This is a genomic window from Leisingera sp. MMG026, from assembly GCF_021654205.1.
In the GTDB taxonomy this organism is placed as follows: Bacteria; Pseudomonadota; Alphaproteobacteria; order Rhodobacterales; family Rhodobacteraceae; genus Leisingera.
The window spans coordinates 1-57,671 of the sequence record NZ_JAKFZM010000025.1 but is presented as its reverse complement, the minus strand read 5'-3'; the positions used below and the strand labels follow the sequence as shown (position 1 = coordinate 57,671).

44 protein-coding genes (1 of these 44 running past the window's edge) are annotated in these 57,671 nt (G+C 64.0%); 26 read left to right on the top strand and 18 right to left on the bottom strand.

Annotated elements, in window-relative coordinates:
• On the bottom strand, nt 1-1,872 hold the 5' portion of the coding sequence (locus L1069_RS14750) for a primosomal protein N' (RefSeq protein ID WP_237456170.1). Its footprint begins 324 nt before the window's first position; 1,872 of the gene's 2,196 nt are visible here — the first part of the coding sequence; the start codon lies at nt 1,870-1,872; the stop codon falls past the left edge of the window.
• A gap of 81 nt (nt 1,873-1,953) precedes the next feature.
• Between L1069_RS14750 and fsa the strand changes: the two genes are divergently transcribed.
• The 5 genes from fsa (at nt 1,954) to L1069_RS14725 (ending at nt 5,975) form a co-directional block, all read left to right on the top strand.
• Nucleotides 1,954-2,607 carry a fructose-6-phosphate aldolase gene (fsa, locus tag L1069_RS14745; RefSeq protein WP_129371764.1) on the top strand — a complete coding sequence of 218 codons (654 nt, stop codon included), beginning with the start codon at nt 1,954-1,956 and terminating at the stop codon, nt 2,605-2,607.
• Between the two features lie 396 nt (nt 2,608-3,003).
• Nucleotides 3,004-3,702, top strand: a complete 699-nt coding sequence (locus L1069_RS14740; protein ID WP_129371765.1) for a DUF484 family protein — start codon at nt 3,004-3,006, stop codon at nt 3,700-3,702.
• Nucleotides 3,699-4,619 (top strand): tyrosine recombinase XerC, encoded by a 921-nt coding sequence (locus tag L1069_RS14735; protein ID WP_237456169.1) that lies wholly within the window; start codon nt 3,699-3,701, stop codon nt 4,617-4,619. Before L1069_RS14740 ends, L1069_RS14735 begins: the two co-directional genes overlap by 4 nt.
• A gap of 51 nt (nt 4,620-4,670) precedes the next feature.
• Nucleotides 4,671-4,898, top strand: coding sequence for a GDCCVxC domain-containing (seleno)protein (locus tag L1069_RS14730; protein ID WP_134829254.1), 228 nt, complete (start codon nt 4,671-4,673; stop codon nt 4,896-4,898).
• A gap of 366 nt (nt 4,899-5,264) precedes the next feature.
• Entirely contained in the window at nt 5,265-5,975 is a 711-nt protein-coding gene (locus L1069_RS14725; protein ID WP_129371769.1) for a CDP-alcohol phosphatidyltransferase family protein, read from the top strand.
• 112 nt (nt 5,976-6,087) lie between these two features.
• Here the strand turns inward: L1069_RS14725 and L1069_RS14720 are convergent, their stop codons facing one another.
• The gene (locus L1069_RS14720; RefSeq protein WP_237456168.1) at nt 6,088-6,540 is read right to left on the bottom strand and encodes a methylated-DNA--[protein]-cysteine S-methyltransferase; all 453 of its coding nucleotides are present in this window, start codon (nt 6,538-6,540) and stop codon (nt 6,088-6,090) included.
• A gap of 194 nt (nt 6,541-6,734) precedes the next feature.
• Here L1069_RS14720 and L1069_RS14715 point away from each other — a divergent pair, with 194 nt between their 5' ends.
• The gene (locus tag L1069_RS14715; protein WP_237456167.1) at nt 6,735-7,121 is read left to right on the top strand and encodes a hypothetical protein; all 387 of its coding nucleotides are present in this window, start codon (nt 6,735-6,737) and stop codon (nt 7,119-7,121) included.
• A gap of 103 nt (nt 7,122-7,224) precedes the next feature.
• The gene (locus L1069_RS14710) at nt 7,225-7,632 is read left to right on the top strand and encodes a hypothetical protein (protein WP_237456166.1); all 408 of its coding nucleotides are present in this window, start codon (nt 7,225-7,227) and stop codon (nt 7,630-7,632) included.
• Here the strand turns inward: L1069_RS14710 and L1069_RS14705 are convergent.
• The 6 genes from L1069_RS14705 to L1069_RS14680 form a co-directional block, all read right to left on the bottom strand.
• The gene (locus L1069_RS14705; RefSeq protein WP_129371773.1) at nt 7,589-8,614 is read right to left on the bottom strand and encodes a transporter substrate-binding domain-containing protein; all 1,026 of its coding nucleotides are present in this window, start codon (nt 8,612-8,614) and stop codon (nt 7,589-7,591) included. The genes L1069_RS14710 and L1069_RS14705 overlap by 44 nt on opposite strands.
• A gap of 11 nt (nt 8,615-8,625) precedes the next feature.
• Nucleotides 8,626-9,705 carry a transporter substrate-binding domain-containing protein gene (locus L1069_RS14700; protein ID WP_237456165.1) on the bottom strand — a complete coding sequence of 360 codons (1,080 nt, stop codon included), beginning with the start codon at nt 9,703-9,705 and terminating at the stop codon, nt 8,626-8,628.
• Between the two features lie 149 nt (nt 9,706-9,854).
• Nucleotides 9,855-10,649 (bottom strand): hypothetical protein, encoded by a 795-nt coding sequence (locus L1069_RS14695; RefSeq protein ID WP_237456164.1) that lies wholly within the window; start codon nt 10,647-10,649, stop codon nt 9,855-9,857.
• Between the two features lie 234 nt (nt 10,650-10,883).
• The gene (ileS, locus tag L1069_RS14690; protein WP_134829250.1) at nt 10,884-13,826 is read right to left on the bottom strand and encodes an isoleucine--tRNA ligase; all 2,943 of its coding nucleotides are present in this window, start codon (nt 13,824-13,826) and stop codon (nt 10,884-10,886) included.
• A gap of 292 nt (nt 13,827-14,118) precedes the next feature.
• Nucleotides 14,119-14,997 carry a calcium-binding protein gene (locus L1069_RS14685; protein ID WP_237456163.1) on the bottom strand — a complete coding sequence of 293 codons (879 nt, stop codon included), beginning with the start codon at nt 14,995-14,997 and terminating at the stop codon, nt 14,119-14,121.
• 12 nt (nt 14,998-15,009) lie between these two features.
• A complete protein-coding gene (locus L1069_RS14680) occupies nt 15,010-15,855 on the bottom strand; it encodes a calcium-binding protein (protein ID WP_237456162.1) in 846 nt (281 codons plus the stop codon).
• Between the two features lie 136 nt (nt 15,856-15,991).
• Here L1069_RS14680 and L1069_RS14675 point away from each other — a divergent pair, with 136 nt between their 5' ends.
• A complete protein-coding gene (locus tag L1069_RS14675; protein WP_237456161.1) occupies nt 15,992-16,414 on the top strand; it encodes a group III truncated hemoglobin in 423 nt (140 codons plus the stop codon).
• Nucleotides 16,415-16,518: 104 nt separating this feature from the next.
• Here L1069_RS14675 and L1069_RS14670 read toward each other — a convergent pair whose 3' ends face one another.
• From L1069_RS14670 to L1069_RS14660, 3 genes are read right to left on the bottom strand one after another with little or no spacing between them, the layout of a single operon-like run.
• Entirely contained in the window at nt 16,519-17,508 is a 990-nt protein-coding gene (locus L1069_RS14670) for a YcjF family protein (protein ID WP_237456160.1), read from the bottom strand.
• Complete coding sequence (locus tag L1069_RS14665; RefSeq protein WP_211038029.1) at nt 17,505-17,960, bottom strand: GNAT family N-acetyltransferase; 456 nt, start codon at nt 17,958-17,960, stop codon at nt 17,505-17,507. The genes L1069_RS14670 and L1069_RS14665 overlap by 4 nt, the downstream gene beginning before the upstream one ends.
• The gene (locus L1069_RS14660) at nt 17,957-19,372 is read right to left on the bottom strand and encodes a YcjX family protein (RefSeq protein ID WP_237456159.1); all 1,416 of its coding nucleotides are present in this window, start codon (nt 19,370-19,372) and stop codon (nt 17,957-17,959) included. Before L1069_RS14660 ends, L1069_RS14665 begins: the two co-directional genes overlap by 4 nt.
• Nucleotides 19,373-19,484: 112 nt before the next feature.
• Here L1069_RS14660 and truA point away from each other — a divergent pair, with 112 nt between their 5' ends.
• From truA to L1069_RS14645, 3 genes are all read left to right on the top strand, one after another.
• Complete coding sequence (gene truA, locus L1069_RS14655; protein ID WP_237456158.1) at nt 19,485-20,252, top strand: tRNA pseudouridine(38-40) synthase TruA; 768 nt, start codon at nt 19,485-19,487, stop codon at nt 20,250-20,252.
• Nucleotides 20,253-20,444: 192 nt separating this feature from the next.
• Nucleotides 20,445-21,185, top strand: a complete 741-nt coding sequence (locus tag L1069_RS14650) for an NYN domain-containing protein (protein ID WP_129371783.1) — start codon at nt 20,445-20,447, stop codon at nt 21,183-21,185.
• Between the two features lie 99 nt (nt 21,186-21,284).
• Nucleotides 21,285-22,220 (top strand): glyoxylate/hydroxypyruvate reductase A, encoded by a 936-nt coding sequence (locus L1069_RS14645; protein WP_237456157.1) that lies wholly within the window; start codon nt 21,285-21,287, stop codon nt 22,218-22,220.
• Between the two features lie 124 nt (nt 22,221-22,344).
• On the opposite strand, the gene L1069_RS14640 is transcribed toward L1069_RS14645, so the two are convergent.
• The 3 genes from L1069_RS14640 to L1069_RS14630 all read right to left on the bottom strand — a co-directional run bounded on the left by L1069_RS14640 (nt 22,345) and on the right by L1069_RS14630 (nt 25,233).
• Nucleotides 22,345-23,061: a flavodoxin family protein gene (locus L1069_RS14640; protein WP_129371785.1), complete on the bottom strand. Its 717-nt coding sequence runs from the start codon at nt 23,059-23,061 to the stop codon at nt 22,345-22,347.
• A 134-nt stretch (nt 23,062-23,195) separates the two neighbouring features.
• Complete coding sequence (gene gcvH / locus L1069_RS14635; protein ID WP_134831259.1) at nt 23,196-23,555, bottom strand: glycine cleavage system protein GcvH; 360 nt, start codon at nt 23,553-23,555, stop codon at nt 23,196-23,198.
• Between the two features lie 229 nt (nt 23,556-23,784).
• The gene (locus L1069_RS14630) at nt 23,785-25,233 is read right to left on the bottom strand and encodes a glutamine synthetase family protein (RefSeq protein WP_237456156.1); all 1,449 of its coding nucleotides are present in this window, start codon (nt 25,231-25,233) and stop codon (nt 23,785-23,787) included.
• A 212-nt stretch (nt 25,234-25,445) separates the two neighbouring features.
• Between L1069_RS14630 and L1069_RS14625 the strand changes: the two genes are divergently transcribed.
• The 3 genes from L1069_RS14625 (at nt 25,446) to L1069_RS14615 (ending at nt 27,725) form a co-directional block, all read left to right on the top strand.
• Nucleotides 25,446-26,222, top strand: coding sequence for an IclR family transcriptional regulator C-terminal domain-containing protein (locus tag L1069_RS14625; RefSeq protein ID WP_237456155.1), 777 nt, complete (start codon nt 25,446-25,448; stop codon nt 26,220-26,222).
• 83 nt (nt 26,223-26,305) lie between these two features.
• Complete coding sequence (locus L1069_RS14620; RefSeq protein WP_237456154.1) at nt 26,306-26,620, top strand: hypothetical protein; 315 nt, start codon at nt 26,306-26,308, stop codon at nt 26,618-26,620.
• Between the two features lie 121 nt (nt 26,621-26,741).
• A complete protein-coding gene (locus L1069_RS14615) occupies nt 26,742-27,725 on the top strand; it encodes a glyceraldehyde 3-phosphate dehydrogenase NAD-binding domain-containing protein (RefSeq protein ID WP_237456153.1) in 984 nt (327 codons plus the stop codon).
• 52 nt (nt 27,726-27,777) lie between these two features.
• Here L1069_RS14615 and L1069_RS14610 read toward each other — a convergent pair whose 3' ends face one another.
• Nucleotides 27,778-28,386, bottom strand: a complete 609-nt coding sequence (locus L1069_RS14610) for a hypothetical protein (protein ID WP_237456152.1) — start codon at nt 28,384-28,386, stop codon at nt 27,778-27,780.
• A 64-nt stretch (nt 28,387-28,450) separates the two neighbouring features.
• Nucleotides 28,451-28,717: a hypothetical protein gene (locus L1069_RS14605; RefSeq protein ID WP_237456151.1), complete on the bottom strand. Its 267-nt coding sequence runs from the start codon at nt 28,715-28,717 to the stop codon at nt 28,451-28,453.
• A gap of 562 nt (nt 28,718-29,279) precedes the next feature.
• Here L1069_RS14605 and L1069_RS14600 point away from each other — a divergent pair.
• Nucleotides 29,280-31,082, top strand: coding sequence for a BamA/TamA family outer membrane protein (locus L1069_RS14600; protein WP_237456150.1), 1,803 nt, complete (start codon nt 29,280-29,282; stop codon nt 31,080-31,082).
• On the top strand, nt 31,079-34,705 hold the full coding sequence (locus L1069_RS14595; RefSeq protein WP_237456149.1) for a translocation/assembly module TamB domain-containing protein: 3,627 nt from the start codon (nt 31,079-31,081) through the stop codon (nt 34,703-34,705). The genes L1069_RS14600 and L1069_RS14595 overlap by 4 nt, the downstream gene beginning before the upstream one ends.
• On the opposite strand, the gene L1069_RS14590 is transcribed toward L1069_RS14595, so the two are convergent.
• Nucleotides 34,689-35,651, bottom strand: coding sequence for a glucokinase (locus tag L1069_RS14590; protein ID WP_237456148.1), 963 nt, complete (start codon nt 35,649-35,651; stop codon nt 34,689-34,691). The genes L1069_RS14595 and L1069_RS14590 overlap by 17 nt on opposite strands.
• Before the next feature lie 153 nt (nt 35,652-35,804).
• On the opposite strand from L1069_RS14590, the gene L1069_RS14585 reads away from it, so the two are divergent.
• On the top strand, nt 35,805-36,842 hold the full coding sequence (locus L1069_RS14585; protein ID WP_237456147.1) for a glycosyltransferase family 2 protein: 1,038 nt from the start codon (nt 35,805-35,807) through the stop codon (nt 36,840-36,842).
• Nucleotides 36,839-37,789 (top strand): glycosyltransferase, encoded by a 951-nt coding sequence (locus L1069_RS14580; RefSeq protein WP_237456146.1) that lies wholly within the window; start codon nt 36,839-36,841, stop codon nt 37,787-37,789. Before L1069_RS14585 ends, L1069_RS14580 begins: the two co-directional genes overlap by 4 nt.
• A gap of 126 nt (nt 37,790-37,915) precedes the next feature.
• On the opposite strand, the gene L1069_RS14575 is transcribed toward L1069_RS14580, so the two are convergent.
• Nucleotides 37,916-38,668, bottom strand: a complete 753-nt coding sequence (locus L1069_RS14575; RefSeq protein ID WP_237456180.1) for a WecB/TagA/CpsF family glycosyltransferase — start codon at nt 38,666-38,668, stop codon at nt 37,916-37,918.
• A 193-nt stretch (nt 38,669-38,861) separates the two neighbouring features.
• Between L1069_RS14575 and L1069_RS14570 the strand changes: the two genes are divergently transcribed.
• The 8 genes from L1069_RS14570 (at nt 38,862) to L1069_RS14535 (ending at nt 57,586) form a co-directional block, all read left to right on the top strand.
• Nucleotides 38,862-40,325, top strand: a complete 1,464-nt coding sequence (locus L1069_RS14570; protein ID WP_237456145.1) for a hypothetical protein — start codon at nt 38,862-38,864, stop codon at nt 40,323-40,325.
• 260 nt (nt 40,326-40,585) lie between these two features.
• Complete coding sequence (locus tag L1069_RS14565) at nt 40,586-47,011, top strand: type I polyketide synthase (RefSeq protein ID WP_237456144.1); 6,426 nt, start codon at nt 40,586-40,588, stop codon at nt 47,009-47,011.
• A gap of 5 nt (nt 47,012-47,016) precedes the next feature.
• A complete protein-coding gene (locus L1069_RS14560; RefSeq protein WP_237456143.1) occupies nt 47,017-48,033 on the top strand; it encodes a glycosyltransferase family 2 protein in 1,017 nt (338 codons plus the stop codon).
• Nucleotides 48,030-52,610: a MupA/Atu3671 family FMN-dependent luciferase-like monooxygenase gene (locus tag L1069_RS14555; protein ID WP_237456142.1), complete on the top strand. Its 4,581-nt coding sequence runs from the start codon at nt 48,030-48,032 to the stop codon at nt 52,608-52,610. Before L1069_RS14560 ends, L1069_RS14555 begins: the two co-directional genes overlap by 4 nt.
• A complete protein-coding gene (locus L1069_RS14550; RefSeq protein WP_237456141.1) occupies nt 52,607-53,296 on the top strand; it encodes a 4'-phosphopantetheinyl transferase superfamily protein in 690 nt (229 codons plus the stop codon). Before L1069_RS14555 ends, L1069_RS14550 begins: the two co-directional genes overlap by 4 nt.
• Nucleotides 53,293-54,231, top strand: a complete 939-nt coding sequence (locus L1069_RS14545; protein ID WP_237456140.1) for a hypothetical protein — start codon at nt 53,293-53,295, stop codon at nt 54,229-54,231. Before L1069_RS14550 ends, L1069_RS14545 begins: the two co-directional genes overlap by 4 nt.
• Complete coding sequence (locus L1069_RS14540; RefSeq protein ID WP_237456139.1) at nt 54,228-56,753, top strand: hypothetical protein; 2,526 nt, start codon at nt 54,228-54,230, stop codon at nt 56,751-56,753. The genes L1069_RS14545 and L1069_RS14540 overlap by 4 nt, the downstream gene beginning before the upstream one ends.
• Nucleotides 56,750-57,586 carry a glycosyltransferase gene (locus L1069_RS14535; RefSeq protein ID WP_237456138.1) on the top strand — a complete coding sequence of 279 codons (837 nt, stop codon included), beginning with the start codon at nt 56,750-56,752 and terminating at the stop codon, nt 57,584-57,586. The genes L1069_RS14540 and L1069_RS14535 overlap by 4 nt, the downstream gene beginning before the upstream one ends.
• Nucleotides 57,587-57,671: the final 85 nt, after the last annotated feature.

The following is a 57,671-nucleotide window of genomic DNA, read 5'->3' as shown; positions in this document are numbered from 1 at the left end:
CTCGGCTTTCCAGAAGCTCTCCTCGTCCCCCGACAGAATTGCCCGGATCACCGGATGTTCAGGCTGAAAGGTCTGCATCAATGCTTCGCCGGGCCGCTCTGCCCGCCCGGCCCGGCCTGCCACCTGGCGCATCAGCTGAAAAGTGCGCTCGGCTGCACGCAAGTCCGAACCTTGCAGGCCCAGGTCGGCGTCGATCACCCCCACCAGCGTCAACAGCGGAAAGTTGTGCCCCTTGGCTACCAGCTGGGTGCCGAGGATGATGTCGGCCTCCCCCTTCGCAATTTCCTCGATCCGGCTCTTCAGGGCACGGGCGGAGCCGAACAGATCGGAACTCAGCACCGCGATCCGGGCCTCGGGGAACAGGGCAGTGGCTTCCTCCGCCAGCCGTTCGATGCCAGGGCCGACGGGGGCCATCTTGCCCTCCACCTCGCAGGACGGGCAGGCCTCCGGCACCGGCTTTGTTTCACCGCATTGATGGCACATCAGCCGTTTCATGAAACGGTGCTCGACCATCCGCGCGTCGCAATGGTCGCAAGCCACCTGGGCGCCGCAGGCGCGGCAGATGGTGACCGGGGCAAAGCCGCGGCGGTTCAGGAACAGCAGCGACTGTTCGCCCCGTTCCATCCGCAATTTCATCGCCCGTTTCAGAGTGGGCGAGATCCAGGTGGCGGGCAGCAGATCCTCGGACCGCATATCGACGCTGCGCATCTCCGGCAGCACCGCGGCACCAAAGCGAGCTGTCAGGTCCAAACGTTTGTATTTGCCCGCCTCAGCGTTGACCCAGCTTTCCAGGCTTGGTGTGGCGGAGGCCAGCACCACCTGCGCCGAGCACATCGCCGCCCGCAGCACCGCCATGTCGCGGGCGTTGTAAAGAACTCCATCTTCCTGCTTGTAGGAGGTGTCGTGCTCCTCATCGACGATGATCAGGCCCAGATCGCGGAATGGCAGAAAAAGCGCCGAGCGGGCACCGATCACCAGACTGGCCGCCCCCTGCCCCACCATTTTCCAGACCCGGCGGCGCTCGGTCATTGTGGCGCCGGAATGCCATTCCGCAGGATTGGCGCCGAACCGCGCCTCAACGCGGGTGAGAAATTCGGCTGTCAGCGCGATCTCCGGCAGCAGCACCAGCGCCTGCCGCCCGGCGCGCAAGGCGGCGGCGACCGCTTCCAAATAAACCTCGGTCTTGCCCGACCCGGTAACACCTTTCAGCAGCGTGGTGCCGTAGCGCCCGCTGTGGACGCCTTCGGCCAAGGCGGCGGCGGCACTTGCCTGATCCTCGGTCAGCTGTTTGCCGGGCAGCTCCGGGTCCAGCTGCGGATAGGGCGTGTCGCGCGGCGCCTCCTCCTCGCGCAAGGCGCCCTGCTTCACCAGCCCCTTCACCACCGAGGGCGTCACATCGGCCATGTCCGCCAGCTCGCGCGGGGTGAAGGCAAGGCCGCCGTATTGCTCCAGCACCTCCAGCACCCTTGTGCGGGCATCGGTCATCCGGTCCGGCACGCCCTCGCCCCGGCGCAGGATCTTGCGCATCGACGGCGGATCGCTGAGGCCCGGCGCCCGGGTCGCCAGCCGCAGCATCGCGGGCATCGGGGTGAGCGTATAGTCAGCGGCCTTGCCCAGAAACTGGCGCATCTCGGTCCGCATCGGAGCCACGTCAAGAACCCGGATCACCGCACGCAGCTTGGCCGAATCGAAATCGCCCGCACCCGGCCCCCAGACCACGCCCAGAACCTTGCGCGGCCCCAGCGGCACCTCGACATAGGCGCCTAAATAACAGCCGCCCTCCGGTGCGCGGTAATCCAGAAGCCGGTCAAGGGGTTGCGTCGTCAGCACCCCGACCCGTTCGCCTGCCTGAAAGAACTCCTGCCCGCTCATGCTGCTGCCCATGTTGCCGCCCGTAATCCCATGAGGTAAAGGCAGAAGCGACAGAGGCCAACCCATCCAAAGGACTGCCCCATGAAATTCTTCGTAGATACCGCCGAGATCGACGCGATTGCCGAGCTGAACGATCTGGGCATGGTGGACGGTGTCACCACCAACCCGTCGCTGATCAAGAAATCCGGCCGCGACATCATCGAAGTGACCAAGGAAATCTGCGCCCTGGTTGACGGCCCGGTCTCTGCCGAGGTCACCGCAACCGATGCCGAGACGATGATTGCCGAAGGCCGCAAGCTGGTGGAGATTGCAGAGAACATCGCGGTGAAGGTGCCGCTGACCTGGGATGGCCTGAAAGCATGCAAAACGCTTTCCGATGACGGCCATATGGTGAACGTAACCCTGTGCTTTTCGGCCAATCAGGCGCTGCTGGCGGCCAAGGCGGGTGCCACCTTTATCTCCCCTTTCATCGGGCGTCTGGACGACATCAACCTGGACGGCATGGAAGTGATCGAAGACATCCGCACCATCTATGACAACTATGGCTTTGAAACCCAGATCCTGGCCGCCTCGATCCGTTCGGTGAACCACGTGCTGGACTCGGCCCGCATCGGCGCCGATGTGATCACTGCGCCGCCGGCCGTGATCAAGTCGATGGTGAACCATCCGCTCACCGACAAAGGCCTGGATGCATTCCTCGCCGATATCAAGGCGGCGGAGATCAAGATCCTCTGATCCCGCTTAGCGGATCCAGGACCGTGAAAGGCGCCCCTGATCGAGGCGCCTTTTTCTTTGCAAACTTTAGTACCAGTGTTTTTACAAGCACCTTCATAACCGCAGCGAAGCACTCCCGCGTCCCCGCACGCCCCGGCTGACGCCGGACCGCATGGGGTCTTGGGCCCGGCAGCGCGCCTGCGACGCGCTGCCGCGGCGTTTCACGCCGCCGCGCCGGGCACCTGCCCGGCGCCCCGCCCAACGGACGCTGTGCATGCCAATGCACTGCCGGCGGGCGGGAGCAGCGCCGCCGCTGCAATTTCCGCTGCAACTGCATTTTTCCGCAGCAAAGCCCGGTTCCCATGCTATACAGGTCACCAAACCCGTCAGAGGTCCGGATCCGCAAGAGTTTTTGACATGAGCAGTTCAGCCAACCTGGAAACCCAGTTGCGCGAGGCGATCCTCGCCAAACCCGATGCCGTGCTGCAAGACCAGCACCTGATGAATGCCCTTGTCGCCGCCAATGAGCGGGCCATGGGCTCCAACGTCGTCGATCTGCGCGGCATCGCGATGGAGCGGATGGCGGCACGGCTAGACCGGCTGGAGGATACCCACCGCTCGGTGATTGCCGCGGCTTATGACAATCTGGCCGGCACCAACCTGATTCACCGCGCTGTGCTGCGGCTGCTGGAACCGCAGGACTTTGCCGGCTTTCTGGCCTGCCTGGAACAGGAGATGCCGGAGATCCTGCGCGTGCAGTCCCTGGCGCTGGTGCTTGAGACCGCCCAGCCCGGCGGTGCCGAGATTGAACGCAAGTCCGGCGCCCTGAAGCTGTCAGGCCCCGGTTTTACCGAAAGCTATGCCGGCCAGCCCGGCAGCCAGCGCATTGTGACCCTGCGCCAGACCCAAAGCGGCAGCCCGCGTGTTTACGGAGCAAAAGCCGAATGGATCCGCTCCGAGGCCTGCCTGATGCTGGATCTGGGCGAGGGCCGCCTGCCCGGAATGCTGGTGATGGGTTCCGAAGACCCGCATCAGTTCTCGCCGATGCAGGGCACCGATCTGCTCGCTTTCTTTGCCGGCGTCTTTGAACGCGCGATGCGCTGCTGGCTGTCATGACATTGATCTCCCCGGCCTGCCGTGATGCCCTGCAGCTTTGGCTGGAGCGGTTGGGCGGGCTGGAGGCTGCCTCGGCCAACACGCTGGCCGCCTACCACAGCGATGTCAGCGCTTTCCTGGCTTTCATGACCGAACACTCCGGCGGCCCGCAAGGGCTGGGTGCGCTGGCGCGGATCACCACAGCCGATATGCGTGCCTGGATGGCCTCGGAGCGCGGTTCGGGCACCGGTGCCCGCTCGCTGGCGCGCAAGCTATCGGCAGTGAAAACCTTCTACCGCTGGCTGGCGGAGCGCGAAGGGTTTGAACCCGCTGCAGTGCTTTCTGCCAGGGCGCCGAAATTCCAAAAGAAACTGCCCCGCCCGCTGGCGCCGGATGCCGCCAAGGCGGTGCTGGAAACGGTGGAGCTGCAATCGCAAACCGATTGGGTTGCAGCCCGTGACGTGGCGGTAGTCACACTGCTGTACGGCTGCGGGTTGCGGATCTCAGAAGCACTTAACCTGACAGGCTCCGACGCGCCGCTGCCGCCGGTGCTACGTATCCTGGGCAAGGGTAAAAAGGAGCGGATTGTGCCGGTTCTGCCAGCAGCGCGCGACTCGGTGGACCGCTACCTTGCGCTCTGTCCGCATCCGCAGGAGGCACAAGCACCGCTGTTCCGCGGTGTGCGGGGCGGCGCGCTGAACCCGCGCCAGATCCAAGGGGTGATGGCCCGGACCCGCGCCCAGCTGGGGCTGCCCGCAACGGCAACGCCGCACGCGCTGCGCCACAGCTTTGCCACCCATCTGCTGGAGGCAGGCGGCGATTTGCGAGCCATTCAGGAGTTGCTGGGGCACGCGTCCCTGTCGACCACCCAGGCCTATACGGCGGTGGATACCACGCATCTGATGGACGTCTACATGCGGTCGCACCCCAAGGCATGACTTGACCCCAAAGCCTGACTGGCCTTTGCTGAAGCCAGGGAGGCCTGCTGCATGTCTGCAACTGAACCCGCAACACCCGTTTTGACCAGTGTTCTCACCTGTCCTGCTTGCGGGCATGAGGCCGCAGAAGAGATGCCGCAAGACGCATGCCAATGGTTTCATGAATGCCCGGCCTGCCGCGCCCTGCTGCGGCCAAAACATGGGGATTGCTGCGTTTTCTGCTCCTACGGCAGCATTCCCTGCCCGCCGGTACAGACAGGCGGCAACTGTTGCGGCTAGCGTGGCCGCGCATATGCATTCGCTAAAATGCGCTCTATTTTCGCGGCAGCGGGAAAGCTGCTGTTAAGGCGCTGCGGGCTTGATAGCAGAAACCGATCCAGAAAGGATTCTGCTATGACCTGTTACGGCTATTCAGCCTTGTTTGCCGATGGCGCCCCTGCGGCCCCTGCCCCGCCGCCCGGAACGCAACCTTGGGAGCGGGCACGCGATATGCCTTCCAAAGCCCCCTTCTCCTCGCCTGACATCACCGCTCCAGCCCCCTTTGGCCAGCGCATGGCCCGCATCCAGTTCTCCAACGGTACGGATTTCCGCCCAAAGCTGCATTGAATGCTTGCGGGATTCGGCCAAATTCGCCATCAGGGGCGCATGACACCTCAGATCCGTGCCCTCTCCGTTCATCTGCTGACTGCAACCGGTGCCGTGTTCGCCATGCTGGCGATGCTGGCAGCGGCGGACGGCAAGTGGAGCCTGATGTTCGTCTGGCTGGTGATCGCATTTGCCGTTGACGGCGTCGATGGCCCGCTGGCCCGGCATTACCATGTCAAACGCTACTCGCCGGAATTCGACGGGGTGCTGCTGGATCTGATCATCGACTACCTGACCTATGTCTTCATTCCGGCCTTTGCGCTGTTCCAATCGGGATTGATGGCAGGCTGGACCGGCTGGTTTGCAATCATCGTCATCACCTTTGGCAGCGCGATGTACTTTGCCGACACAAGGATGAAGACCAAGGACAATTCCTTTGCCGGCTTTCCCGGCTGCTGGAACATGCTGGTGCTGGTGATCTTTGCGCTGGAGCCGAGCCATTGGACCATCCTGGTGCTGGTGACCCTGCTGTCCGCCGCCATGTTCCTGCCGCTGAAGTTCATTCACCCGGTGCGCACCGCGCGCTGGCGCAAGGTGTCATTGCCCATGGCGCTGGCCTGGACCTTCTTTGCAGGCTGGGCCGCCTGGGTTGATTTCCACCCCGCCAGCTGGGCGCATTGGGGGTTGGTGGTGACATCGGTCTACCTGCTGTTTGTCGGCATTGCCCAGCAGATCGTGCCGGAACGGCGGCGCAAGTCCACAGCGGTTTGATGCGTCGCTGACAATGGGGCGCTGCCCCTCTGCGCCCTTGGCAGGACGCATTCACCCCGGGATACTTCCGGCCGGAAGAAGCAGCAGGAGCGCTGCAGGCCGGACCCTGCGTTCAGATCAGCAGGCCCGCAGCGCCTTCATGTTTCAAAAGCGCGACTTTGGTTTCCACCCCGCCCTGGCCCGAAAAGCCGCCCAGGCCCGTGGCGCTCAGCACCCGGTGGCAGGGAATGATCACCGGGATCGGATTGGCGCCGCAAGCATTGCCAACCGGCTGCGGCGGGGTGCCGAGATCCTTGGCGATTTCTCCATAAGTGCGGGTTTCGCCAAGCGGGATCGCCAGCATCGCAGCACAGACCGCGCGCTGAAAGTCCGAGCCCTCTACAAACAGCGGCAGATCGAAACCCGTTAGCTCACCGGAAAAATAGGCACGCAACTGCGCCAGCGCGCTGTCCAGAAGCGCCGACTGCCCGTCCGCCTGAGCTGACCAGGCAAGACGCACAATGGCGCCGTCCCGCTCTGTCACGCTGAGCGCACCCACGGGTGTATCAAGGCTCGCTGAAATCATGGGTCCTCTCCGAAGCGTCTTCTGGCTGCGCATCTTCTGCAGGAATGGCATCAGAAGCAAGGGCGTCTCCGCCGGGCCGGCCGCCCCCCGCCGCACCGCATTAACACTATATTAACCAGTGTTAAGGTTTCGCCGCCACATTGCATCAAATTATAATAAAGTGAGTTTCAAGAACGATCCTAAAGGTCAGCAAGATGATTACTGCAGTTTCCAGCACCGCCAGCCTGTACAACAGCATGAAACAGATGCAGGCCGCCTATCAGCGCCAGCCGGCAGTCGCGCAAGCAGGCGGCCAGCCGGCGGATACACTGCTGATCGAGGGCACTGCCCAAGGGATCGCCCGGGCCGCTGCCCGCGAACAGGCGCTGAGCGGCGAACGCCCGGATGCCCTGACAGCCCAGTACGTCGGCCCTGCCCGCGCAGCAGCCCGCACCGCGGCGCTGGACCTCAGACAGATGAATGGTATCGACATGGCTGCCTATTTCCTGGATCTGGCCAGCGGCTGCCAGGCCGGGCCCAAGCCGGTCAGTGCCCTGGAGGCGGAAAACCAGTATGCCGAAGCCCGGCGCATCACCGGCTGATCCGCCCTGCCGATACGCTTCGGACCGCATTAACCCGCTGTTAAACACGCTATGTTAACTTTCCTGCAAGACCGGTTCTCAGCCACCGCGAAGGTTCCGCTCAATGTTTATACCAGTTTCAGGACGGGTAAGTCCTGCCAAACCGAACCGCGGTCTTTTGACCGCCCGCCCGGTTGTCCGCTCGGACGATCCGGAGCGCAGCGAATCTGCCAGCACCAGTCCGCGTGACCGGCACCCGGACGGCCATTCGCAAGACCCGCCCGGCGATCAGGGCAGCCGCCGTATCCGGGCGGGAGAGCACCAGCGCGATACAGACCGGAAACCGGCCCTGTTTCAGGAAAACGACGTTCTGGCTGCCCATCTGCTGCTGCAGCGTGCGGGGCAAGACCCGCATCCCGAGGCAGGATCCGAAGCTGCCTATCATGGCTATGAAGCCGCCAGGTCCATGTCGGCCTGGCGGCCTGAAGTTACTGCAGCTGAGCCCAGAACAGCTCCAGATGGCGTGACATGATCTCCTCGAAGCGGCCGCTGTCGCGGAGCTTTTTCAGCCCTGCGTTGATCCGGTATAGATGCGACGTGCCGCGCCAGTGACGCTTGGAAATCACCACGTGCAAGCCCTCTTCGGAGAGCGGTTTTTCCAGCGGCAGCACGGTGTCGCGCAGACCTTCCCGGACAATGGTGCTGGCGCCCAGGAACAAGTTCACCGCCACCGCATCCACCTGGCCCTCGGACACCATGCGGAAACAGTCGGCCGGTGATTGCGGCTGCACCAGGGTGATTTTGCCGTCATCCAGCCAGCGGCGCCCCTGCCGGTTCAAATCGTGGGTGAAATAGCCCTTGGGGCGGCACAGGGTCTTGCCCTCGATATCCCTGTCTTCCGCATAGACGAACTGGTCCTGCACCCGCACAAACAGCATGATCGGCAGTGCCATCACCGGTTCGGAAAAGTGAAAGTTCACGCAGCGCTCATTGTCCGGCTCCGCCGCGCAATCGGGCTTATACCAGGGAAAGCCCATATCGAACTCTTTTTGGTCCAGCATCGGGAACAGATGCTTGGACCAGTCGTCCTCCCAGTTGATCGCATAAGACACCGGCGAAGGCGCCAGTTCCAGCGCCGCATTGACCAGCTCGGTCACCATGCCCTGGCCCGGCAGCCCGCGGTCGGTAAAGGGCGCATAGCCGCCGCCGGTCAGCAGCGTCATCTCGGCCTCCTGCCTGCGCAGCGGGGTGGCGTCCGGGGCGGTCGCCTGTTTGATGCAGGGTATCTGCAGCTTGCGGCCCGGCACCACCGACGAGCCGACAAGAACATCCTGGTTGCGGTAGTAAATCATGGTCCAGCGCTCGCGGTCGCCGTAATGGGTCTCGGCGATCGAAAACAAATTGTCCCCCGGCTGCACGACATAGTCCACATCGCAGATCGCCAGGGCCGCCGAGGGCAGCAGCCCCAGCAGCAGCCCCAGGCCCAGCAAGTGGCGGCAGAAGCTGTTCAGCATGCTTTTCCCCCTCAAAATCCGGCCCAGACCCGGGCCATGTGGTCTTCGATGATCGCCTGATAGGTGCCGTCCTCGCGGATACCCTGCAGCGACGCGTTGACCATCTCCATCAGCTGCTGTGCCTGGGGGTGGGTTTTGTGGACAATCACGTGCAGTGCCTGGATCGAGATCGGCTCGGGCACCACATCAAAGCGGTCCGAAAGGCCCAGCTCCTTGATCTGCGCGCGGCCGGTGAATTCGTTCATCACGACCGCGTCCGCCTTGCCCTCAAGCACCATCTCGTAGCATTCGGCTGTGGTCAGCGGCTGCACCACCTCAACCTTGCCGTCGCGCAGCCAGTGGCGGCCCTGCTGTTCGAACAGATACGTCTCATAGCCTTGCGGGCGGCAGAATGTCTTGCCGAACAGGTCTTCGTCCTTGGTGAAGGTCAGGGGCCGCGTCTTGTCGGTGAACATCAGCACCAGCACTTCGAACATCGGGTCCGAGAACAGGAAGTTCTTGCAGCGCGGCTCTTCGGGGCTGTTTTCGCAGTCGGGCTTGTACCAGGGAAAGCCCGCGTCCAGCAGTGCATTGGACAGCAGCGGCTCTTCATGCGACGTCCACAGGTCGACCCAATGAACGGCGTATCCCTGCTCAGGATTGGCATGGCGCATTGCCGCGTTCAGCACGTCGGTCATCATGCCGCCGTTGTGCAGGTCCTTGCCGGTAAAGGGGGCAAAGTCATCCGCTGTCAGCAGGTTGATGCGGTGGCGCACCTCGGCGCTACCTGAGGTGATCTGCACCGGTTTGGCGGCCACCGGCACGCTGGCAGAGATTTCCTTGCCGCCTTCCAGACCCAGGGGCAGGCCCTCAAGACAGGCCAGCGACAGCTTCATGCCGACGCGCAGGGCACTGGGTTTGGGGCCAATGGTATCAATGTTGCGGCTGTGGATCGCGCTCCATTTGCCCGCATCCTTGTACAGCTTGTCAGCGATCACCGACAGGCTGTCGCCCGGCTGCACGGAATAGACCCCGCCGCAAGTCTCAGCCGCAGCAGAATTGGCTGCAAAGGCAAACAGGCCCATGGCAGCGGCTGCAATGTATGTCTTCATAGTCCCCCCGGGAAATAGTCTGCACCGCAGCCGGTTCCGGTCTGCGGCGCCCGTCGTTCTGGTTGTTATGAGAGGTCCCCGGCCTGCACCGGCAGCGCGCCCAAGGGGCAAACGGGAACGGCCCCGGCGCAGCCGCCGGAGCAAAAAGATCAGTTGCCGACAAACAGAGCCAGCAGCGTCGCCGTGTCAACCCGCCCGTCAGCCCCGATCAGGCTGGCGGGCACGGTGATTTCCTTGCGCTCATAAGCGCCGTTCACCAGCTGGTCGATATAGGCTTCGGACTGGCCCTGGGCCGCGGCGGTCAGCACCATTTTATAGAGCGCAGTTCCTGCCGCCGGCGCCGCAGCTGCCGCCTGGTTCAGGCTTTCCGGATTTGCCTGTTTGCTGCGCAGCGCGGCCAGGGTTCCGGCAGTGATGCGGGCGACCATGGCGTCTTCGGCGCCGGCATCGTCCTTCTGCAGCCCCGCCGCCGCAGCGGCACCGGCCGGCTGCACGGTACCGGCAGAAAGCTCCGCTTCTGCCGCCGTTTGCAGACTGGCCTGTTCAGCCGTTTCAACCGGAGTTCCGCCACTGAATTGGAAATACAGAAGCATCGCCGCGGCCACCGCCAGACCAGCTGCCGCGAGGCCCAGCTTTGGCAGCGCACTGCCGCCGTCCGCGGGTACCGGCGCAAAGGGCTGCGGACCTGGCACAATTTTCTGTTCATCCGCTGCGGCACTGGCAGGTTTCGCCGTCTTGGCGGTTTTGGCCGCTTTGACAGCAGCGGTTTTGGGCGCGGCAGGCTTTGCAATTGCTGCCGCGGGTTCCGGTTTGGCCCCGGTGCTGTCCGCGACCAGCCCGATTTTCATATTCTTCGGGGCCGATACCCCGTCTATCCGGATAGATGCACTGCGCGGCTTGCCCGGTTCACCTGCCGGTTGCGCGTCCGCTTTCCGCTTCAGCATAATAAACTGCCCCCCTGCCCCATGCCATATTATTAAGTCGGCTGAAAACCTACATGGAATTAACGAATTCTTAACCAATTGTAGAAAACCGGTCAACATCTAGAGGAATTCAATTTGCCAACACACAAGGCCGCACCCGGAAAAAGTGCAGGAAATCCCGCAACAATAGCGTAAAAATGACAGCGCCCGGCAATTAGGCCGGGCGCAAATCACAATTCAAAGCTGAAAGCCGGGTTATCCCAGCGCGCTATCGCATCGGCCGCAAACACCGTCATGGACGTGATTGCCCACATCCGGCAGGATCTTCCAGCAGCGCTGGCACTTGCCGCCGTCGGCTTTCTCAAACACCACCGAAACACCGTCGACCTCGGGCATACGGAAAGCTTCGGCCGGGGCCGGATCATTGGTCAGCATGATGTCCGAGGTAATGCAGATATCGGCGAAGTTCACCGATTTCAGCGCCTCCAGCGCCTCGCCGTCGCGCACATGCACCACCGGGGCGGCCTCAAGCGAGGCACCGATCACCTTGTCGGTGCGTTGCACTTCAAGCGCTGCCGTCACCACCCGGCGGGCCTGGCGGATCTTGGACCATTTCGCCGCCAGCGGCTCATTCAGCCAGTCAGCCGGTGTGTTAGGAATGTCCTGCAGATGGATTGAGCTGCCCTCGCCCGGGTATTTCTCCAGCCAGACCTCTTCCATGGTGAACACCAGAACCGGTGCCAGCCATGTGGTCAGCCGGTGGAACAGGATATCCAGCACCGTGCGCGCCGCGCGGGCGTTCAGGGTGTCGCCATCGCAATAGAGCGCATCCTTGCGGACGTCGAAATAGAAGGCCGACAAATCCACAGTGGCAAAGTTGAACACCGCCGAGAACACACCCTGGAAGTCAAAGGTCTGATAGCCGGTGCGCACCTTGTGGTCGAGTTCCGCCAGCCGGTGCAGCACCCACTGCTCCAGCTCCGGCATATCCGCCGGCTCCACGCGCTGTTCTTCAGTGAAATCCTTCAAGCTGCCCAGCAGGAAGCGCATGGTGTTGCGCAGACGGCGGTAGCTGTCGGCAGTGCCTTTCAGGATTTCCGGTCCGATCCGCTGGTCCGAAGTATAATCGGTCTGGGCCACCCACAGGCGCAGGATATCGGCGCCGTACTGCTGCACGATCTTTTCCGGCACGATGGTGTTGCCCAGCGATTTGGACATCTTCATGCCCTTCTCGTCCAGCGTGAACCCGTGGGTCACCACGTTGCGGTAAGGTGCGCGCCCCTTGGTGCCGCAGGCCTGCAGCAGCGAGGAGTGGAACCAGCCGCGGTGCTGGTCGGTGCCCTCCATATAGACATCGGCAATGCCGTCTTCGGTGCCGTCCTCGCGATCGCGCAGCACAAAGGCATGGGTCGAGCCGCTATCGAACCACACGTCCAGAACGTCGAACACTTGATCATAGGCGTCCGGATCCACGGAGTTGCCCAGCACCCTGGCCTTGAAGCCGTCCTGATACCAAACGTCTGCACCATGCGCGTCGAACTCAGCCACGATACGCGTGTTCACCTCGTCATTGCGCAGCAAAAAGTCCGCGTCGGTCGGCAGCGCGCCCTTCTTGGTGAAGCAGGTGAGCGGCACGCCCCAGGCGCGCTGGCGGCTCAGCACCCAGTCGGGGCGGCTTTCGATCATCGAATGCAGGCGGTTGCGGCCGGTCTGCGGGTACCATTTCACCAGCTCATCGATCGAGCGCAGCGCGCGTTCGCGGATGGTATCGCCCATCTGGTCCATTCCGTCGTCCATCTTGCGGTCGACAGAGGCAAACCACTGCGGTGTGTTGCGGTAGATGATCGGCGCCTTGGAGCGCCAGGAATGCGGGTAGCTGTGCTTGATCTTGCCGCGCGCCAACAGGCCGCCGACCTCGGTCAGCTTATCAATCACCGCCTTGTTGGCATCGCCCTCGCCGCCCTTGCGGTTCAGGATGTATTTGCCGCCGAAAAACGGCAGATCGGCGCGGAAGCCGCCGTCGTCCATCACGTTATAGGTGATAACCTGCTCCAGCATGCCCAGATCGCGGTACAGCTCGAATTCCTCCATCCCGTGCGACGGCGCGCAATGGACAAAGCCGGTGCCTTCGGTGTCGGTGACAAATTCAGCGGCGCGGAAGTCGCGGATATCGTCCCATTCACCGTTGGAGCCCTCAGCGCCGTGCAGCGGGTGGGTCAGGCCGATGCCTGCCAGATCAGAGGCCGGAACATCAGAGACGCGGGTATACTGATCCTCAGACAGGCGCGCGCGCTTGAACACATCTGCTGCCAGATTATCGGCCAGAATGTATTTCTCGCCCGCAGCAGCCCAGCACTCATCCGGAGTGCCGGTGACTTCATAGAGGCCATAGGCGATCTCTTCGCCGTAAACCACGGCCTTGTTCGATGGCATGGTCCAGGGCGTGGTGGTCCAGATCACGACATTGGCGCCGGCCAGTTTGTGATCAGCAGGCTCAGCCACCTTGAACTTCACCCAGATGGTGAAGCTTTCCTTGTCGTGGTATTCGACCTCGGCCTCGGCCAGGGCGGTTTTCTCGACCGGCGACCACATCACGGGTTTCGAACCCTGGTACAGCGTGCCGTTCATCAGGAATTTCATGAACTCATCCGCGATCACCGCCTCGGCGTGGTAGTTCATGGTCAGATACGGATCATCCCAGTTGCCGGTGATGCCCAGCCGCTTGAACTCCTCGCGCTGGATATCGACCCAGCTGTCGGCAAAGGCGCGGCATTCCTGGCGGAATTCAACCACCGGCACCGCATCCTTGTTCTTGCCCTTCTTGCGGTACTGCTCCTCGATCTTCCACTCGATCGGCAGGCCGTGGCAATCCCAGCCCGGCACATAGCGCGCGTCAAACCCCATCATCTGATGCGAGCGCACGATCATGTCCTTGATGGTCTTGTTCAGCGCGTGGCCGATGTGCAGATGGCCGTTCGCATAGGGCGGGCCGTCATGCAGGGTGAAGGGCTGGCGCTCGGCGTCACTGCCCTTGGCTGCGGCGGCCTTGTCACGCAAGCGGTCATAGACCCCGATCTGCGCCCAGCGCTCCAGCCATGAAGGCTCGCGCTTGGGCAGGCCTGCGCGCATCGGGAAATCGGTTTTCGGCAGGTTCAGGGTGTCTTTATAGTCAGGCGTCTGGGGCGTGTCGGCGCACATGCGTTGCGTCCTTTGGATGATCAAGGCTGGAAATCGGGATATTCGGTTCGGCGCGATGGCTCAAGCGCCTTTGCCCGGCGGCTCGATGCTTTCAGAGCGCCGGGGATATAATTCGAATAATGATGGCCGCGAATAGGGACATGAACCGCCTTATAGGATGGTCCCGCCGGAGGGTAAAGCGGCAGATGGATAGCAAAACAGGCATGGGCGCCGCCTAAGCGAACGGCCCCCATGATTTCAATCAAAAAGCTCCCTGCCTCGTGCATCATCGCAATCAGAAAGCAGAGCCCCCTCAGAACAGCAATATGTCTCCACTATCCACATTGTGCCCGTAGACGGTGAGAGTATTTCCACCGCCGAAATCAAAGAACGTGCTGCCATTCGGCATTGATACGCCCATTGCGATTATGTCATTCGCGGTCTCGACATCAAAGGCCGCTTTGTCGAAGGACAGCTTGTCTCCACCATTACCGAAATCCGTAATGACGTCATTGTCCGTAGATGCGTGGAAAATAAACGTATCGCTGCCAGGCCCGCCCTTCAGCGTATCGTTGCCGGTGCCGCCGTCCAGCGTGTCATTATCATTGCTGCCATTCAGGTCGTCATGACCCGCACCGCCAATCAATGTGTCCTTGCCATAACTTCCAAACAGCGTGTCATTACCGTCCCCGCCAGTCAGCAAGTCGTGATGATAGCCGCCATCCAGTGAATCATCGCCATTGCCGCCGTTCAACACGTCGTCGCCATAGTGGCCGGTCAAAGTGTCGTCTCCGCCCTTACCGCTGAGAATGTCATCACCAGTGTTGCCTTCAATGGTATCGTTACCGCCAGCGCCAGTGATCACATCGTCGTTTCCGGTACCAAAGACCATTGTGCTGCCGCTGCCCGAAACGGTGAGCCGGCCATCAACTACTGCATCACCATCTTTGAACGTCACACCAGCAAACGAATAGTCCCCACCGCCCTGCAGGAAAATCTCCCTGTCAGAAGCATCGACAACACCAACGCTCTTTAGATCAAAACCAGTGCCAAGGCGGATGTCGAAACCGCTCACCTCAACCAGTAGCAGAATATCTGAGCCGCTACCGCCGTTGACTGAGTCATTTAGCCAATTTCCACCTTCATCGTCGGAATACAGGGCAATGGTATCGCTCCCAGCTCCACCGTCCAACGTATCGATGCCTTAGCCGCCTTCCAGCCAATCCTTATCTTCGTTGCCTCTCAGCGAGTCATCGCCATCGCCGCCTATCAGCGTGTCATTGTCATAGCCGCCCAAAAGTGTGTCATTGTCGGCACCTCCGTCGAGCGAGTCGTTGAAACCAGTGCCGGTGACCGTCGTGTTGCCGCTGCCCGAAACGGTGAGCCGGCCATCAACCACGTCATCACCATTTTTGAACGTCACACCAGCAAACGAATAGTCCCCGCCGCCCTGCAGGAAAACCTCATTGTCGGCAGTATCGATAACCCCAACGCTCTTGAAACTAAAACCAGTGCCAAGGCGGATGTCGGAACCTCTTCTCTCCAGTAACAGCACATCCGACCCGCTACCGCCTTCGACTGAGTCATTTAACCAATTTCCACCTTCATCGTCGGAATACAGGGCAATGGTGTCGTTCCCAGCTCCACCGTCCAACGTATCGATGCCTTGGCCGCCTTCCAGCCAGTCCTTATCTTCGTTGCCTTTCAGCGAGTCATCGCCATCGCCGCCTATCAGCGTGTCATTGTCATAGCCGCCCAAAAGTGTGTCATTGCCGGCACCTCCGTCGAGCGAGTCATCGTCATTGCCGCCCTCCAGCAAATCATTGCCACTGCCGCCGTTCAGAACATCATCGCCATAGTGGCCGTCAAGCGTGTCGTTCCCGCCGCCACCGCTAAGCGTGTCATGCCCGTTGCCACCTTCCAGTGAATCGTTGCCGCCAGCGCCATCGAGCACATCATCGCCTGCGAGACCAATCAACGTATCATCGTCAGAAGTGCCGTTCAGGGTGTCTGCACCGCGGGTTCCTTGAAGATAGATTCCAAGAGTCATAGTTCAACCTTCATCAGTACTGCCACGCCTTATCTCAATTAAAAGGCTAACAAGTCGTTAAACCTTCATTACTGGCCAGGAATTTGCAGCCAGTTCCATAATCCGGTATCAGCGCGGCCAGCCAAAGGAGCCCGAAATGACCGACGCAGATACCGCAAACCCGCTGGCGCGGTTCGATATCGGCCCAGAAGAGATCTCGCTCGTGGTGGCCGTCTTCTACACCCGCGTGCGGACCCATGAGGTGCTGGGGCCGGTGTTTGCCGCGCATGTCACCGATTGGCCGGAGCATGAAGAGAAGATCGCCGGCTTCTGGCGCAATGCGATTCTGCGGCAGCGGAGCTACAGCGGCAATCCAATGCGGGTGCATGTCTCACGGCCGGACGTGAAAGCAGAGCATTTCCCGCTGTGGCTGGGCCTGTTCCACGAGGTGCTGCGGGCCGAATTGCCGGAGCGCACTGCGCTGCAATGGGGTGCCCTGGCCGACCGGATCGGCGAAGGTTTCCGCACCGGCATCGTGGCGATGCGCCAGCCCGCAGACCAGCCGCCGAAGCTGTTCTGAGCACCGCCAGCGGGGCGCTCCCGTGCCTGCCGGTGTTCTGGCCTTGCCAGAACACCTCAGCAGCTTTGGGCATGGCTCATGCTGCGCATGAGCCTGTAAGCGCGCTACTTATCCTTGGAAAACAGACCGGTCAGCGCCCGCTGAATCACCTTGCGCGTCCCAGGTCTGTGCTGCGCTGAAAACGGCATCGGGCGGCAGACCTCCATTGCAGCTATGCCGACCCGCGCTGACAACGCGCCATTGACCAGCCCCTCGCCGAAGCGGCGGGAGAGTTTCGACAGCACCGATCCGCCCAGCACCGGCTCCAAGAGGTCATCACCCGCAGCCACCGCGCCGGTGGCAGCCAGATGCGCCAGCACCGCGCGGGTCAGCCGCCAGGAGCTGAAGAAGCCGGGCCGGCCGCCATAGATCCCCGCCACCCGGCGGATCATCCGCAGTGAAGAGACCAGCGCCGTCAGAATGTCCGCCAGCGCCATCGGCACCAGCGCGGTCACCGTGGCGACCTGCCGGGCGGCAGCCTCCACCTCGCGCAGGGCCAGCGCGTCCAGCGGCACCAGCAGCTCTTCCTCGGCCAGCACCAGAAGGGCATCGGCGTCCATGACTTCTGCCTTGCGCTCAGCCAGCCGCGCCTGATGCCAGCCGAGATCCTCGCGGGCCTTGTAGAAGTTTTCCAGCCGGGCCGTGAAGGCGCGGGCCGCAGCCAGGTCTGCGGCCTCCTCTGCCTGATGCCGCAAGGCATCGACGCGCCGCAGCCGGGACAGCGCCGCCAATTCACGCAGCGCCATCGCAAGGGCCAGCAGCAGCAGAACCCCCAGCCCGGCACTTACTGCCCAGCCCAGCAGCGGAACCCGTGCAATCAGCCCGGCCGCAAAATCCCAGGCCGCGACCGAGGCGATGGCGCCAATGACCGCAACCAGCAGCGCCCAGAACCAGCGGGCCAGCCGCGACGGGCGGCGGGCGGCAATCCGGGCCGCCTGCTCCATCGCTGACGGCTGGGGTGCGGCGGGTTGCGGCTCGGGCACCGGCGGCGCCTCAGTTACGGAAGGTGCATCCGTCTCGTCCTCGAGGTCAAACAGAACCGGCTTCTTGCTCATGCCGCCGCCTCCAGGCTGCTGCGCCATTCATAGGCGATGTCGGGCAAGCCTTCCTCGTTGTCTGTGCCGTCACCGCGGCCTGTCTCGGCAAAACCCTCGCGCCGGTAGAACCGCTGCGCCATTTCATTGGCTGCGAAGGTCCGCAGCGTCAGCCGCGGTACGGCGGCCTTGGCAGCGTCCAGCAGTGCCTTGCCCGCCCCCCGCCCGCAGGCGCCGGGCGCCAGATAGAGCGCGCAGACCTCCGCGCCGTCACGGGCCAGAAAACCCTGCACGCGGCCATCCCGCACGGCCACCGTGACCCAGCCGCGGTCAATCATGACGCCGCAAAAGGCGATCGCCTCGGCCCAGGTATAGAGTTCAGGCATCCATTCCGTGCCCTGCTGGAAGCGGTAGAGGATCCCGCCTGCGGTTCCGGCATCCAGAGGGTTTGCAGGGCGCAGGGAGAGTGTCACAGGGTGTCTCCGATCAGAAATTCAGCGGCGCGGTCCAGCCGGATATGCGGCGGGCCGCTGCCGTGCTTCAGGGTAAGCGGTGCAGGCGCAAATCCCATCGCCTGATAGTCGCCTTCCAGCCATTTCTCAGCCCCTTGCCGCGCCGGGGTGAGCAGCTGCGCGGGATCTTCGGGCAAGGCTCCAGGATAGAATGCCGCCTGTTTGCCGCTGTCCAGCAGAGTGCCGCGGACGCAGGGCAGATCAGTTCCGTTGTGGGCGCGCATCTCTTCGGTTGTGGTGCGCAAGGAAGCCAGCGCCAGAGCCGCGGTTTCAGCGCCTGCAAAACGGGCGCGGTCCTGCGCCTCGCGGGTCAGCGCCTCGATGATGGCGGTCATTTGCGGGTGCTGGGCGTGGTGCAGGTGGTCGGCTTTGGTGGCGGCAAACAGGATCTTCTCGACCCGTTTGCCGCCCAGAAGCCGGGTCAGAAAGTGATTGCGGCCCGGTTTGAACGTGCTGAGGATGTCCGCCATCGCCAGGCGCAGATCCTCTACCGCCTGCGGACCGGAATGGATCGCCGAGAGTGCATCCACCAGCACCACCTGCCGGTCGATGCGGGCAAAGTGGTCGCGGAAGAAGGGTTTGACGACCTTGGCTTTATAGGCCTCATACCGCCGCTCCATCTCGCGCCAGAGGCAGCCGCGCGGCGGGCTGGCCTCAGGCGGCAGCGGCGCGAAGGTCAGTACGGGCGAGCCCTCCAGATCGCCGGGCAACAGGAAGCGGCCCGGCGTGCAGTCATAGAACCCGGCGGCGCGGGCGGCGGCCAGATACTGCGTGAAGGCGGCAGCAAGCGCCTGGGCTTGCGGTTCGTCATGTGTTCCCGCAGGGGCAGCCTTGGATTTCTCCGCCAGAAACCCCTGTGCCTGCCGGCGGCTGGCAAGACGGGAGAGCACATCCGCGGACCATTCGCTGTAGGACTTGTCCAGCAGTGCCAGATCCAGCAGCCATTCACCGGGGTAGTCGACAATATCCAAATGCAGCGTGCGCGGCCCCTGAAATCCGGCCAGCAGGCCGGCGGGCCGCACCTTCAGACTGAGACGCAGTTCAGACACCGCCCTTGTGCTGTCCGGCCAATGGGGTGACGGCCCGGTCAGGGCTGCCAGGTGGTTTTCATAGTCAAACCGCGGCACGGTGTCGTCAGGCTGGGGCTGCAGAAATGCGGCCTCAATCCGTCCCTCACGCGCGGCGCCCAGTTGCAGCATCCGGCCCCGGTCCATCAGGTTGGCCACCAGCGAGGTGATGAACACGGTCTTGCCGGAGCGTGCGAGGCCGGTGACGCCCAGCCGCAAGGGCCGGTCGAACAGCGCCGCCGAAACACCGCTGGCGGCACGTTCCACACTGCTCATCACCCCATCAGCGAGGGAAGTTATCACCAAGGCCCTGATCCTGCTCTGTTCTTGCTGCTGACAAGATAGGCAGCATGGTGCTGAGATACCAGAGCGCACACGGGGCTTGCCCCGGCCCGGCCCTGTTGCTAGGTGCCCGTCCATGCCGCGTTTTGCTTTGAAAGTCGAATATCACGGGAAGCCTTTTGCCGGCTGGCAAAGGCAGAAGGACCAGCCCTCGGTGCAGGGCGCGATCGAGGCTGCGCTGGCGCGGCTGGAGCCGGGGGAGCATACGATTGCTGCCGCCGGGCGCACCGACACCGGCGTGCATGGGCTGGGACAGGTGGCGCATTGCGACCTGGCCAAGGACTGGGACCCTTTCCGGCTGTCGGAGGCGCTGAATTACCATCTGAAACCCGATCCTGTCGCAATTGTGGACTGCGCCCGGGTGGACGGCGACTGGCACGCGCGGTTCTCGGCCATTGAACGGCAGTATCTGTTCCGCATTCTGATCCGCCGCGCGCCGGCCACCCATGAGGCAGGCCAGGTCTGGCAGCTGAGCCATGATCTGGACGCCGACGCCATGCAGAAAGCCGCCGGCCATCTGATCGGCAACCATGATTTCACCACCTTCCGGTCTTCGATCTGCCAGGCGGCAAGCCCGGTCAAGACGCTGGATGAGCTGACGGTGGAACGTGTACAGGGCTTTTCCGGGCCGGAGATCCATTTCCACGTCCGCGCCCGCAGCTTCCTGCACAACCAGGTCCGCAGCTTTGTCGGCACGCTGGAACGGGTCGGCGCAGGGGCCTGGGAGCCGGAGGATGTAAAGACCGCGCTGGAGGCCTGCGACCGCGCCGCTTGCGGACCGGTTTGCCCCGGACACGGCCTCTATCTGGCGCGGGTGGGATACCCGGAAGACCCCTTTGCCTGAAACGCCGCCGGGGACGGGCAACTCTTGCGCACCCCGGGCATTGACTGAACCCGCTGAAAGCAGCAGCCACAGCCGCAGCCCGCTTGCATAACCGCGGGCACACCGCATAATCAGCGCAACCTCCCCATCAGGGCCTTTCGGCAGCTCAATCGCTGGCGGTCTGCCCGCAAAACACACAGGCAGACATCCGCAATGGCAAACCCAACCAAACCGCCGCTTCTGGCCGTCCTGATCGACGCCGACAATATTTCGGCCAAATTCGCCGAGGCGATGTTCGAGGAAATCGCCTCCTTCGGCGAGGCCAGCATCCGCCGCATCTATGGCGATTTTGCGGGCGGCAGCCCGCAGGGGTGGAACAAGGAAAAACTGGCAGCCCTGGCGATTGTGCCGCATCAGCAATTTGCCAATACCACCGGCAAGAACGCCTCGGACATTGCCTTGGTGATCGACGCGATGGATATTTTGCACTCGGGCCGGTTCGACGGGTTTGTGCTGATCTCATCCGACAGCGATTTCACCCGGCTGGCCAGCCGCATCCGCGAACAAGGCGTGGATGTCTTCGGCATGGGCATGCGCAAGACACCGGCGGCCTTTGTGCAGGCCTGCAAGCGGTTCATCTATGTGGAAAACCTGCTGGAAGAGCCGGGCAAACCGAAGCCTAAGCCCAAGAAAGAAGACGGCGCCGGCAACGGCAATGCTCCGTCGGAACTGGCGGATCCAACCAAGCTGGTGGTCCGGGCGATGGATGCGATCGACCAGGATGACGAATGGTTCACGCTGGGCCAGATTGGCCAGTACATCACCGCAGCCGCGCCGGATTTCGACACCCGAAGCTATGGCAAACGCAAGCTGAGCGACCTGATTGCCTCGCTGAAACTGTTTGAGACCAAACGCGGCGACGGCAACCAGATCCTGGTGCGGCGGCTGGACTGAAGCCCCCGCCAAGGTCAGCCCAAACGCGAAATCCGGCTTTCCCTTGGCCCTGAACCGTGGCTTAGTCCGGCAAAAGGGACGCGGACAGGGAGAACGCGCATGGCATTGCTGATCAGCATCGGCCACGACGGCTGGTACACCGGGGAACAGCTGGCAGATGAGCTTCGCTCGGTTGCCCCCGGGACCGACATCCGGCCTATCTCTGACCCCGGCAATCTGGAAGACATCACCATGCTGGCGGTGTCCGCACTGAAGGGCGATCTGGCCGCGCAGCTGCCGAACCTGCAGCTGGTGCAAAAGCTGGGCGCCGGGGTGGACAGCATCGTGGCGCACCCCAGCGTCGCACCGCATGTGCGTGTGACCCGCCTGAAACCGCAAGAGCCGGCGTATGAGATTGCAGATTACTGCCTGGCTTATGTGCTGCGCGGCCAGCGCAACATGTCCGCCCACGCAGCCTCCCAATCCCGCAGCGCCTGGGAGCCACGGGCGCCGGGGCGCCCGGCGGAAACCACCATAGGCGTGCTGGGGCTTGGCCATATCGGCGGCATGACCGCGCGGCTGATGCGGGACATGCGGTTCCGGGTGCTGGGCTGGAGCCGCTCCCCCAAGGAGATCGACGGGGTGGACTGCCGCCATGGCGCAGAGGCGCTGCCGCAGATGCTGGGGATATGCGACTATGTCTGCTCAATCCTGCCGTCCACACCGGCCACCCGCGGGCTGATGGATGCGGAAATGCTGGCAGCAATGAAACCGGGCGCGACGCTGATCAACGCAGGCCGCGGCGATCTGGTCGATGAACCTGCCTTGCTGGCAGCACTGGACAAAGGCACGCCGGGCCATGCGGTGCTGGATGTGGTCAGCAAGGAACCGTTGCCCGCAGACAGCCCGCTGTGGACGTATCCGCAGGTGACGATCACCCCGCATGTGTCGGGCTGGCATCTGGGCGATGCGCTGCGCGATGTGGTGGAGAACTACCGGCGGCTGGAAGCCGGGAAAGATCTGCTGCACGAGGTGGACCGGCAGCGGGGCTACTGATCCGGCCTGCAGCCGCCCGCCCCCTGCTTTATTCGGACCTCGAATACTCCCGCCCGGGCCACCGCCTTATTTCCGGCAGGGAACAAGGCGGCCAACTGCGCCAGCCGCAAACGTAGCGGGCCGGCTAGGAGCGGTAGTCCGGGTTTTCATAGTCGAACCGGCAGCCGGCAGACCAGGCATTTCGGTCGTTGCCCTCATTCGGATAGCCGCCGGCATCGCGCAGCATCGCCGCCAGATGCATCAGGTTCCAAGTCATGATCGTAGTGTTGCGCTGGGTGAACTCGTTTTCAAAGCCGGCGGGCTTGCCCTCCACCTCGTCGCCATAAGACGGTCCCGGCCCGGCCTCGCCGATCCAGCCGCAGTCGGCCTGGGGCGGGATGGTAAAGCCCAAGTGACTGAGCGCATAACACAGCGTCATCGCGGTATGCTTGATGCCGTCCTCGTTGCCGGTGATGACGGTGCCGCCGGTTTTGCCGTAGAAAATCGACTGCCCTTTATCGTTCAGCTCGCCGCTCATACCGTAAAGGCGTTCAATGAGAATGCGGCAGACCGAACTTTCCTCGCCCAGCCAGATCGGGGTGCCGACCACCAGGATCTGTGCTGCCAGTACCTTCTGCCACAGCTCCGGCCAATCGTCTTGCGGCCAGCCATGCTCTGTCATGTCCGGATAGACGCCGGGCGGCACAATGTGGTCCAGGATATGCAGATGCTCCACCTCCACGCCGTTCTTTTCCATAATGGAGGATGACGCCTCCATCAGCAGGCGGGTGTGGCTTTTGCTGCCGTCTTTCTTGAGGGAGGTGTTGATGAAAAGGGCTTTGAGGCCCGGAAAACCGGTCATAGCGCGTCTCCCGTCTGGATTGCAGGTATGGACCGGATGATAGGACATCGCCTGCGGCTGCACAGGCGCGCTGGCGGGATCGTGATGCCAGACGGAAACCGCCCGCCAGTTGGAAAACACGGCGGGCGGGAAAATCAGCCGATAAACTTCTTATAGCCGGCTTCATCCATGTAGTCGTCCATCGGCGACAGATCCGATGGCTTCAGCTTGAAGAACCAGGCGCCGCCTTCGGGGTCTTCGTTCACCTTGCCGGGATCATCGGTCAGCGCCTCGTTCACCTCGACCACTTCACCGTCCAGCGGCGACAGGATGTCGGAGGCGGCTTTGACCGATTCAATCACCACGATTTCTTCATCCTTGGAAACCTCGGTGCCCACTTCCGGCAGTTCCACAAAGACCACTTCGCCCAGCTGTTCGGCGGCATGGGCGGTGATGCCAACGGTGATCAGATCGTCTTCGGGCAGCAGCCACTCGTGTTCTTCGGTGTATTTCATCATCGTGTATTCCCTTGGAAGAGGCTTGGGTTTTCAGTGCAGGTTGGTATTCAGTGCAGGTTATGCCGCCGTAACGGATACCGCGGGAAGAAGAAAGCCGGTCCTGCCGGGCCCTGCATGCGCGGGTATACGCTACCAACGGTGCCGGTCTCCGATCAAGATGGCAAATCATGGGATTCTTGCGTTTTTATGGGCACAGGCCCCCAATGCCCTGTGCGGCCCTGTGCGGTCAGAACAGATTGAAATACTCCGCCTGCTCCCATTCGCTGACAGTGTCCAGGTAACGTTCCCATTCGAACTGCTTGAGCTGCAGGAAATAGCTGACGGTCTCCTCCCCCAGCGCTGCACGGCACATCTGCGAGCCGCCGAAACCCTCCAGCGCCTGGCCCAGCGAACGCGGCAGGCGCTCGGCGTTTTCACTGTAGGGCGACACTGTGGGCCTGGACGCCTCCAGCCCTTCTTTGATGCCGGCCATGCCTGCGATGATCTGGGCGGCCAGCGCGTAATAGGGGTTGGCAGTGCTGTCCGGCGCGCGGTTTTCGATCCGGCTGGCGGTATCGCCCGGCTGCATCAGCGCCCGCAGCATGGCGCCGCGGTTGTCCTCGCCCCAGCCGATGCGGTTCGGGGCCAGCTGGAACGGCAGATAGCGTTTGTAGCTGTTCACCGTCGGCGCGATCAGCAGCGAGGTCTCAGGGGCGTATTTCAACAGGCCCGCCATCCAGGCACTGGCGTGCGGAGACAGCAGTCCGGCGGTTTCCGGCATGAACAGATTGCGCCCTGTGGCCGGGTCCAGCAGCGACTGATGCACGTGCCAGCCGTTGGCCATGGCACCCGCCAGCCGCGGTTTGGCCATGAAGCTGGCGTGCAACCCGTTGCGGGCGCAGACCTCCTTGACCATGGTGCGGAACATCACCATCGCGTCGGCCTGGGCCATGGCGCCATCCGGGGCAAAGGTGAATTCAACCTGGCTGGGACCCATTTCTATTTCCACCGAACGCACCACCAGGCCCAGTTTCTGGGCGTTGCGGCGCAACAGGTCCAGCACCGCCTCCGCTTCGCCATAGCGGGTTTCGCTCAGGTACTGATATCCTTGCGTCAGGTTGCGGGTTTGAACCGGTGCGCCGGGACGGGTGGCCTGTTCATGGGCCGATGCCTTGTCCGCCAGTTCGAAAATGTGGAATTCCACCTCCAAGCCAAAGATGGCCGCCATCCCCTGCACCTCCAGCGCATCGACTGCCCGCTGCAGCACGCCGCAGGACGCAAACGGGACCGGGCTGCCATCAGGATAGACCGGCGTGCAGAAAATCCAGGCGGAATGGCCAGACCAGGGCAGCGCGCGAAAGGTTTCGGGGCGCGGCACCAGCAGCACGTCGCCGGCACCCTGCATCGGGCCGGACAGGCCGGTGCCGCCGTCCCAGACCGGAAAGGCATTTCGGTGGGAGGTGTCTTTCAGCAGCAAGGTTGCCGGCATGTTGAGACCACGGTCAAAGACGCTGGCAAAGGCCTCGGCCATCATTGTCTTGCCGCGCAGGATCCCGTGCTGGTCGGGGAACAGCACCCGCACGGTTTCTATCCCGTCGAACTGCGCGCGGGAGGTGATCTCGGCTGCTTTGCGGCAATCTTCGGGCGACAGCAGCCCCAGGCGGGCCAGTTTTCCGGATGTGAAATCTTGTGCCATGGGCGGCCTCCTGGGTAGCGAGCTGTTTGAAATTGCACCGGAAATACCCCGGCGTCCAGTCCACGGCAGATTTTGACGCAACCCGGTGCGCAATCCGGATATTGCGGGGGTTTTGCGCCTTGACAGCATTCGCAGGGCGAACATTGTGTCGAACATTCGCACAAAGCCACTGCCCCGCGCGGTGCCATTCAAGATCAGGACAGCGATTTCAGATGACAGCAGTTGAACAGGACCGGAATATTTCGTCGAGCTTTGCCAAAGGGCTGGCAGTTCTGGCGGTGTTTGACGCGGCCTCCCCCAGCATGACCCTGGCCGAGATCGCCCGGCGCACCGGCCAGGACCGGGCCACTGCCCGGCGCGGGGCGCTGACGCTGGTGCAGGCAGGCTATCTGCGCCAGGACGGGCGGATGCTGTCATTGACCCCGCGGGTGCTGGCACTGGCGGGCGGTTTCCTGCAGGCCAATCAGTTCGGGCGCCGGGTGCAGCCGGTTCTGAACCGCCATGCGCGGCAAATGGAAATCGAAGTGACGCTGGCAATGCTGGATCAGGGCCGGGTGCTGCTGCTGGCGCAATCCACCGTCGAGCATGGCCATATCACCTATGGCTTCACCGCCGGTTCCCATATTCCGCTGGCCCATACCAGCCTCGGGCGGATGCTGCTGGCCGGGCTGCCGGAGACCGCGGCGGCCGCGGTGCTGGCCGCAACAGAAATCCCGCGCCATACCGAGGCCTCGCTCACCGATCCCGGCCGTATTCTGGACCGCGTGGATGAGGCTCGCACGCAGGGCTATTGCCTTACCAGCGGCGAATTCGAAGCCGGGATCACCGGTTACGCCGTGCCCGTCTCGCGGCCCGGGCAGACGCCGATTGTCGCCGGTTGTTCAGCGCCGCGCGGGTTGCAGCCGGAGGCGGATGCCGAACGGTTGTTGCGCGGATTGCAGCTCTGCGCCGCAGAGCTGCGCCAGGCCGAGGCCGTGGACCACCTGTAACCGCGCCTTGCGGGAAAGCCTGCTTTGCATTGCACGCCGCCCTTGCTAGGCTGAATCAAGATATTTCCGCAGGAGCAATTTTGATGATCAAACAGACTGCATTGGCAGCGGCCCTGTGCGCCGCGCTTGCCCCGGCTGCATCGGCCGCGGACGCCGAAGGCACCATGGTCACCGTTCTGGACCGCGATTGGGCGGTTTTCCCAGTCGCGGACACACCGGGCCGCTACAGCGCCACGCGGATGAATCTTGAGCATTTGCCGTTCCGCCCGCCTGCGGTGCTGACCGCCCGCCAGGCAGTGCAGGCCCTGCGCACCGCCACCGGTTGCAGCGTCAACATGGACACGATGGTGCGCAGCATCAACAGCACCTATTACGCCCACGTGATCTGCCGCAATTAGAGGTATGGCTGACGGCCCTGCAGTTTTGCGGCGTATTTCTGAAACATCCTCTTGGGAAATGTGATCATTTTCCGGGAGGCCATGGATTGAGCGGCCCCGGCGCGCCTGCCATAGATTGCGCATGAGACTTGCAATCAACGGATTCGGCCGCATCGGCCGCGCCATCCTGCGCCAGATTCTGACGACCCCGCGCGGAGACGGCATCGACGTGGTGCGGATCAACGATATCGCACCCTTGGATATGTGCGCCTATCTGTTCCAGTACGACAGCACCTTCGGCCCCTTTGCCCACCCAGTGGAGCATGGCGGCGGGGCGCTGCAGGTAATGGGGCGCTCAATCCCCGTCAGTCATGCGCCGGATCTGACATCGGTGGACCTCTCCGGCGTTGACCTGGTGCTGGAATGCACCGGCATCGCGCGGACGTCTGATGTGGCCGAGCGCGGCATCAAGGCAGGTGCGTCCAAGGTTCTGATCTCCGGCCCCTCCCCGGCGGCTGAGCTGACCGTGGTGCTGGGCGCCAACGAGGAGCAGCTGGGCGATGCGCGCATTGTCTCCAACGCCTCCTGCACCACCAATGGCCTCACTCCGCTGGTCAAGCTGCTGGACCGGATCGCCGGCATCGATACGGCACATATGACCACGATCCATTGCTATACAAACTCGCAGCCGATGGTGGACGCGCCGCGCGGCGATTTTGCCCGCTCGCGCGGCGGCGCGCAATCAATGGTGCCCACAACGACCTCGGCGACGCATCTGATCGACGAGGTGCTGCCACATCTGAAAGGCCGGGTCAGCGGTGCCGCAGTGCGGGTGCCGACGGCCAGCGTTTCCGCCGTGGATCTGGTGGCGCAGCTGAAGACCCCGATGAGCGAAGACGCGTTCACCGCCGCCCTGCGCGAAGGCGTGGCAGTATCCAAGGTGCTGGGCTGGACCGATATGCCGCTGGTATCCTCTGACCTGCGGGCGCGGCCTGAATCGCTGGTGATTGCCGGGCCGGAAACCCGCATGGCCGGCGAGCATCAGGCGCGGGTGTTCGGCTGGTATGACAATGAATGGGGCTTTTCAGCCCGGATGCTGGATGTGGCCAGGCTGATGGCGGGATAAGACCCGCCCTTGTCCGCAGACCGGTTTGCAGGCCCGCCATTGGCGGGCTTTGCTATTCCTGCGGTTTCCGCCCTGCTCCAGACAGCCGGATCCAACGGAAAATCAGCATCAGCGCAACCATGCAGACCGCAAGACCGATCAGATCGCCAGCCGCATAAACAGCCATGACCGGCAGCTGATCTCTGGGAAAGATCAGACCGGAGAACACCACCGATTGCCCCAGCGAATTGATGACAGAGGCCAGCGCCCCCACGGCCAGCAGCCCGGTCCAGGCGATCCGGCGCACTTGGCCGGCATAAAGATCCCAACCGAAGAGCCATGCGATTTCAAAACCCGCAAATGCGGCAAAGGCGCCGACAGCGATGGACTGCAACAGCACCGGCTCCATCAGTTGCTGAACATTGGCTGACGTGAACATCAGCTCGGACAGGAACGCGCCACAGGCGAGAGGCAAAACCGCTCTCCAGCCGAACAGCCAGACGCTAAGCACCCGCACCCCGTGCGGCAAGTAGATCAGGCTGGCAAAGACGGTAATCTCGGGCAGAAACATATTCTGCACCGGCGTGACGGCCCAGGCCGTCAGACCATGGCAAATGACATAAGCCGCGGTGATCACCGCAAAACTCTGAAAACCGGGCAGGAACTGCAATACGCGTATCATGCCGCCCGTTTAGACAGCGTGCAGAGAAGCTGCAATCGGATGTTGGGCGGCTGACAGGCTGCGGTCACCTTGCGGCGGGATCAAAGCAAACCACGTAATGCTTGGCCTTGCTGCCGCCCGCCCGCTCCAGCAATCCTAAGGCCAGCAGCGACTTCAGTGTCCTGTGAAAAGTCGCCTGGGCAATTTCCGTCACCAGCCGGTGGCTGCGGATTTGCTCGGACTGAACCGGGGCGCCTGGCACGCTGGTCAGCGCATGCGCGGCCAGCAGCACATCCCGTTCAACCCTGTTGAACCGGTCCAGACCGATGTCGCGTTCCATTTTATGGAGCATATCCCGAAGTTCAAAAATTGACTTTAACCGATCCACAATTGCACCTCCGGGGAACACAAGCTGCTGCTCCAGCACCATTTAATCTGCCAGTATAAGATGACACCACGCGAAAATTATCAATCCGACAATTATCTGGACAGTTCAATTCCGCGTGGTATCATTCCCGTCAGGCTGGGCTGCATTGTGAGTGGTGGCTGCGCCTGACGTTACTCGAAGTAGCTTTGTTAACCAGTGCCGGCTCCGGCAGTTTCAACTGCCGGAGCTGAACTGAATAGTACAGTTTCCTTACCGGTTGCCAATCACCTTTGCAGCCAATTTTACCGCGAACACGCCAAACCGGCAGGATTGCGCCCGCGGCCTTGCACTCCCCTTCCAGTGCCGCCGCCTGCCAGCTGCCGCCATGCGCGGCAATCCGCTGCCAGCCGGTAGCGACCGAACCCCGGCGGAAAGCTGCTGCTTTACCGGTTCCATCCTGCATTTTTCCCGTGTTAGGCTTTGACCCAGCCGCCTGCGGCCCTGCCGGGCTTAGAGGCCGATTTTCCGCCCGCCGCCGGGAGCAGACATGAATTTTCCTTTCCGCCCGCGACTATTGGCGAGCACCCTTGCTTTCAACCTGCTGACATTGCTGCCGCCTGCCGCCTTTGGCGCCGAGGCCACGCTGCAGGCGCCCGGTGCGGATGAAGCCCTGGCCGGACGGCTGCGCGGCGCCTCGTCTTCGGTGGCCGCCAGCGGCGAGACCAATGTGCAGGAACTGCTGGCGGCGGCCCTGTCGGATTACCGCACATTGGTGCAGGTGCTGTATGACGCGGGTCATTTTTCACCGGTGGTGAATATCCGCCTGGACGGGCGCGAGGCGGCGCGGATCCAGCCGCTGAACCCGCCAAAGAACGTCAGCAAGGTAGAAATCACCGTAAAGCCCGGCCCGCGGTTCGCTTTTGGCCGGGCCGAGCTGGCGCCGCTGCCGCAAACCAGCGACGTGGAGATCCCTGCAGGCTTTGCCCCTGGCCAGCCCGCCAGCACCGGCGCGATCCGCGACGCGGCGATTGCCGGCGTGCGGGCCTGGCGCCGCAACGGCCACGCCAAGGCAACAGTGGCGGATCAGAAGATCACCGCCAACCACGTGCAAGCCCGGCTTGATGCAGAACTCCGGCTGGCGCCGGGTCCGCAGCTTCAGTTCGGGCAGTTGCGGATCACTGGCGAAACCAACGTCCGCGAGGATGCCATCCGCCGGATCGCAGGGTTCCCGGAAGGCGGCGCGTTCCATCCTGATCTGGTCTCCAAATCCGCGACCCGGTTGCGCCGCACCGGCACGTTTTCCACCGTGGTCCTGCGCGAGGCCGAGCAGCCGAACCCGGACGGCACCTTGGATTTTACAGCCCGGGTCGAAGATCTGCCGCCGCGCCGCTTGACCTTCGGGGCCGAGATCAGCTCCTCCGACGGAATTGAACTGTCGGGCAGCTGGATGCACCGCAACCTGTTCGGTGCCGCAGAAAAGCTGCGGATCGAGGCGCGGCTCAGCGGTATCGGCAGCAGCAATGACATTGACGGCCGTATCGCCATTCGGCTGGACCGGCCCGCAGCACTGGGGCCGGATGACAGTATCTTCTATCTGGCCGAGGCCGAACGGCTGGACGAGGAACACTACAGCGCCACCCAGGTGCTGGGGGCCATCGGCGTGCGGCGGACGTTTTCGGACCAGTTCTATGCCGAGGCCGCCTTGGGCGTGACGTCCATCCTGGCTGAGGATGTCTTCGGCAAGCGGCGCTTCAAATATCTGGCAGGCCGGATCCGTGCGGAATACGACGGCCGCGACAGCCGGGTGAATCCGGCAAGCGGCTATTTCGTTCAGGGCGGCGCAACCCCTTTCATCGGCATTGACGGCAACGACTCCGGCCTGCAAATCAAAGCTGACGGGCGTGCCTATTACGGGCTGGGCGCCGATGACCGGATCGTGCTGGCCGGGCGGCTGCAGATGGGATCGGTGATCGGACCGTCCCTAAGCGGGACCGCCCCCACCCTGCTGTTCTTTTCCGGCGGCGCGGGGTCGGTGCGAGGGCATGAATTCCAGTCGCTGGGCGTGCCCGCCAATGGCGGCACCGCCGGCGGGCGCGGTTTTCTGGCGCTTTCGGGCGAAGTCCGGGGCAAGGTCACCGACAAGATCTCACTGGTCGGGTTTTACGACCTTGGTTTTGTCGATGCAGACAGTTTTGTCTCCGGCTCATCTGCGCGCCATGCCGGCGCGGGCTTTGGCCTGCGCTATGATGTGGCAGGCATCGGCCCGATCCGGCTTGACCTCGCCTATCCGGTGGACGGCGGGTCCGAGGACGGGCTGCAATTCTATATCGGGATCGGACAAGCGTTTTGAGACAGTTTCTTGGCCTTGCCCTGGCCCTTGGGCTGACGATTGCGCCCGCAGCGGCGCAGGACACCACGACGGAGGACGCCGGCGGGCTGCTGGTCGATTTCCTGGAGGATACGCTGTCCGGCGACAGCCGCTATATCAGCGTGACAGGTCTTGAGGGCGCGTTTTCCTCGCAGGCCAAGATCAAGCAGATCACGGTGGCGGATGAAGACGGCATCTGGCTGACCGTTGAGGGCGCCGAACTGGACTGGAACCGGCTGGCGCTGCTGCGCGGACGGTTCTCGGTCAATGAGCTGTCGGCTGAACGCATCGAAGTGGCGCGCGCGCCCAAGCCGCTGCCGCAGGACCCCGAACTGCCAGAGCCTGAGGCCACGCCGTTTGCCCTTCCGGAACTGCCGGTGGCAATTGAGCTGGGCCGGATCAAGGCAGCCCGGATCGAACTGGGCGAGGAATTGGCCGGTTCGGCGGCCAGCCTATCGGTCGAAGGCTCGCTGATGCTGGCGGACGGGGCACTGGATACTAAACTGGCAGCAACCCGGCTGGACAAACCCGGCGACCATTTCCGGCTGGAGGCGGGGTTTGCCAATGAAACGCGGCAAATCACCCTGGATCTGGCAGTGGAGGAAAGCGCGGGCGGTCTGATCTCGCGCAGCCTGGATCTGCCGGGCAGCCCCGAGTTGCAACTGACCGCCCAAGGCAGCGGCCCGGTCAGTGACTTCACCGCCGATATCCGGTTCAGCACCAATGGCGCGGAACGGCTGGCAGGCCAGGTGGTGCTGGCGGCTGTGCCTTTGCCCGCAGACGCCGCGCCGGACGCTCCGCGCGATATCGGCTTCTCTGCCGACCTGGGCGGCAATATCGACGTGCTGCTGCCGCCGGTGCACCGGCCGTTCTTTGGCCCCGGTCTGCGGCTTAATGTAAAGGGCACGCGCGCAGGCAGCGGCGCGGTGGCGCTGGACACGCTGGCCTTGCGCAGCAATGCGCTGCAGGTCACCGGCGCAGCAGCGCTGGATGCGGGCGGCAAGCTGGACACTGCAAATCTGAAAACCGCCATCACCCCGCCCCCAGGCCAGGCCGCCGTTGCCCTGCCCTTTGGCGGCGGGCAGACGACGCTGGCGGCGGCAGACCTGCAACTGAAAAAGACCGCCGGGGGCAACTGGACCCTGGACGGGGTGCTGGACCAGCTGAGCCACCCCGGCGCCCTGGTGGGCCGGGCCGAGATTTCCGGACGGGGCACGCTGGACCAAAGCACCGGCTTTGCACTGACGGGACGGCTGACTGCCGGCCTCAGCAGTTTGCAGCCGCGCGATCCGGCGCTGGCCAAGGCCACCGGCAATGAAATCCGCTTTGAAGGCACTCTCACCACCGAAGGCCCCGGCGCGCTGCAGATCACGGATATGGAACTGCGGGGCAGCGATTACCAAGCCGCGGGGGATGTGGGTTTTGACGGGTTGGAAGACGGCCTGAAAGTCAGCACCGACCTGACTGCGGACCTGGCTGATCTGGCCCGGTTCTCGGACCTGGCCGGGCACTCGCTGGGCGGCGCGGTACAGGCCGCGGTCAAAGGTTCCTTCACCCCTCTTTCGGGGGCGTTTGACACCGACCTTTCTGTGCAGGCGCAGGACCTGTCGGCAGGCATTGCCCAGGCGGATGAGCTGCTGAAGGGCACAACCACGCTGGCGCTGAAGGCGGCGCGGGATGAGAACGGCATTGCAATCGACCGCTTTGAGCTGGCAGGCAGCGCGCTGCTGGCCAGCGCCGCAGGCACGCTCAACAGCGATGCCGGACGGATGGAGATCACCGCCAAGCTGAACCGGCTGGAGGTGCTGCTGCCGCAAACGCCCGGCGCGCTGGAACTGGCGACCACCCTCACCCGCAATGGCGATACCCTGAATGGGGTGGCAGAACTGAAAGGACCGCACACCTCCAGCGCCAAACTGGATGGCTCGGTCACGCTGGAAGGCGATGCCGATTTCACCTTTGCCGCCGCCCTGAACGAGCTGGAGCGGTTTGTGCCGCAGCTGGCGGGCAAGCTGACCGCCCAAGGCACCGCCGCGCGCCGCAACGGGGAATGGCAGATTGCGGGCCAAGCGGCGGGTCCAGCCGCCATCACCGCGGATATCGAGGGCCGCTTTACCGAAAACAACGGCAGCACAGATCTGCGCTTTGATGCGGCGATCGGCCAGCTGCAGCGGCTGGTCCCTGATCTTCCCGGCCGCCTCGCCGCCAAGGGCACTGCGGCGCGGCGGGACGGCACCTGGACCATCGACAGCACCGCCAGCGGCCCCGCAGGCATCGACAGCCGCGTTGCCGGCAGCTGGAGCGAAGCCCAAGGCACCGCAGATGTGACCGCCAAGGGCACGCTGCGGCTGGAAGGACTGAACCCGTTCATCTCCCCCAACCTGATGCAGGGCCCTGCGAATTTCGACATGGCCTTGCGGGGCGTCCCGGCACTGGATGGCTTAAGCGGCACTATCTCGGTACCCGGCGCCTCGCTTGCCATCCCGTCGGCGACACAGCGGGTGGATGATATCAACGCCACCGTTTCCATCGCCCGCTCCAGCGCGCAGCTGCAGGTCTCGGCCCGCCCGCGCGACGGCGGCACGGTGCGGATCAGCGGCCCGGTCGGGCTGCAGCCGCCGTTCAACGGCAACCTGCAGGTTGCCATCGGCGATGTGGTGGTGACCGACCACCTGTCTTATGAAACCCTGCTGAACGGCAGCCTGGCGATGTCAGGTGCGATGGCGGGCAACAACCGGATCGAGGGACGGATCGATGTGGGCGAGACCAATATCAACCTGAACACCGCCGGCGGTTCGGTCTCAGCGGCACCGATCCCGCCAATCCGCCATGTCGGAACCCCGCGCGATGTGCGCCAGACCCTGGCCCGCGCCGGGCTGACCGGCAGCAGCGGCGGCGGTGGCGGCTCCGGCAGAACCGAACTGGACATTCTGATCAGCGCGCCCTCCAGGATCTTTGCCCGCGGCCGCGGGTTGCGCTCGGAATTGGGCGGCGAGATCCGCCTGCGCGGCACCACCGCACGGCTGTCGCCCTCCGGCCAGATCAGCCTGATCCGCGGCACCTTTGATATTCTGGGGCGGCGGCTGGAGCTGGATGAAGGCCGGATCACCCTGCTGGGGGATCTGAAACCCTATCTGGAGTTCAAATCCTCGGCGGCCACGGATCAAGGCACCGCAACGCTGGAAATCTCGGGCCGGGTCGATGCGCCCGAGATCAAAGTCACCTCGGACCCGCCCCGCCCCAGCGAGGAAGCCCTGGCGCTGCTGCTGTTCGGCGACAATATCCAGGACATCTCACCGCTGGCGCTGGCCCGTCTGGCGGGGTCAGCGCTGACCCTCAGCGGGCGTGGCGGCGGTGCGCAGAACAAGCTGCGCAATGCCACCGGTGCGGATGACGTCGATATCGGCGCCGATAATCTGGGGGCCGGGCAGCTGGGCCTCGGCGGCTATGTGGCGGAAAACGTCTATACCGATTTCAACGTCAACACCCGCGGCGACAGCGAGCTGAGCATCAACCTTGACATGACCGACAGCCTGACGGTGCAAGGCACGGTGGACAGCGAGGGCGAAACCGGATTTGGCCTGTTCTTCAAACGCGACTACTGACGTCTGCCCCGGCGGCGGCCAGCGCCACCCGCGCAGCCCCGCCGACACCTGCAGCATCATCCGTGATCAGCCACAACGGCGTCCCGGCACAGACAGTCCCCAGCTGGCCGCCCGGCGCCGTATAACTCTCCAGGAAACGCGACCGCGCGGGGGAGTTCAGCACACCGCGCGCGACACTTCCGGCAAAGAACAAACCCTGCGCCGGCAGGTAGGCCGCTGTCAGCTCGCGCGCCATCAGACCCAGCAAATGCGCCCATTCGCAGACCGTCCGTGCCTCGGGCGAGTCCGGGCTTGCGAGGCAAGCGGCCACGATCCCCTCGGCACTGCTGGCCGCCGAGCCGGTCAGGGCTTGGTGAAACCGCACCAGTCCAGCACCCGAGAACAGCATTTCGGTGCTGGCTGCGTTCTCCGGCTTTTGGTCCAGCACCCCCTGCAGGCGGCGGTGCACGGCTTGCGGCAGGCTGGTGCGGCCAAGTTCGGCTGCCAGCACCTCGCCGTTCAGCGCGGCTGAGACATTGAACCCGGTGCCGATGCCGGCAACCAATACCTGGCCGCCGCTATGCCGCCCCGGGTCAAGACAGGACAGCTGTCCCGGGATCAGCGCAGGCAAGGCATGGCACAGGGCTGCAAGATCGTTAATCACATTGGCCTTGGCACTTGCCGGCAGTTGCAATGCGGCGGCTATGCTGCCTGCATCGCCCTGCCAATTGCGGTTGCTGAGGTGAAACTGCCCTTCCCGGACCGGACCTGCCACGGCCAGGCAAGCCCCCTGCAGGGGCGGAAACCCCGGCTGCGCGCAATAGGCCTTCAGCACATCTTCCAAACTGGTGAAACTGCTATTGGCGAAGCTCTGCAATGCTGTGACCCCGATGCCAGGGGCCGCCAGGGCCAGCCGGGTCCGGCTGCCACCAACATCGCCAGCCAAAACGGTCAGCTCAGCCGCCATCTGCCGCGGTCCTTTTCTGATCACTTTCGTACGATCAAGACTGCAGCAATCCCGCCGCAATTGCAATTGAGCGCACCCGCAGTGCTTGCGGCCATCGGCGGAAGTCTGCACTTTGACAGGAAAATTCCAGGCAACCGCAACACGGAACGCATTGTGCAAAGAACATTCGTCCAAAGGCTGGCAGCCCGCAGCGGGCGCATAGCGCATGCCGCAAGGTTCCGCGCGTCGCTGCGCCATCTGCATGGGCCAGCCCGCCGCTTTGCCGCTGCGGATGAGGTGGTGCTGATCGCCCTGGTGCGCAACGGCGCCTTTTACCTTGATGTGTTCTTTGAGCATTACCGGAGGCTGGGCGTTTCGGCTTTTGTGTTCTTCGACAATGGCTCAACCGATGGCACGCTGAACCGCATCCGGCAGGAGCCGGACACGGCGGTGCTGCGCTCGCCCCTGCCCTGGCTGGAATACGAGAACACCTTCCGCGCATATGCCGCCAACCGCTATGGCCGGGACCGCTGGTGCCTGTTTGCCGATATGGACGAGCTGTTTGAATTCGAAGGCAGCCGCACCGCGGGGCTGGCCGGGCTGACCCGCTACCTGACACGGAAAAACTATACCGCCTTGCAGGCGCAAATGCTGGAGATGTTTCCCAAAGGCCCGCTGGCGGCAGCCTGCGGTCTCAGCTACGCCGAGGCTGTGGACGCCTTCCGCTATGCCGACATCAGTGCGGTGCGGGCGGTGGACTACGGGTCTAAGGACACGCGCCTGGCCTATTATCTGCGCCAGAACCGCCTGCCGCCGGGCGGCGCAAGGATGCTGTACGGCGGCGTGCGCGGCAAGGTTTTCGGCGAGAATTGCTGTCTAAGCAAGCACCCGCTGATCTTCAACGGGCCGGGCGTGCAAGCGGCAGTGCATCCGCATCTCTCTGCCGGTCTGCGGCTGGCGGATATGGACGGCTTGATCCGCCACTACAAATTTGCCGGCGACAGCCTGGCGCGCGACTTGCAATCCCAGGCCGAGGCCCGGTCCGAACATGGCGAGGACAGGCTGCGTTCCGGTGTTCTTCAGGCCCGGCCTGAGGTAAGCCTGTGGTCGGATGCAGCCCTGCAAAACGCCGGTATCGAAACCCTCCAGCAACGCGGGTTCCTGCGCCGGTCGGCTGACTACAGCGCCTTTCTGGCGGGCGGCAGCGCATGACCGCGCCCTCCGTCGCTGCAGTGGTCATTGGCCGCAACGAGGGCGAACGCCTGATCCGCTGCCTGCGCTCCTTGCAAGGCCAGGCGCAGCCGCTGATCTATGTGGACAGCGGCTCAAGCGACGGCTCGGCAGCTGCAGCCCGGGCGATTGGTGCCGAAGTTGTGGATCTGGACCTCAGCCGGCCCTTCACTGCGGCGCGTGCCCGCAATGCCGGGCTGGAAGTTTTGGATGGCAGAGCCGGCTACGTGCAGTTCGTGGACGGCGATTGCGAGGTGGACCCGGATTGGATCGCCACCGCAGCAGCGTTCCTGCGGGCGCATCCCCAGACGGCCGTGGTTTGCGGGCGGCGGCGGGAGCGGTTCCCCGATGTCTCGGTCTACAACCGGCTGTGCGATGCGGAATGGGACACCCCACTGGGCGAAGCCAAGGCCTGCGGCGGCGATGCGCTGATGCGGGTTGCGGCGGTGCGGGCGGTGGGCGGATACCGCGAAAGCCTGATCGCCGGGGAAGAGCCGGAACTGTGCCTGCGGTTGCGGCGGGACGGTTGGCGGATCTGGCGGATAGATGCGGAGATGACCCTGCATGACGCGCAGATGCAGCATTTTGGCCAGTGGTGGCGGCGCAGCCGCCGGGCCGGCCATGCTTTCGCCGAAGGCGCGGCCTTGCATGGGGCGGGACCGGAACGCCATTGGGCCGCCGAAACCCGCCGCGCGCTGTTCTGGGGCGCGGCACTGCCGGCGGGTATCATTCTGGCTGGTCTGATGAACCCGTTCTTGATGACTGCTATACTGATCTACCCGGCGCAATTTCTGCGCCTGGCCCGTCGCATGGGATACACGCAGGCGCTGTTTGCCGTCATCGGAAAATTCGCCGAAGCTGCTGGAGCTGTAGAGTTCTACTGGCGCCGCTTGCATGGCAGGGCTCGCGGCATTCTCGAGTATAAATAACGCCGGCCGGGGCTTTGCCCCTCTTGGCCTTGCGGCCAGAAGAATAAAGGATCCAGTTCTCATCTGCCCTTAAATGTCCCTGAGCACGCGGCATAATCCCGCCGAAAGACCGGGCATTGCCGCCCGTTACCGCGCCCGGATGCGCCAAGCCCTGAGCATCTGGCCAGGCAGGATCATCAGGCATTTGGCATAGCGCGGCAGCAGCCGCGCCGGGCTGGACAGCGCCCGCCACAGCCACTCCATCGCCACCGCCCGCACCCAGGCAGGCGCCCTTTTTTGATGACCGCCAAGGAAATCCAGCCCGGCTCCGACGGAGGCAAACCCCGTGCGCGGCGACATCCGGCGGCCGCGTTGGGCAAACCGTTCCTGCTTTGGCGCGCCCAGCGCCAGGAAGCACAATGCAATGCCGGTCCCTTCCAGGCGATGCAGGATTTGATCCGCTTCTGGCCCGTCCGGGTCGAACCGGCCTGATGGCGCATCGACCCAGGCGAGTTTCAGTCCCGGCACCTGTGCCAGCAAAGCGGCCTTGGCGTCCTGCAGCGCCGCATCCGTGCTGCCCACGAGGGCCACCGGAACCCCGGCCTCTGCCGCCAGGCGGCACAGCGGCAATACCATGTCCGAGCCGGGCATCAGCTCCACCGGGCGGCGGGCAAGCCGCGACAGCCAGACAACCGGACGCCCGTCTGCAACCACCAGATCCTGCGCCTGATAGGCCGCCAGAAAGCCCGGGGACTCTGCCATCTTGACCAGGTGGTCCAGATTTACCGTGGCCAGCGCAAACCCCTGCGAGGCCTTGAACCGGGCCCGGACCTCGGCCTCAAGCATGGAACGCGCCGGCATGGTCACCGCAACCCGGCGGCCGTGAAATTCGAAATACAATGCAGCCTCCAACGACAATGCCGTTTCCTCATACCGCCGGCACGGCGGCCAGGCCAGCAGACCCGCGTCCGCTGCGCCCTGAGCGTGGCAAAGCTGCACGCTGTTTACCTCTTCTTGCAAATCCGCGGGACAGGGACGTCCGCAACCGGTAAACTTTGACGCAAATCCGGGGAATTGAGGGGGCACGAAGGCTTTGCCCAACGCTTTGGCCTATCTGATGCTGCTGGCTTGGCCGCTGGCCAGCCTGATCCTGTTCCGGCGCCTGCCGCTGGAGCGGGCAATCCTGTGGTGCATCATCGCAGGCTATCTGCTGCTGCCGCCGCTGGCCGAGTTCGACCTGCCGCTGGTGCCGGATATGGACAAATTCGCCATTCCATCCGTGATGGCATTCCTGTTGTGCCTGCTGCTGCTGCGCAGGCCGGTGCCGCTGCTGCCGCGGCATCCGGCGGTGCGGGTTCTGGCGCTATTGTTTGTGTTCGGCGTTATTCCAACAGTGCTGACCAATGGCGAGCCGATCCTGTTCCGCAGGATCGCCAATTCCGATCCGATTGTCTTTCTGACCGATCAGCTGCCAGGACTGCGCTGGCGCGACCTGGGATCGGTGATCATCAACCAGATGATCGTGCTGATACCTTTTTTGCTGGCGCGGCGTTACCTCTCCACCCCCGAAGCGCAGCGCGAGCTGCTGCTGGCGCTGATGATCGGCGGGCTGGCCTATACCGTCCCGTCGCTGATTGAAATCCGGCTCAGCCCGCAGATGAACGTCTGGATATACGGCTTCTTCCAGCATGACTTCAGCCAGATGATCCGCCAGGGCGGCTTCCGCCCCATCGTATTCCTGCCCCATGCCCTGTGGCTGGCGTTTTTCATGCTGTCGGCGCTGCTGGCCGCTACGTCCCTGGCCCGCGCGGCCGCTTCCGGCCAAAGGCTTCGCCTGATCCTGGCGGCGGTATATCTGTTTGCCGTTCTGGTGCTGTGCAAGAGCCTCGCCGCGCTGGCCTATGCGCTGGCCTTCACGCCTGTGGTGGCGCTGGCGCCCCTGCGCTGGCAGCTGCGGGCGGCGCTGCTGCTGGCGCTGATCGCAGTGGTCTATCCGATGCTGCGCAACACCGGGCTGGTGCCGACGGAGGCGCTGGTGGCGCAGGCCGAGGCAATCAGCGCCGAGCGGGCGCAGTCGCTGAACTACCGGTTCGAGAACGAGACACAGCTGCTGGCGCGGGCGGCGGAGAAACCCTGGTTCGGCTGGGGCGGCTGGGGCCGCAACCTGGTGCGCCACGCCGAGACCGGGCAGATCCTGTCGATCCCGGACGGGCGCTGGATCATTGTGTTCGGCACCTTCGGCTGGCTGGGCTATATTGCCGAGATGGGCTTGCTGGCAGCGCCGCTGGTTCTGCTGGCACAAGCCGCGCGGCGCGCGCCGCAGGGCAGTGTCTCGCCGTTTGCCGCGCCGATTGCCCTCATCCTGGCCGCAACCATGGTGGATATGCTGCTCAACGCCACCCTGATCCCGATCACCTGGATGTGCGCCGGCTCGGTGCTGGGCTACGCCGAGCGGTTGCTCTACCCGAATCTGTTCAGCCGGAAACCAGCCCTGTTCGGCGGGGCGCAGGCGCTGATGCCTGACACCGCCGGGCCAGAGAAGCGAAGTATTCTGTGATGCCGCAATCTTTCCGCTTTTCAGGCCCAATTCAACACATTGCGTCCACAGGCTGGCCCTATGGATTGACGAAATTAAACTGAATAAATCCGGTTTGCAGCACAGATGGGGATCTGGTGCTGCCAGACCGGGACAACCCGCCGGGGAGAACTCCGGCACCAAAAACCAACCCGTCCGGCGGGCGCCTGCCAGCTCTGCAAAGCAGTCTGGCAACGTTGTGCCGGACTGTTTTTAAGGGGCCAGTGGGTCAGGTATTGGCGATGCAGGATGGGAAACCCGCAGCGGGGGGCGCTGCCGGAGATATAGCAATTGTCGGGTTGTCAGTGACAGTCCCCGGCGCAAATTCTGCTGACGCCTTCTGGCAGAACCTGCGCGACGGCATTGAATCGATTGAGGTTCTGGACCGCGACACCCTGCTGGCGGCTGGTGAACGGGCGTCTGTGCTGGCCGACCCGGACTATGTGCCTGCCGCAGCCCGGCTGCAGGGGTTTGATGAATTCGATGCCGAGTTCTTTGGCTTCAGCCCCAAGGAAGCCGCCATCCTCGACCCCCAGCACCGCAAATTCCTGGAAGTGGCCTGGGGAGCCATGGAGAACGCGGGCCACCCGCCCGAAAGCATCGCTGGCCCCATCGGCGTTTATGCAGGCTGCGGCATGGGCAGCTATTTCTATTTCAACATCTGCTCGAATCCGGCCCTAGTGGACGATGTCGGTATGTTCCTGCTGCGCCATACCGGCAACGACAAGGACTTCCTGTCGACCCGCGTCAGCCATGTGTTCGACCTGCACGGGCCCTCGGTCAACGTGCAGACCGCCTGCTCCACCTCGCTGGTTGCGGTGCATTACGCCTGCAAGGCCCTGCGCGAGGGCGAGTGCGATATGGCACTGGCCGGCGGTGTCACCATCGAGCTGCCGCAGGGCCGCGGCTACCTCTACAAGGAAAACGAAATCCTCAGCCCGGACGGCCACTGCCACGCCTTTGATCACCGGGCGCAAGGAACGGTTTTCGGCTCCGGCGCAGGCGCGGTGGCGCTGAGGCGGCTGGAGGATGCGATTGCCGATGGCGACCACATCTGGGCCGTCATCAAAGGCTCCGCCATCAATAACGACGGTGCGGACAAGGCCGGGTATCTGGCGCCCTCGGTCGGCGGCCAATCGGCAGCGGTGCAGGCCGCACTGCAGGCGGCAGGCACCCCGGCAGAGACCATTGATTACGTCGAATGCCATGGCACCGGCACCTATCTGGGCGACCCGATCGAGGTCACAGCCCTGACCGACGCCTACCGCGCCACCACCCAGGACAACGGTTTTTGCCGCATCGGCTCGGTCAAGACCAACATCGGCCATCTGGACACCGCCGCCGGTGTCGCCAGCCTGACCAAAACCGCGCTGGCGCTGCATCATCAGGAAATCCCGCCCTCGCTAGGGTTTGAGGCGCCGAACCCCGCAATAGATTTCGAGACGTCACCCTTCAAAGTCAACGCCGCCCTCACGCCATGGGAACCGCACAAGGGACCGCGCCGCGCCGGCATCAACTCACTGGGCGTCGGCGGCACCAATGCCCATGTGATCCTCGAGGAAGCGCCAGAGCGTGCAGCCTCGGAAGAAAGCGATTTTCCGTTCCAGATCCTCTGTGTTTCCGGCCAGTCCAAGGCCGCGCTGGATGCCAACACGCAGTCCCTTGCAGAGTACCTGAAGACAAACCCCGATGCCGATCTGGCCGACGTGGCCTATACGCTGAAGGAAGGCCGCCGCGGCTTAGCCAAACGCCGCGTGCTGGTGGCGGAAACCACCGCTGAAGCGATTGATATTCTGACAGAAAACGACCCGCGCAAGGTCTTCACCCATGACCGTCTCGGCGACACCCCCGAGGTGGTCTTCCTGTTTCCCGGCGGCGGCGCGCAATATGCCGGCATGGCCCGCGATCTGTACGAGACTGAACCGGTCTTTGCCGATTGGATGGACCGCGGGCTGGACCACCTGCAACAGAGCCTGGATTACGACATCCGCGCCATCTGGCTGCCCGAAGCGGGCGAAGAGGACGCGGCAAACGCCAGGCTGCAACAGCCCTCAGTGCAGCTGCCGCTGATCATGATCGTGGAATACGCGCTGGCGCAGCTGTGGATCAGCTGGGGCGTCAAACCCGCGGCACTTGCGGGCCATTCTATGGGCGAAAACACCGCCGCCTGCTTGGCCGGCGTTATGCGTTTCGAGGACTGCATTGATCTGGTCCTGCTGCGCGGACGGCTGTTTGATACCGTTCCCGCAGGCGGCATGCTGTCCATTGCCCTGCCGCTGGCCGAAGTTGAGGCGCTCATCGGCGATGATCTGGACATTGCCAGCGTCAACGCGCCCGCGCTTACCGCCGTTTCCGGCCCGCAAGAGGCGCTGGACCGGTTGTCCGCCGACCTGACCGCGCGCGAGGTCGACCACCAGCGCATCCAGATCGACATTGCCGCCCATTCGCGGATGCTGGACGGCATCCTGCAGCAGTATGGCGATTTCATCCGCTCGCTGACCCTGACGGCGCCGAACCTGCCGGTGATCTCCAACCGCACCGGCGCCGCCCTGACCGCCGAACAGGCCACCAGCGCCGATTACTGGGTTGGCCAGTTGCGCAACACCGTGCGCTATGCCGATTGCATTGAAACCCTCGCCAAGACCCCGAACCGTGTGTTCCTTGAGACCGGCCCCGGCAAGGCCCTCAGCGCGCTGGCGCAAATGTCGCCCGCGGTGCAACCGGGCCAGGTGCTCAGCTCGCTGCGCCACCCGGATCAGGACGTGATGGATGACAGTTACTTCTTCGGCGTCATCGGCCGGCTTTGGGCTTGCGGGGTTGAGGCAGATTGGCAGCAGATCTGGGGCGAAGCGCGGCGCAACCGCCTGCCCCTGCCCGGTTACGCCTTTCAGCGCAGCCGCTATTTCATCGAACCCGGCAAACCTGCCGTGGAAGAAGACACGACCCCCGCCCGGCGCGAAGATCTGGCCGATTGGGGCTACCGCCCTGCCTGGCGGCCCAGGTTCGCCGATTGCACCCTGGACGTGGAACATGAACTGGACCAGGCACCGCACACCTGGCTGATTTTCGAGGATGAAACAGGCCACGCGGCCCGCGCCGCAGACCGGCTGCAGGCCGCAGGCCACAGCGTCACCCGCGTCCGCGCCGGCGACACTTACGCGCAGCTGTCCCCGGTCTCATACATCCTGCCGCCGGAACAGGGCCGCGCCGCCTATTGCGCATTGCTGGCAGACTTGGCAGGCGCCGGGCTGCTGCCGGACCGCATCGCCCATTTCTGGCTGGTGACCGGTGAAGAAACCTATCGCCCCGGCTCTTCCTTCTTTGACCGCAATCTGGAGATGGGCTTTCACTCCCTCACTGCACTGGCGCAGGAACTGGGCAATGCCGATCTGCCCGGCCCGCTGCATATCAGCGTCTTCACCACTGGCGCAGCACAGGTCCGCAGCGAAGCACTGCCCTATCCCGAAAAGGCGATGATCGCGGGGCCGCTGGGGGTGATCCCGCGTGAGCTGCCCGGCATCACCTGCGCCGCCATCGACATCGAACTGCCAAAGCCGCCCAAGGCGCTGTTTACGCGCCGCAAACCGGCACAAGCAGACATCACCCCGCGCCTGCTGGAAGAGCTGATGGCGGACCCCGCAAACACCTCTGCCGCCTGGCGCGGTGAAAAGCGGCTAGAACTCACGTGGCGCCCGCTGCCGCTGCCCGCGCCGGAAACGCCGCCCTTTAAACAGGGCGGCCACTATCTGATAACCGGCGGCTATGGCGGTATCGGCCTGACCGTCGCGGGCCATCTGATGCGCGAATACGGCGCCAAAATCTCACTGATCTCCCGCGAAGGACTGCCCCCGCGCGCCGCCTGGGAGCGCTACTTGCGCAGCCACAGCCCGGCCAACCGCACCGCTTTGCGCATCCGCGCGGTAATGGCGCTTGAGGAGACCGGCAAAGGCCGGATCCTGCCGCTGGCCGCCGACGTCTGCAACAGCGGTGAGCTGCGCCGCGCCCGCGCGCAAGGCGAAGCTGCCTTTGGTCCCATCACCGGCGTGATCCACGGCGCCGGTGTCATCGATGACGGCCCGCTGCTGGCCAAAGACGAGAACCAGATCGCCCAGGTGCTGGCCCCCAAGGTCAGCGGACTGCGGGCGCTTGATGCGGTCTTCCCCGATGGCAGCCTGGAGCTGATGGTGCTGTTTTCCTCCTCCTCCGCCGTGACCCGGCCTGCGGGCCAAGTGGATTACATTGCCGCCAATGAATTCCTCAACGCCTGGGCCAAGCACCGCACCGGCGGCCTCACCCGTGTGATGGCAGTGGATTGGGGTGTCTGGTCCGATACCGGCATGGCCGCCGACGCCATGGCCAGCCGCAACGGCGCCACCGCCGCCGGCACGATGGCCCCCTGTCCCCAGCCGCTGTTACAGCAATGCGGCTATGACACGGCCGGCAACCGCATCTTCACACCGCGTTTTGAAACCGCGGATTGGCTTCTGGACGAACACCGGACCGCCGATGGAACCGCCCTGGTGCCCGGCACCGGCTACATCGAAATGGCGGCAGAGGCGCTGGCAGAAACCGGTTTTGAAGGGCCAGTCGAAATCCGCGACCTCTACTTCATGCGCCCTCTGGTTGCAAAAAGTGAAGCCCCGGCAAAGCTTGCGGTAAAACTCGAAGCTAATGAAAATGGTTATGAACTGTTTGTTTACTCGGCATGTACAAATGGTTACTCTCTAAATTGTCAGGCTATGCTGGCCTCAGCGGCGGCGGCAGAATGCCCCGCCGCACTCAACCTCCAGAATATTTTCACCCGTTGCCCGGAGGAGCAGGCGCCAATCGACGGGCGCTTGCGCTCCGCGCAGGAGGCGCATCTGCGCTTTGGTCCGCGCTGGCATGTGCTAAGGCGCGCGGCACTGGGCAATGGCGAGGGCCTCGCCACTCTCTCACTCCCGGACATCGCGGCGCAGGACGGCTGTCTGCTGCATCCCGGCCTGCTGGACCTGGCCACCGGCTGGGCGATTGGCCTGATCCCCGGATACGACGCCAGCGCGCTTTGGGTGCCGGTGTCCTACCACCTGATCCGGGTTTTCGCACCGCTCACCTCCAGCATCTGCAGCCATGTGCGGCTGACGGATGCGCCGGATGGCTGCTCTGCCGGTTTTGACGTCACCCTGACAGATCCGCACGGCACTGTTCTGGTCCGGATCGAAGGTTTCCGGATGCAGCGCCTGACCGGCGGATTCGACGCCGCAGCAGCCGAAGGGCAAGCCGACGCCACCGCCGCTGAGCTGGGCCTGGAACCTGCCGCCGGCACGCAGCCTCTGTCTCCCGAGGAACGGCGCCTGCAGCTGAACATCTCCAACGGCATCAAAGCCGCTGAAGGCGGCGAGGCGCTGGCCCGCGCCCTCGCCACCGGCCTGCCGCAGGTGGTGGTCTCCTCGCTGGACCTGCCCGCTTTGATCGCACAGGCAGGGCAGACTGCCGCCGCGGAGGACACCCAGACGTTCGAGCGCCCGCAACTGGATACTGACTACGTCGCCCCCCGCAACCCGGTAGAGGAGGAACTGGCCGGCCTCTTTGCCGCGCTCCTTGGGGTGTCGCAAGTGGGGATCGAGGACAGTTTCTTTGACCTTGGCGGCCACTCGCTGATTGCGGTGCGGCTGTTTGCCCAGGTCAAACGCGGCTTTGGTGTGGAATTCCCCCTGTCGGTGCTGTTTGAGGCCCCCAGCGTCGCCGCGCTGGCAGAACGGATCATAGACCGCACCGGCGGCGGTATTGCTGCGGAACCAGGGAAACCCGCCGCAGCTGCAGAGGACACACCATCCTTCACCCATCTGGTGCCGCTGCATCCGGGCGACGGCACCGGACGGCGGCCGTTCTTTCTGGTGGCAGGCATGTTCGGCAATGTGCTGAATCTGCGCCAACTGGCCCTGCTCGTGGGTAAGGACCGCCCGGTCTATGGCCTGCAGGCCAAGGGGCTGGTCGGCAATGACGACCCGCACTCCCGGATCGAGGACGCAGCCCGAAGCTGCCTGGATGAAATCCGCCGGATCCAGCCCGAGGGTCCCTATCTTCTGGGCGGCTTTTCCGGCGGCGGTATCACCGCCTATGAGATGGCGCAGCAGCTGAAGGATCAGGGCCAGGAAACCGCCGCGCTGGTCCTGCTGGACACGCCCCTGCCCATGCGCCCGCCGCTCAGCCGCCGCGACAAGGCACTGATCAAACTGGCAGAACTGCGCAGCAAAGGGGCCGGCTACATTGGCGAATGGGCCAGAAACCGCATCGCCTGGGAGGTTGAAAAACGCCGCGCCGCTCCGGTCGAGAGCGGCGCCCTGCCCGAATTCAACAACCGCAAGATTGAGCTGGCCTTCCGCACCGCCGTTGAAACTTACGCCCTGCGCCCCTGGACCGGCCCCCTCACGCTGTTCCGCCCGCCGCTGGACCGCAATTGGCAGGTCAGCGGCGGCAACTGGGTCAGCACTGCGCGCGAATATGTGTTTGATGACAACAACTGGACCCGCTGGGCCGCGCAGACAGAGGTGGCCGAAGTGCCGGGCGACCACGACAGCATGGTGCTGGTGCCGAATGTCAGCGTGCTGGCCGCAGGCGTCAAAGCCCGGCTCGACGCTGCCGATGCGGCGGCAGGCCGGCCCCGCTATGCCACGGCCGCGGAGTGACGCCGATGAACCCGCAGCGCATTCTCACCATCCTCCTCAACTACCGCACCCCTGAGATGACCCTGCAGGCCGCCGAGGCCGCCCTGCGCGAAATGGAGGACCTGCCGGGCGAACTGCTGATCATCGACAATGGATCCGGCGACGGCTCCTATGATCAGATCCGCGCCGAAGCAGACAAACGCGGCTGGCTCGGCAGCGGACGGTTGCGGGTGATCGCCTCGCCTGTGAACGGCGGCTTTGGCGCGGGCATGAACCTGGGGCTGAAGACCGGCCTCTCCGACGGCAGCGCGCCGGAATTCTACTACTTGCTGAACTCCGACGCCTTTGTGCAGGGCAGCACCATCGGCACCCTGCGCGACTTCCTGCTGGAACGTCCCGGCGCCGGGCTGGCCGGCTCTTTTGTGCGCGGCACCGACGGCGTGCCGCACCGCACCGCCTTCCGTTTCCCCTCCATCGCCGGAGAATTCGAGGCCAGCGTGCGCACCGGCATTTTCACCCGGCTGCTGAAACCCTGGGTGGTTGCGATGGAGATGCCGCAGGACGAAGTGCAGGTCGACTGGACCGCCGGCGCCAGCCTGATGATCCGCCGCGAAGTCATCAAGGCCGTTGGCGGCTTTGACGAGACCTTCTTTCTGTATTTTGAGGAAACCGACCTCTGCCGCCGTGCCGCCCGTGCGGGCTGGCGCACCCACTATGTGCCAACGAGCGAAATCGCCCACGTGGGGTCGGCGTCCACCGGGATGAAAGCCTGGCAGCGCACGCCGCAATACTGGTTTGACTCGCGCCGCCATTACTTTGTGAAACACCACGGGCATGCCTATGCCACCGCCGCCACCTTGGCACGTATCACGGGCAGCCTGATCTATGGCCTGCGCCGCCTGATCTCGGATAAACCACAGGCGGATCCGCCGCATTTCCTGCGCGATCTGGTCCTGTACAGCCTGCGTGCGGTATTTGCGCCGCAGCCAAAACCATCACCAAAAACGCGCGCCCCCTCTCCGATTGCAAAGGAGCAGAAATGACGTCCTTCACATGTGCCCTGATTGGCAATGAATCCCTTCTGATCGGCTGTGCCGAGGCACTGCTGGCACGCGGCCACCAGATCCGGGCCGTGGTGTCGCAAGACCCCGATATCCGCAGCTGGGCCGATGGCAAGGGCCTGCCCCTGCTGGACACCCAGCAGCAGCTGCAGCTGCAAGGCGGCTTCGACTGGCTGCTGTCAATTGCCAACCTGACAGTGATCCCTGATGAGGTTCTGGCACTGGCCGCCAAAGGCGCGGTGAACTTCCACGACGGCCCCCTGCCCCATTACGCGGGCCTCAACACCCCGAATTGGGCGCTGATCAATGGCGAAACACAGCATGGCATCACCTGGCACCTGATGACCAGCGGTGTCGATGAGGGCGACATCCTGGCCCGGCGGCTGTTCGATGTAGCGGCGGATGAAACTGCGTTCAGCCTGAACTCCAAATGCTACGCCGCCGCGATGGACAGCTTTGACGAGGTGATGGCGCAGCTGGAAACCGGCGAGTTGAACCGCCAGCCGCAGGACCTGAGCCAGCGCCGCGTGTTTGCCAGATCCGACCGCCCCGCCGCAGGGGGACTGCTGGACGTCTCCCGCCCCGCCGCCGAACTGGCGCGGCTGGTCCGTGCCTTGGACACCGGCGGATACTGGAACCCGCTGTGCGCCGCCAAATTGCGGATTGGCGGGCAGGTCGCTCTCACTGGGGCCGCGGAAACAGCAGAAGGCTCCGGCGCCCCCGGCACAGTGCTTGACGTCCGCAAAGACAGCGTGACAATCGCCACCGCGGACGGCGCGCTGATGCTGTCGCGGCTGACCACGCCGGCAGGCAAACCGCTGGACGTATCCGGGCTGGTCAAAGCCGGCGATTTGCTGCCGGCGCTGACCGCGGAAGACGCCGGGTCCCTCACTGCACAGATGGCCTCCGTGCAGGGTGGCGAAAGCCACTGGCGCAAGGCGCTTGCCGCGATGCAGCCGGTCCAGGTACCGCTTGCAACAGATACCGGCAGCGCAGGGGTAACCCGCCGGAAGATCGCCATGCCTGCCGCCCTCAGCGAAGAACAGGCCGCCGCCGGGGTGCTGGCCTGGGCCTTGCTCAGCAGCGGCGAGAAATCCGCTGATGTGGCGCTGTCCATCGCCGGTATGAACGCGGTTCCTGGGCTGATCTCCGATTGGGTTCCGCTGCAGGCGCGGCGGGAACAAACCGTGTCCGATCTCAAAGCGAAAGCAATTCAGGGCATTGAAAAAGCGCGTAAATACGGCGGCTTTGCCGAGGATTTGGCCGCGCGGGCACCCGAGATTCCGGCGTTCTCTCAACCAGCCATAGGCCTGTCTCTGGACAGGGACGGCCCGGTTTCAGGCTGCGCCGCCACCGTCGCTTTCTGCGATGGCGCACTGGCGCTGCACACGGACGCCCAGCTGGACGAACAGGCCGCAGAATTGCTGGCCGCGCGGCTGGCTCTGGTGCTGGGCGCCCTGGCCGGTGATGCGGACCTAGCGGTCGCAGACCTCCCCATCCTGCCCGAAGCCGAGCGCAAGCTGCTGCTGGAGGATTGGAATCAGACCGCCGCGGACTATCCCGCAGATCTGACCATTCACGCCGCTTTCGAGGCCCAGGCCGCCAGCACCCCTGACGCCGCTGCACTGGTGTTCGAGAACCAAAGCTTCACTTGCGCCGAGGTCAACGCCCGCGCCAATGCCGTGGCCCGGCGCCTGCGTGAAATGGGCGTGAAACCTGGAGTTCATGTAGGCATCCATATCCGCCGCGCACCCGAGCTGGTGTTTGCCGCCTTGGGCGTGATGAAGGCCGGCGGCGCCTATGTGCCGCTCGACCCGGCCTATCCTGCGGACCGGATTGCCCATTACATCAGCGACAGCCGGGCGCAGGTGATCGTGACACAATCCGCACTGGCCGGCGCCCTGCCCGCCTCCGGGGCGCAGGTGCTGGAAATGGAAACCGTCCCCGCGGGGACAGCCAACGATAACATCAATGGCGGCGCCACGGGCAGCGATCCGGCCTATCTGATCTACACCTCCGGCTCGACCGGTCTGCCCAAGGGGGTGATGGTCACCCACGCCAATGTCTCGAACGTCTTCACCGGCATGGATCAGCGCATCCCGCATCAGCCCGGCGATGCCTGGCTGGCGGTCACCAGCCTTAGCTTTGACATCTCGGTGCTGGAGCTGTTCTGGACCCTGACGCGCGGGCTGAAGCTGGTCTTGTCCAGCGATGAAAGCCGGCTGGAGCTGTCCAAAGGCCCGGTTGCGAAATCAGACCGCAGAATGGATTTCAACCTGTTCTACTGGGGCAATGACGATGGGCCGGGGCCGCAGAAATACCATCTGCTGCTTGAAGGCGCCAAGTTTGCCGATAGCCACGGTTTCAACGCGGTCTGGACGCCGGAACGGCATTTCCACGCTTTTGGCGGCCCCTATCCGAACCCGTCGGTAACAGGTGCTGCCGTTGCGGCGGTGACGCAGAACATCGGCGTGCGGGCCGGCTCTTGCGTGGCACCCTTGCACCATTGTGCGCGGATTGCCGAGGAATGGGCGGTGATCGACAACCTGACAGCAGGCCGCGCCGGGATCGGTTTTGCCTCAGGCTGGCAACCGGATGATTTCATCCTGCGGCCGGAAAATACGCCGCCTGCAAATAAACCTGCCTTGTTTGAGAGCATTGAAACCGTGCGCAAACTCTGGCGCGGCGAGGAGGTTGCCTTTGCCCGCAAAGACGGCAGCGATCACGCCGTTGTCACCCAGCCCCGTCCCGTCTCAGCCGAACTGCCGGTCTGGGTCACGACTGCTGGCAACCCGGAAACCTGGCGCGAGGCCGGGGCGATCGGGGCAAATGTGCTGACCCATCTCTTGGGCCAAAGCATCGACGAGGTCGCGGGCAAAATCCGTATATATCATGACGCTTTGCGCAAAGCCGGCCATGACCCTGCGGATTTCAAGGTTACCCTGATGCTGCACAGCTATCTGGCAGCGACCCGCGAGGAAGCCCGCCAAGTGGCGCGCGAGCCGATGAAGGACTACCTGCGCTCGGCCGCCGGGCTGATCAAGCAATACGCCTGGGCCTTCCCGGCGTTCAAGAAGCCCGAAGGTGTCAAAAACCCGTTTGAGATGGATCTGGGGTCGCTGTCTGAGGAGGAGTTGGAAGCGATCCTCGACTTCGCCTTTGAACGGTATTTTGAGGACTCGGGCCTGTTCGGCACCATTCGGGATGCCTGCCAGCGGGTCGAGCAACTGAAACACATCGGCGTGGATGAGATCGCCTGCCTGATCGACTATGGCATCGCGCCGGACGTGGTGCTGGAGGGGCTGAAACCCTTGGCCGAAGTGCTGCGCCTGTCCAACGCCCCGCAGGAACTGGCGGCGGATGACTTCTCTTTGGCTGCACAGATCGTGCGCCATGGGGTCAGCCACATGCAGTGCACCCCGTCGATGGCCCGGATGATTGCCGCGGATGAAGACGCCAGCGCCTGTTTGGCACAATTGCAGCATCTGCTGGTGGGGGGCGAGGCGCTGCCCGGGGATCTGGTGCAGGCGCTGCGCGAGGCTACCCCCGCCGGAATCCACAACATGTACGGCCCGACCGAGACGACGATCTGGTCGACAGTGGAGAAAGTCACGGCTGTCCCGGCGGGGACAACAGGGATCGGCACGCCGATTGCCAACACGCAGGTTTACGTTCTGGACGAAAAACAGATGCCTGTCCCCGCGGGGACAGCCGGGGAAATGTACATCGGCGGCGCGGGTGTCACGGCGGGTTACTGGCAACGGCAAGAGCTGACTGCTGAACGGTTCGTAAACACAGCGTTCGCTGATACCCCCCTTTACCGCACCGGGGATCTGGTGCGCTGGACAGCCGGCGGCACGCTGGCCTTTCTGGGCCGCACCGACCATCAGGTTAAGATCCGCGGCCAGCGGATTGAGCTGGGCGAGATCGAAGCCGCGATGGCCGCCTTCCCCGGTGTGACGGGGGCTGTGGTTGTGCCGCGCGGCGAAAGCGGCGCCGGGCAATTGGTAGGTTATGTCACCGCCGCTGCACCTGTTGACGAGAGCCTTGTGAAACAAGCCTTGGCGGCCAGACTGGCCGAGGCGATGGTGCCTGCGCGGATCGTCACGCTGGAGGCCTTCCCGCTGACACCAAACAAGAAAATCGACCGCAAGGCACTGCCTGATCCGCAGCCGGCACGGGCCGAAGCCCCTGCGGCTGTTGCGCTGGATGCAGGCGCGCAAGCCAGGATCGCAACCGTCTGGAGCCGCATTCTGGGAATCAGCGGCATCGGCGCACAGGACAATTTCTTTGCGCTTGGCGGCCATTCGCTGCTGGCGGTGCAGGCGCACCGGGAATTGCGCACCGAACTGGGCGAGGCACTGGGGACTGCCAGCCTGTCGATCACGGATATCTTCCGCTTCCCGACGCTTGCGGGGCTGGCGGCCCATATCGAAGGGCTTGCAGGCACACCTGCAAATGCGGAACAACAGCCGCAGGACAGCGAAGGGCCCGACCGCGCCGGCACCATGTCGAAACGGCGGGCCATGCGTGCAAACCGCAAAGCAAGGACCGGATGACAGAGGCCGAAAACAAACTGGCAAAGCGGCTGGCATTGGTCCGGCCGCTTTTTGCCGCCGATGTGGCGCTGGCCGGGGCAGATCCGCTGGGCGCCCCGCCCGCACCGCTGGCAGAGGAAGCCGCGGGGCTGTCGCCGAACGCGGTGATCAAACGGCGCACCGAATTTGCCGCTGGACGCAGTGCCGCGCATCAGGCGATGCGGCAGCTTGGGCTGACGCCTGCACCTGTGCCCGTGGGCCGCGACCGGGCGCCGGTCTGGCCCAAGGGGCTGGTCGGCTCGATCACCCATACCAAAAGCTGCGCCATGGCCGTGCTGGCCCATGAGGGCGACGTTCAGGGTCTGGGGATCGACGTGGAAGAGGACACGCCGCTGAAGGACGAACTGCTGCCTGCAATCTGCTCGGAGCGGGAACAGGCCTGGCTGAAACGGCAGGACAACCCCGGGCAGATGGCCAAGATGATCTTTTCCGCCAAGGAAGCGGCCTACAAATGCCAATACACGCTGAGCCGGGCTTTTTATGGCTTTGACGGGATGGAGCTGGAGTTTGATCTGGCGGCAGCTGCGTACCGGGCCGTGTTTACCGCTGACCGGCCGCCTTTTGTACGCGGAGAAGCTGTCAGCGGGCGCTTTGCAATTGGTGCCGGCCTGATCATCACCACGGCGGAAATCCGGGGGCGCGGATGATGGGGCGGCGCGGATTTCTGGTTTTCGGCGCGCTGAGTGCAGCGCTGGGGCTGATGGGGTTTGCAACACGCAGCCGCGGCGTGCCGGTTCCACCGCCGCTGGCGCCGCCTGAGGCACCCTTGAAGGTTTTCCATCTGGGTCATTCGCTGGTCGGGTCTGACATGCCGCATATGCTGGCGCAGCTGGCGCCTGCGGGGCATGGGTTCAACAGCCAGCTGGGCTCGGGCACATCGCTGCGGGCGCATTGGGAGCCGGGGGAAGATATCCTCGATTTTGAGACCGCCAATCAGCCGCCCGCTTACCGGGACGCGCGGGAGGCCGTCAAATCCGGTGAATACGGTGCCTTGGTGCTGACCGAGATGGTCGAGCTGCGCGACGCCCTCCGCTATTTCAGCGCCGCCGAATACTTGACGAATTGGGCAGGGCTTGTCCGGCAAGCCTCGCCTGGCACACGTATGTATCTCTATGAGACCTGGCACAGGCTGGACGACCCGGACGGCTGGCTGGAACGGATCGACGGCGATCTTGAGGCGCTGTGGGTGGGCAAACTGCTGGGTCCGGACAGCCGCAGCAACCCGCAGCACCCGGTCTATCTGATCCCCGGCGGGCAGGTACTGGCGGCACTGGCGCGGGCGGCGGAGGCCAGAGGGATCCCTGGCCTGGCTTCACGTGAATCGCTGTTTGCCCGCACGCCCGCGGGGGAATTGGACACGATACATGTCAATGATCTGGGCGCCTATGCGGTTGCGCTGACCCACTATGCGGTGCTGTACCAGCGCTCGCCCCTGGGGCTGCCGCATCAGCTGACCCGCGCCGATGGCAGCCCGGCGCAGGCGTTTTCGGCTGAGGCCGCCGCCAAAGTGCAGCAGATCGTCTGGGACGTGGTGCGCGCCCTGCCCCGTACAGGTATCGCCACCGGGGGAGCACCGTCATGAAGCTGGAGGCGCTGATTACCTCCGTGGTCATGATCGGCCATTCGCTGTTCGGGCCGGACAACCCGCAGATGCTGGACCAGCTTTTGAATGCGCGCGGGCAGGCCACGGTCGAGGCGCAGATCATCAATGGCGCGCCGCTGAGCTATAACTGGCAGCACAGCAGCACCGCCGAAGGGGTTGATTCACGTGAAAGGCTGCGCCGCCCGGCGGATGCGGTGATTGCGACCGAAGCCATTCCGCTGGCCAATCACCTGAAGTGGAGCGATACCGAAGGCGCTGTCACCCAATTCTACCAGCTGGCGCGGGCCGCGAACCCGGATGTGGACTTTTACCTGCAGGAAACCTGGCACAGTCTGGACAGCGGCACCGGCGCCGAGGTGCCCTTTGACAAGGGTGCCGATATTCCCTGGCGCGAGAGGATCAGCCAGGACCTGCCGCGCTGGCAAGCGGTAGTAGATGAGGTCAACACAGCCACCAGCGGCACCGTGAAACTGCTGCCTGCGGGGCAGGCCATGGCGCGGCTGGAGGATGCAATTCTGGCCGGCACCATGCCCGGCCTCAGCAGCATCCGCGATGTGTTTGCCGATGACATCCATCCCAATGCCACTGGTTTCTATTTCCTGGCGCTTCTGCAATTTGCGGTGCTGACCGGGCAGGACCCGGCTGGCCTGCCGCATCAGCTGAGCGACCGCTGGGGAAAGCCCTATCCCGCGCCGCCGCCGGACCTGGCGGCACGGCTGCAGGACATTGCCTGGGCTGCGGCTCAAGGAACCGATGTGCGCACCGCCGCTTTGCCTCCCGGCCCTATTGCCATACCGCGGGAGCCTGCCCTGCCTGCGCTCAACTCGGTGATGGCCGCTGACAGGGCTGACAGGACCGCACCGATGGCCAGCCCCAACCGGCAACCCGTCGCCATCAACCTGGCAGCCATTGCCGACTGGAGCACCCAGGCGCCGTTTCTGGATCATTTTAAAACTGCGCGCCCCTGGATCGGGCATCTTCCGAAACGCTGGGGCGGTGCGGACCACCAGGATCTGCTGGCCGCCGGGTATCTGGACCCGGAGGGCTGGCCCACTGCTATCCCGCCTGAGCTGACATCAATCGGCACGGTGATCCTGACCGATCTGCCTGCACAAGCTGTCTCGCTGACGGGCCGCTATGTGCTGCGGTTCGACGGTCAGGGCATTGTCGAGGTTGCCGGCCGGGCTGAGAATGTGCGCTACGGCAAGGGCGAAGTGCGGTTCGACTATGCCCCCGGCCCCGGTCCGGTGGAAATCCGCATCCAGCGGACAGGACGGCGCGGCGGCAGCGGCGATGACTATGTGCGCAACATCCGGGTGGTGAAGGAAGAGCACCTGGAGGCCTATGAGCAAGGCGAGCTGTTCAACCCGCTGTGGCTGGACCGGCTGGACGGGTTTGCCGCGCTGCGGTTCATGGATTGGATGGCCGCCAATGATTCAGAGCAAACCGGCTGGGAGGACCGGCCGCGGGTTCCTGAATACACTTGGGCGCTGAAGGGGGTTCCGGCCGAGATCATGCTGGCGCTGGCCAACACGCTGGGGGCCGATCCCTGGTTCACCATGCCGCATATGGCGGATGACACTTATGTCCGGCAGTTTGCACGGACAGCAGAGCGCGGCTTGGATGAGGATCTGCGCGCCTATGTGGAGTATTCCAACGAGGTCTGGAACTGGCAGTTCCAGCAGGCGGCCTGGGCTGATGCGCAGGCGCAGGCACGCTGGGGCGGCGATGGGTTGTGGATGCAGTTCTACGGCGGCCGTGCCGCCGAGATTGCGCAAATCTGGACGCAGATTTTCGGTGCTGACAGCAAGCGTCTGGTGCGGGTGATCTCCTCGCAGACCGGCTGGCTGGGATTGGAAGAGCAGGTTCTGACGGCGCCGCTGTGGAAGGCGGAACAGGCGGGGCGCCAAGCGCCTGCTGCCTATTTCGATGCCTATGCGGTAACGGGGTACTTCGGCGGCATCCTTGGCATCCCGGAACGCGCCGGGCACGTCCGCGCCTGGATCGCCGACAGCCGGGAGCAGGCCCGGGCGGTGGCGGCGGAACGCGGGCTTTCTGGCCCGGCGGCAAGCACATTTGCTAAGGAACATCAATATGATGCAGCCTCTGCCCAGGCCGGAGCGGAGTTGCGCGACGGGCTGATCTCGGGGGACGGCACCGATACATTGACCGATTTGCTGGGGCGTGTGCTGCCCTATCATGCCCAGGTTGCGCAGAAACACGGGCTGGAGCTGATCATGTATGAGGGCGGCAGCCATGTGGTCGGTATCGGCCCATTGGTGGAGGATGAGACACTGACCGGGTTCTTCACCCATTTCAACTATACGCCCGAGATGGGCAGGCTGTACCAGGAACTTCTGACAGGCTGGAGCACCCTTGGCGGGGGCCTGTTCACCGCCTATGCCGATGTTGGCGTGCCTGGAAAGTGGGGGAGCTGGGGCGCCTTGCGGGTGCTGAGCGACGAAAACCCGCGCTGGAACGCGTTGGAGGCCGTGAAGTGACCAGAGGTGTTTCGGTCCTGATCCCGGCCCATGATGAAGCGGAGTATATCGCGGGGTGCCTGCAAGCGGTTTTTGCCTCGGATCCGCTGCCTGCGGGCATGGCCGCTGAGGTTCTGGTGCTGGCAAATGGCTGCCGCGATGAAACGGCCGCGCTGGCGCGGGTTCAGCAGCCTCCCGCAGGCTGGGATCTGCGGGTTCTGGAATTGCCGGAGGGCGGCAAGCTTGGCGCGCTGAATGCCGGCGATGCGGCAGCCCGCGGCGGTATCCTGATCTATCTGGATGCGGATGTTGCAGTCAGCCCGGCGCTGATCCCGCAACTTGCTGCAGCACTGCCGCAGGACGTGCCGCGTTATGCCAGCGGCTGCCCGCAAGTGGCACTGGCGCGCAGTGCGTTGACCCGCGCCTATGCACGACTCTGGACCCGGCTGCCGTTTGTCACCGGCGGCGTGCCCGGATTTGGTGTCTTCGCCATGACCTGCGCGGGACGGCAGCGCTGGGGGGACTGGCCGGATATCATCGCCGATGACATTTTTGCCCGGCTGAATTTTGCACCGTCTGAGCGGGTGAAAGTGCCTGCGGTTTACAGCTGGCCGATGGTGGAGGGTTTCCGCAATCTGGTCCGGGTGCGGCGGCGGCAAAACGCAGGCGTGGCTGAGGTGGCAAGCAAATTCCCAGGCCTGCTGCAGAACGAGGACAAAATCCCGCCAAGCGTCGGCGCCGTGCTGAAGCTGCTGCTGTCGGATCCAGTCGGTTTTGCGGTCTATGCGATGGTCGGCCTGGCCACAAAAACACCGCTGTTTGCGTCCCGCAGCCGCTGGACCCGCGGCCGCTGAGGCCTGGGGTTTGCTGCTGATCTGTCCCGGTGGTGCTCCCGCGCCCGCAGGGTGCCCTGGCTGCGCCAGCGTACCCTTGGCTGCC

Coding starts and splice junctions, on each gene's coding strand:
- L1069_RS14590 (WP_237456148.1), bottom strand. CDS start 35,651: ATGGCGGCTGAGCTGACCGTTTTGGCTGGCGATGTTGGTGGCAGCCGG.
- L1069_RS14710 (WP_237456166.1), top strand. CDS start 7,225: ATGTTTATACCAGTTTCAGGACGGGTAAGTCCTGCCAAACCGAACCGC.
- L1069_RS14695 (WP_237456164.1), bottom strand. CDS start 10,649: ATGCTGAAGCGGAAAGCGGACGCGCAACCGGCAGGTGAACCGGGCAAG.
- L1069_RS14700 (WP_237456165.1), bottom strand. CDS start 9,705: ATGAAGACATACATTGCAGCCGCTGCCATGGGCCTGTTTGCCTTTGCA.
- L1069_RS14670 (WP_237456160.1), bottom strand. CDS start 17,508: ATGAGCAAGAAGCCGGTTCTGTTTGACCTCGAGGACGAGACGGATGCA.
- L1069_RS14620 (WP_237456154.1), top strand. CDS start 26,306: ATGATCAAACAGACTGCATTGGCAGCGGCCCTGTGCGCCGCGCTTGCC.
- L1069_RS14650 (WP_129371783.1), top strand. CDS start 20,445: ATGGCAAACCCAACCAAACCGCCGCTTCTGGCCGTCCTGATCGACGCC.
- L1069_RS14630 (WP_237456156.1), bottom strand. CDS start 25,233: ATGGCACAAGATTTCACATCCGGAAAACTGGCCCGCCTGGGGCTGCTG.
- L1069_RS14625 (WP_237456155.1), top strand. CDS start 25,446: ATGACAGCAGTTGAACAGGACCGGAATATTTCGTCGAGCTTTGCCAAA.
- L1069_RS14725 (WP_129371769.1), top strand. CDS start 5,265: ATGACACCTCAGATCCGTGCCCTCTCCGTTCATCTGCTGACTGCAACC.
- L1069_RS14605 (WP_237456151.1), bottom strand. CDS start 28,717: ATGCTCCATAAAATGGAACGCGACATCGGTCTGGACCGGTTCAACAGG.
- L1069_RS14580 (WP_237456146.1), top strand. CDS start 36,839: ATGACCGCGCCCTCCGTCGCTGCAGTGGTCATTGGCCGCAACGAGGGC.
- L1069_RS14720 (WP_237456168.1), bottom strand. CDS start 6,540: ATGATTTCAGCGAGCCTTGATACACCCGTGGGTGCGCTCAGCGTGACA.
- L1069_RS14550 (WP_237456141.1), top strand. CDS start 52,607: ATGACAGAGGCCGAAAACAAACTGGCAAAGCGGCTGGCATTGGTCCGG.
- L1069_RS14540 (WP_237456139.1), top strand. CDS start 54,228: ATGAAGCTGGAGGCGCTGATTACCTCCGTGGTCATGATCGGCCATTCG.
- L1069_RS14560 (WP_237456143.1), top strand. CDS start 47,017: ATGAACCCGCAGCGCATTCTCACCATCCTCCTCAACTACCGCACCCCT.
- L1069_RS14610 (WP_237456152.1), bottom strand. CDS start 28,386: ATGATACGCGTATTGCAGTTCCTGCCCGGTTTTCAGAGTTTTGCGGTG.
- L1069_RS14615 (WP_237456153.1), top strand. CDS start 26,742: ATGAGACTTGCAATCAACGGATTCGGCCGCATCGGCCGCGCCATCCTG.
- L1069_RS14555 (WP_237456142.1), top strand. CDS start 48,030: ATGACGTCCTTCACATGTGCCCTGATTGGCAATGAATCCCTTCTGATC.
- truA (WP_237456158.1), top strand. CDS start 19,485: ATGCCGCGTTTTGCTTTGAAAGTCGAATATCACGGGAAGCCTTTTGCC.
- L1069_RS14565 (WP_237456144.1), top strand. CDS start 40,586: ATGCAGGATGGGAAACCCGCAGCGGGGGGCGCTGCCGGAGATATAGCA.
- L1069_RS14740 (WP_129371765.1), top strand. CDS start 3,004: ATGAGCAGTTCAGCCAACCTGGAAACCCAGTTGCGCGAGGCGATCCTC.
- fsa (WP_129371764.1), top strand. CDS start 1,954: ATGAAATTCTTCGTAGATACCGCCGAGATCGACGCGATTGCCGAGCTG.
- L1069_RS14680 (WP_237456162.1), bottom strand. CDS start 15,855: ATGACTCTTGGAATCTATCTTCAAGGAACCCGCGGTGCAGACACCCTG.
- L1069_RS14715 (WP_237456167.1), top strand. CDS start 6,735: ATGATTACTGCAGTTTCCAGCACCGCCAGCCTGTACAACAGCATGAAA.
- gcvH (WP_134831259.1), bottom strand. CDS start 23,555: ATGAAATACACCGAAGAACACGAGTGGCTGCTGCCCGAAGACGATCTG.
- L1069_RS14600 (WP_237456150.1), top strand. CDS start 29,280: ATGAATTTTCCTTTCCGCCCGCGACTATTGGCGAGCACCCTTGCTTTC.
- L1069_RS14675 (WP_237456161.1), top strand. CDS start 15,992: ATGACCGACGCAGATACCGCAAACCCGCTGGCGCGGTTCGATATCGGC.
- L1069_RS14640 (WP_129371785.1), bottom strand. CDS start 23,061: ATGACCGGTTTTCCGGGCCTCAAAGCCCTTTTCATCAACACCTCCCTC.
- L1069_RS14705 (WP_129371773.1), bottom strand. CDS start 8,614: ATGCTGAACAGCTTCTGCCGCCACTTGCTGGGCCTGGGGCTGCTGCTG.
- L1069_RS14730 (WP_134829254.1), top strand. CDS start 4,671: ATGTCTGCAACTGAACCCGCAACACCCGTTTTGACCAGTGTTCTCACC.
- ileS (WP_134829250.1), bottom strand. CDS start 13,826: ATGTGCGCCGACACGCCCCAGACGCCTGACTATAAAGACACCCTGAAC.
- L1069_RS14735 (WP_237456169.1), top strand. CDS start 3,699: ATGACATTGATCTCCCCGGCCTGCCGTGATGCCCTGCAGCTTTGGCTG.
- L1069_RS14545 (WP_237456140.1), top strand. CDS start 53,293: ATGATGGGGCGGCGCGGATTTCTGGTTTTCGGCGCGCTGAGTGCAGCG.
- L1069_RS14645 (WP_237456157.1), top strand. CDS start 21,285: ATGGCATTGCTGATCAGCATCGGCCACGACGGCTGGTACACCGGGGAA.